At 32.6% G+C, this 57,671-nt stretch carries 38 protein-coding genes and 1 tRNA gene (2 of these 39 only partly in view); 21 read left to right on the forward strand and 18 right to left on the reverse strand.

Features of this window, described 5'->3' with window-relative positions:
- The 5 genes in view from NMK29_RS23490 to NMK29_RS23510 are tightly spaced (at most 27 nt apart) and all read left to right on the forward strand, a layout consistent with a single transcriptional unit that may run on beyond the window.
- Positions 1 to 2,781: the 3' portion of a VCBS repeat-containing protein gene (locus tag NMK29_RS23490; protein ID WP_108805023.1), read on the forward strand. The gene continues 531 nt to the left of window position 1, outside the view; the window shows 2,781 of its 3,312 coding nt (coding positions 532-3,312); its start codon lies off the left edge, out of view; it ends in the stop codon at positions 2,779 to 2,781.
- Position 2,782: 1 nt separating this feature from the next.
- Complete coding sequence (locus NMK29_RS23495) at positions 2,783 to 6,109, forward strand: VCBS repeat-containing protein (protein ID WP_108805024.1); 3,327 nt, start codon at positions 2,783 to 2,785, stop codon at positions 6,107 to 6,109.
- Positions 6,110 to 6,136: 27 nt separating this feature from the next.
- Complete coding sequence (locus NMK29_RS23500) at positions 6,137 to 9,403, forward strand: VCBS repeat-containing protein (RefSeq protein WP_108805025.1); 3,267 nt, start codon at positions 6,137 to 6,139, stop codon at positions 9,401 to 9,403.
- Positions 9,404 to 9,422: 19 nt separating this feature from the next.
- Positions 9,423 to 10,784, forward strand: a complete 1,362-nt coding sequence (locus NMK29_RS23505; RefSeq protein ID WP_108805478.1) for a vanadium-dependent haloperoxidase — start codon at positions 9,423 to 9,425, stop codon at positions 10,782 to 10,784.
- A 1-nt stretch (position 10,785) separates the two neighbouring features.
- The gene (locus NMK29_RS23510; RefSeq protein ID WP_108805026.1) at positions 10,786 to 11,697 is read left to right on the forward strand and encodes a hypothetical protein; all 912 of its coding nucleotides are present in this window, start codon (positions 10,786 to 10,788) and stop codon (positions 11,695 to 11,697) included.
- 15 nt (positions 11,698 to 11,712) lie between these two features.
- Here NMK29_RS23510 and NMK29_RS23515 read toward each other — a convergent pair whose 3' ends face one another.
- Both NMK29_RS23515 and NMK29_RS23520 read right to left on the reverse strand, forming a co-directional pair.
- A complete protein-coding gene (locus NMK29_RS23515) occupies positions 11,713 to 12,636 on the reverse strand; it encodes a phosphatase PAP2 family protein (RefSeq protein WP_108805027.1) in 924 nt (307 codons plus the stop codon).
- A gap of 130 nt (positions 12,637 to 12,766) precedes the next feature.
- Positions 12,767 to 12,839, reverse strand: a tRNA-Phe gene (locus NMK29_RS23520).
- A 197-nt stretch (positions 12,840 to 13,036) separates the two neighbouring features.
- On the opposite strand from NMK29_RS23520, the gene NMK29_RS23525 reads away from it, so the two are divergent.
- The 7 genes from NMK29_RS23525 to NMK29_RS23555 all read left to right on the forward strand — a co-directional run bounded on the left by NMK29_RS23525 (position 13,037) and on the right by NMK29_RS23555 (position 20,799).
- A complete protein-coding gene (locus NMK29_RS23525; RefSeq protein WP_108805028.1) occupies positions 13,037 to 13,768 on the forward strand; it encodes a type III pantothenate kinase in 732 nt (243 codons plus the stop codon).
- The gene (locus tag NMK29_RS23530) at positions 13,765 to 15,012 is read left to right on the forward strand and encodes a hypothetical protein (protein ID WP_108805029.1); all 1,248 of its coding nucleotides are present in this window, start codon (positions 13,765 to 13,767) and stop codon (positions 15,010 to 15,012) included. The genes NMK29_RS23525 and NMK29_RS23530 overlap by 4 nt, the downstream gene beginning before the upstream one ends.
- A gap of 16 nt (positions 15,013 to 15,028) precedes the next feature.
- Complete coding sequence (locus NMK29_RS23535; RefSeq protein WP_108805030.1) at positions 15,029 to 16,402, forward strand: lipopolysaccharide assembly protein LapB; 1,374 nt, start codon at positions 15,029 to 15,031, stop codon at positions 16,400 to 16,402.
- Positions 16,402 to 16,959, forward strand: coding sequence for an LPS export ABC transporter periplasmic protein LptC (gene lptC, locus NMK29_RS23540; protein ID WP_108805031.1), 558 nt, complete (start codon positions 16,402 to 16,404; stop codon positions 16,957 to 16,959). The genes NMK29_RS23535 and lptC overlap by 1 nt, the downstream gene beginning before the upstream one ends.
- 9 nt (positions 16,960 to 16,968) lie before the next feature.
- Positions 16,969 to 17,166 carry a hypothetical protein gene (locus NMK29_RS23545; protein ID WP_234424322.1) on the forward strand — a complete coding sequence of 66 codons (198 nt, stop codon included), beginning with the start codon at positions 16,969 to 16,971 and terminating at the stop codon, positions 17,164 to 17,166.
- Positions 17,166 to 18,434 carry a hemolysin family protein gene (locus NMK29_RS23550; protein WP_108805033.1) on the forward strand — a complete coding sequence of 423 codons (1,269 nt, stop codon included), beginning with the start codon at positions 17,166 to 17,168 and terminating at the stop codon, positions 18,432 to 18,434. Before NMK29_RS23545 ends, NMK29_RS23550 begins: the two co-directional genes overlap by 1 nt.
- Before the next feature lie 289 nt (positions 18,435 to 18,723).
- On the forward strand, positions 18,724 to 20,799 hold the full coding sequence (locus NMK29_RS23555; RefSeq protein WP_108805034.1) for a peptidylprolyl isomerase: 2,076 nt from the start codon (positions 18,724 to 18,726) through the stop codon (positions 20,797 to 20,799).
- An 89-nt stretch (positions 20,800 to 20,888) separates the two neighbouring features.
- Here the strand turns inward: NMK29_RS23555 and galE are convergent, their stop codons facing one another.
- From galE to NMK29_RS23600, 9 genes are all read right to left on the reverse strand, one after another.
- Positions 20,889 to 21,905, reverse strand: coding sequence for a UDP-glucose 4-epimerase GalE (gene galE / locus NMK29_RS23560; RefSeq protein WP_027394979.1), 1,017 nt, complete (start codon positions 21,903 to 21,905; stop codon positions 20,889 to 20,891).
- Between the two features lie 93 nt (positions 21,906 to 21,998).
- On the reverse strand, positions 21,999 to 23,645 hold the full coding sequence (locus tag NMK29_RS23565; RefSeq protein WP_108805035.1) for a solute:sodium symporter family transporter: 1,647 nt from the start codon (positions 23,643 to 23,645) through the stop codon (positions 21,999 to 22,001).
- A 48-nt stretch (positions 23,646 to 23,693) separates the two neighbouring features.
- Positions 23,694 to 26,873, reverse strand: coding sequence for a glycerol kinase GlpK (gene glpK / locus NMK29_RS23570; protein ID WP_108805036.1), 3,180 nt, complete (start codon positions 26,871 to 26,873; stop codon positions 23,694 to 23,696).
- A 222-nt stretch (positions 26,874 to 27,095) separates the two neighbouring features.
- Entirely contained in the window at positions 27,096 to 28,862 is a 1,767-nt protein-coding gene (locus tag NMK29_RS23575) for a glycoside hydrolase family 36 protein (protein WP_108805037.1), read from the reverse strand.
- A gap of 29 nt (positions 28,863 to 28,891) precedes the next feature.
- Complete coding sequence (locus NMK29_RS23580; protein ID WP_108805038.1) at positions 28,892 to 32,254, reverse strand: VCBS repeat-containing protein; 3,363 nt, start codon at positions 32,252 to 32,254, stop codon at positions 28,892 to 28,894.
- A gap of 91 nt (positions 32,255 to 32,345) precedes the next feature.
- Positions 32,346 to 33,935, reverse strand: a complete 1,590-nt coding sequence (locus NMK29_RS23585) for a RagB/SusD family nutrient uptake outer membrane protein (RefSeq protein ID WP_108805039.1) — start codon at positions 33,933 to 33,935, stop codon at positions 32,346 to 32,348.
- A gap of 21 nt (positions 33,936 to 33,956) precedes the next feature.
- Positions 33,957 to 37,028, reverse strand: coding sequence for a TonB-dependent receptor (locus NMK29_RS23590; RefSeq protein WP_108805040.1), 3,072 nt, complete (start codon positions 37,026 to 37,028; stop codon positions 33,957 to 33,959).
- A gap of 284 nt (positions 37,029 to 37,312) precedes the next feature.
- On the reverse strand, positions 37,313 to 38,329 hold the full coding sequence (locus tag NMK29_RS23595) for a GntR family transcriptional regulator (RefSeq protein WP_108805041.1): 1,017 nt from the start codon (positions 38,327 to 38,329) through the stop codon (positions 37,313 to 37,315).
- Between the two features lie 168 nt (positions 38,330 to 38,497).
- A complete protein-coding gene (locus tag NMK29_RS23600) occupies positions 38,498 to 38,953 on the reverse strand; it encodes a GAF domain-containing protein (RefSeq protein ID WP_108805042.1) in 456 nt (151 codons plus the stop codon).
- Between the two features lie 169 nt (positions 38,954 to 39,122).
- Between NMK29_RS23600 and NMK29_RS23605 the strand changes: the two genes are divergently transcribed.
- The 8 genes from NMK29_RS23605 (at position 39,123) to NMK29_RS23640 (ending at position 49,360) form a co-directional block, all read left to right on the forward strand.
- On the forward strand, positions 39,123 to 39,509 hold the full coding sequence (locus tag NMK29_RS23605; protein WP_051336277.1) for a hypothetical protein: 387 nt from the start codon (positions 39,123 to 39,125) through the stop codon (positions 39,507 to 39,509).
- Positions 39,510 to 39,631: 122 nt separating this feature from the next.
- Positions 39,632 to 43,315 carry an efflux RND transporter permease subunit gene (locus tag NMK29_RS23610; protein ID WP_108805043.1) on the forward strand — a complete coding sequence of 1,228 codons (3,684 nt, stop codon included), beginning with the start codon at positions 39,632 to 39,634 and terminating at the stop codon, positions 43,313 to 43,315.
- Between the two features lie 5 nt (positions 43,316 to 43,320).
- The gene (locus NMK29_RS23615; RefSeq protein WP_159092325.1) at positions 43,321 to 44,601 is read left to right on the forward strand and encodes a TolC family protein; all 1,281 of its coding nucleotides are present in this window, start codon (positions 43,321 to 43,323) and stop codon (positions 44,599 to 44,601) included.
- Positions 44,602 to 44,640: 39 nt separating this feature from the next.
- Complete coding sequence (locus NMK29_RS23620; protein WP_108805045.1) at positions 44,641 to 45,207, forward strand: DUF3347 domain-containing protein; 567 nt, start codon at positions 44,641 to 44,643, stop codon at positions 45,205 to 45,207.
- Complete coding sequence (locus tag NMK29_RS23625) at positions 45,204 to 45,932, forward strand: heavy-metal-associated domain-containing protein (protein WP_108805046.1); 729 nt, start codon at positions 45,204 to 45,206, stop codon at positions 45,930 to 45,932. Before NMK29_RS23620 ends, NMK29_RS23625 begins: the two co-directional genes overlap by 4 nt.
- Before the next feature lie 16 nt (positions 45,933 to 45,948).
- Positions 45,949 to 46,647 (forward strand): PepSY domain-containing protein, encoded by a 699-nt coding sequence (locus NMK29_RS23630; protein WP_108805047.1) that lies wholly within the window; start codon positions 45,949 to 45,951, stop codon positions 46,645 to 46,647.
- Positions 46,648 to 46,652: 5 nt separating this feature from the next.
- The gene (locus NMK29_RS23635; protein ID WP_108805479.1) at positions 46,653 to 48,371 is read left to right on the forward strand and encodes an efflux RND transporter periplasmic adaptor subunit; all 1,719 of its coding nucleotides are present in this window, start codon (positions 46,653 to 46,655) and stop codon (positions 48,369 to 48,371) included.
- Positions 48,372 to 48,601: 230 nt separating this feature from the next.
- Positions 48,602 to 49,360 carry a M15 family metallopeptidase gene (locus NMK29_RS23640; RefSeq protein ID WP_234424323.1) on the forward strand — a complete coding sequence of 253 codons (759 nt, stop codon included), beginning with the start codon at positions 48,602 to 48,604 and terminating at the stop codon, positions 49,358 to 49,360.
- Between the two features lie 49 nt (positions 49,361 to 49,409).
- On the opposite strand, the gene NMK29_RS23645 is transcribed toward NMK29_RS23640, so the two are convergent.
- Both NMK29_RS23645 and aceB read right to left on the reverse strand, forming a co-directional pair.
- The gene (locus NMK29_RS23645) at positions 49,410 to 50,708 is read right to left on the reverse strand and encodes a hypothetical protein (protein ID WP_108805049.1); all 1,299 of its coding nucleotides are present in this window, start codon (positions 50,706 to 50,708) and stop codon (positions 49,410 to 49,412) included.
- 181 nt (positions 50,709 to 50,889) lie between these two features.
- Entirely contained in the window at positions 50,890 to 52,488 is a 1,599-nt protein-coding gene (gene aceB / locus NMK29_RS23650; protein ID WP_108805050.1) for a malate synthase A, read from the reverse strand.
- 125 nt (positions 52,489 to 52,613) lie between these two features.
- Between aceB and NMK29_RS23655 the strand changes: the two genes are divergently transcribed.
- Positions 52,614 to 54,089, forward strand: coding sequence for a helix-turn-helix domain-containing protein (locus tag NMK29_RS23655; RefSeq protein WP_108805480.1), 1,476 nt, complete (start codon positions 52,614 to 52,616; stop codon positions 54,087 to 54,089).
- A gap of 18 nt (positions 54,090 to 54,107) precedes the next feature.
- Here the strand turns inward: NMK29_RS23655 and NMK29_RS23660 are convergent, their stop codons facing one another.
- The 5 genes from NMK29_RS23660 to NMK29_RS23680 form a co-directional block, all read right to left on the reverse strand.
- The gene (locus NMK29_RS23660; protein ID WP_108805051.1) at positions 54,108 to 54,878 is read right to left on the reverse strand and encodes a hypothetical protein; all 771 of its coding nucleotides are present in this window, start codon (positions 54,876 to 54,878) and stop codon (positions 54,108 to 54,110) included.
- Between the two features lie 183 nt (positions 54,879 to 55,061).
- Entirely contained in the window at positions 55,062 to 56,699 is a 1,638-nt protein-coding gene (gene groL / locus NMK29_RS23665; RefSeq protein ID WP_108805052.1) for a chaperonin GroEL, read from the reverse strand.
- An 80-nt stretch (positions 56,700 to 56,779) separates the two neighbouring features.
- Positions 56,780 to 57,055, reverse strand: coding sequence for a co-chaperone GroES (groES, locus tag NMK29_RS23670; RefSeq protein WP_027395001.1), 276 nt, complete (start codon positions 57,053 to 57,055; stop codon positions 56,780 to 56,782).
- 149 nt (positions 57,056 to 57,204) lie between these two features.
- Positions 57,205 to 57,537, reverse strand: a complete 333-nt coding sequence (gene secG, locus NMK29_RS23675) for a preprotein translocase subunit SecG (protein WP_108805053.1) — start codon at positions 57,535 to 57,537, stop codon at positions 57,205 to 57,207.
- 9 nt (positions 57,538 to 57,546) lie between these two features.
- Positions 57,547 to 57,671: the final stretch of a hypothetical protein gene (locus NMK29_RS23680; RefSeq protein ID WP_108805054.1), read on the reverse strand. It continues 817 nt past the right edge of the window; 125 of the gene's 942 nt are visible here — the last part of the coding sequence; the start codon falls outside the window, past its right edge; the stop codon is at positions 57,547 to 57,549.

The raw sequence follows: 57,671 nt of genomic DNA on the forward strand, positions 1-57,671 counted from the left end.
CAGGCTAGTTTTTTTGATTATGATTTAGATGGAGATTTAGATATGTATTTGTTAAATCATTCCGTGTACCCTAATCGTAGTTATGGAAGAGGTTCTAAACGTAAACAAGTTGACTTTCTTTCTGGTGATAGGTTATACAGAAATGATGATGGAAAGTATTTTGATGTTTCCGCGGAGTCAGGAATTTTTCAAGGTGGTATAGGCTATGGATTAGGAATTGCTACAGATGATATCAATAATGATGGATATCCGGATATATATGTAGGTAACGATTTTTTTGAAAATGACTATTTATATATCAATCAAAGAAATGGAATTTTTAAAGAAGTAATTACTTCTAATTTTTCTAAGATTCAGCATACATCTCATTATTCTATGGGTGTCGATATTGCAGACATAAATAATGATGGATGGACCGATATCCTATCTCTAGATATGTTGCCAGAGGATCTTAGTACGTATAAATCATCTGGAACTGAATATGGTTTTACTATTTATAACCAATATCTTAAAAATGGTTATAAACCTCAGTATATGCAGAATGGATTACAACTAAACCGAGGAGGAGAAGGTTTTAGTGAAATTGCATTTTTTGCAGGGATAGCTGCTACAGAATGGAGTTGGGCGCCCTTAATTGCAGATTATGATAATGATGGGTTCAAAGATGTCTTTATCTCTAACGGAATTAAAGGAGCTACGAATGATATGGATTTTATAAGTTTTATCGCTAATGATAATATTCAGAAACGTATAGATAACGGCATGACCAAAGAAGATTTGGCTTTAATTGATGAACTGCCAAATAAAAAAACTACCAATTATTTTTACCGTAATAATGGTGATTTAACTTTCGAAAATGTATCCAATCAATGGTCCAAAAATATCCCATCATATAGTAATGGAGCTGTGTATGCAGATTTAGACAATGATGGAGACTTAGATATTATTACTAATAACATTGATGGTAAAGCCTTTGTTTATAAAAATCGAGCAGATACCATTATGAATCATAATTACCTAAGATTAAAGTTAAAAGGTGTTGGGCAAAATTTAAATGCAATAGGAGCAAAAGCAACAGTATTTTCTAAAAATGGATTGCAAACTTCTAGTGTTAACCCTTTTAAAGGCTACTTGTCTTCTGTTTCTCAAATTTTACATTTTGGTTTAGGGGATAACAAAGTCTTAGATTCTATTAAGATAGCATGGCCTAATGGCGATAGTTCTGTATATACAAACGTAGAAATAAATAGTACAATATCTTTAACTCAAAATAGTACAAATACCTCGCAGGTAATTGTTGAAGAAAAATCAGATATTCTTGGAGCAGAACCTAAACCGATTAAGTATAAACACCAAGATTATGAAACTAAAGATTTTAGTGTAGAACCTTTGGCTCCATATGCGGTATCTAATGAAGGTCCTCATATATCTGTTATGGATATAAATAAAGATGGATTAGATGACTTTTATACTCCTGGAGGGAGATTTAGATCTGGAACGATTTTTTTACAGGAAAAGTTAGGAACGTTTAAAAAAACAGAACAACCTGATTTAGATGTTTATAAAAAATATGAAGATGTTGATCAACATTTTTTTGATGCAGATTCCGACGGTGATTTGGATCTAATCACAGTTTATGGGGGTAATGAAAATTATGCGGGATATGAGTCGAGTCCAGTTTTGTTTGTAAATAACAAAGGTGAATTTGAAGAGAATTCAAATGCTTTTCCGGACATTAAGATGAATGCCTCGGTTGTAATTACTTCTGATATAGACAGTGATGGTGATGAAGATATTTTTATAGGTAGTAATAGTTTAACTGGATTCTACGGAAAATCATCTAAAAATTATCTTTTTCTAAATGATGGAAAAGGTAATTTTATAGAAGTTACTTTAGATATGGCACCAGATTTATATACTATTGGATTAGTATATGATGCAAAATTTATTGATGCTAACAATGATGGTTATCAGGACTTAATAGTAGCTGGTCATTATATGCCTATTACCATATTTATCAATGATGGAAAAGGAAATCTTCTTAAAAAGGATATCCATTCATTGAGTAAAACACATGGTTTTTGGAATTGTATATCAATTAGTGACATAGATAAAGATGGAGATATAGATATTATTGCAGGAAATTGGGGGCAAAATAGCAGGCTAAAGGCTTCTGTAGAACAACCAATTCAGTTATATTTAAACGATTTTGATAATAATGGTAAAGTAGATCCAATAGTAACTTATTTCTATCAAGGAAGAGAAACTCCTATAGCTACTAAGGATGAATTGACTAAGCAAATACCAGAGCTTAACAAAAAGTTTTTGTCCTATAAAGCTTTTTCTGAAGCTGATTTTAAGGATTATTTTTCAAAAGATAAAATGGATCAAGCAGAAAAAAAACAAGTGTATATGCTTACTACGACATATTTTGAGAATAAAGGAGGTTTAGATTTTGTAGCACATGATTTGTCTTGGGAAACGCAAATTTCTTCAGTTCATGATATACTAATTCATGATATGAATGAGGATGAATATCCTGACATAATTCTCGGGGGAAACACTTATGAAATTAGTACCCAATTGGGTAGGTTAGATGGATCATACGGAACTATATTATTAAATAATAAAAAAGGAGGATTTGTTAGTTCAGAAGCTTTAGAATTGAATGTTAAGGGAGCGGTTAGATCTATTAAACCCATAAGAATAAAAGAAGAAGAATATTTATTGTTCGGAATAAATAATGATAGTATCCAGTTAGTCAAAAAGATAAAAGAGTAATATGAATAAATTTTTATATAGGAGTTTTATAATTCTTATCCTTTCATCTTGTGCGAAGGAAAAAATTGAGAAATTAGAGATAGAACAAGAGGATACTTTATTTACTAAACTTACTCCCGAAGAGACAAAAATTGATTTTGTAAATCAAGTCGATAACGAAAAAGACTTCAATATTTTTACATATAGAAATTTTTATAACGGAGGAGGAGTAGCGATTGGCGATATAAATAATGATGGTCTACCAGATGTATATCTAACTGCTAATAGAAAAGAGAATAAACTATATCTTAACAAAGGAAATTTGACATTCGAGGATGTTTCTGAATCTGCTGGTATAACCGGAAAAAATTCTTGGTCTACCGGTGTAGTTATGGTGGATATTAATGCAGATGGGTTGTTAGATATTTATGTATGTAATGCTGGAAATGTAGAAGGTGATGATCAAAAGAATGAACTTTTTATAAATAATGGTCCATCCCCAGATACGGGAATTATAACATTTACTGAAAAAGCTGAAGAATATAATTTAGCTGATAGTGGTTTTACCACTCATGCGGCTTTTTTTGATTATGATATGGATGGCGACCTTGATGTATATATACTTAACAATAGTTTTATACCAGTAAGTAGTTTGGGATACGTAAACAAGCGTAATCTTCGTGCAAAAGATTGGGATATTCCTGAGATTCTGAAAGGTGGAGGAGATAAGTTAATGAGAAATGATGATGGCGTGTTTACTGATGTAAGCGAGACAGCCGGAATATTTGGAAGTCTAATAGGTTTTGGATTGGGAGTAACAATAGGGGACGTTAATAAAGATTTACTTCCAGATATTTATGTGTCCAATGATTTTTATGAGCGAGATTATTTGTATATAAATCAGGGTGATGGAACATTTAACGAGGAAATTAAGGATTGGGTAAAACACCTTAGTATTTCTTCTATGGGAGCAGATATGGCGGATATTAATAACGATGGGTATCCAGAAATTTTTGTAACAGATATGCTTCCAGAAGACGATCAACGATTAAAAGAGACTAGTTCTTTCGAAAGTTATGATGTGTATAAATTGAAGAAGAGTAGAGATTTCTACAATCAATATATGCAAAATTCGCTTCAGCTCAATAATGGAGATAATACATTTTCTGAAATTGCTTTTTATAGCGGGGTAGCTAAAACAGATTGGAGTTGGGGAGCGTTACTTTTTGATATGGATAATGATGGGTATCGTGATATTTATGTTAGTAATGGGATATATCATGATCTAACAGATCAAGATTTCATGAACTTTTTTGCCAATGATATCATACAGAAGATGACGTTAACCGGTAAGAAAGAAGAAGTCGATTCGATTATTAATAAAATGCCATCTACTCCCATACCAAACTATGCTTTTAGAAATAAAGGAAATCTTAGTTTTTTGGATAAAACCAAAGACTGGGGTTTTGAGGAGCCAACGTTCTCTAACGGATCTGCTTATGGAGATCTAGATAATGATGGTGATTTAGATCTAGTAGTAAACAACTTTAATATGCCTGTTTCTATTTATAAAAATAATAGCGAGAAGAAGCATAATAATTACCTGAAAGTTCAGGTTAAAGGAACGGATAAAAACACCTATGCGATAGGTAGTATTGTTGAGCTGTATGTTAAAGATGAGATAATTAGACAAGAGTTGATTCCTACTCGAGGTTTTCAATCATCTATTGAATATGTAATGACTATTGGGTTAGGGCAAAATGAAAAAATAGATTCCCTACGTGTTATTTATCCTGATGGAAAATCACAATTATTAAACGATGTTCAATTAAATAAACAGATTACATTAAACCATAAAAACGCAAATCAAAACTATCAATATATTTCCCAGAAAAGTATATCTTATTTTAAAGAAGTTTCACACGATCTACCAGCTCATAAAGAAGATTCATATGTAGATTTTGATTATGAAGGGTTAGTCTATAAAATGCAATCTAGAGAAGGACCAGCAATAGCTATTTCTGATGTAAATAATGATGGAAATGATGATGTGTATATAGGAGGAGCATATGGTCAAAAAGGAAAGTTGTATATGCAGAATGCTTCTGGTGAATTAAAAGCTACTTCGTTTGAAACTGAAGAGTTTTTCGAAGATGTAACCGCGGTTTTCGAGGATATTGATGGAGATAAGGATTTAGATTTGGTAATAGGTTCTGGTGGGAATTTTAAAGGAGCCAGAGCAGGTGTACGAAGTTATATTAATGATGGAAAAGGGAATTTTTCTAGAGGAAATATTATTAAACCAACAAATACTAATATTTCTGTAATAACTGCTTATGATTATGATCAGGATGGAGATGTTGATATTTTTGCAGGAAGTCATAGTGTTATTGGTACCTATGGTGTTTCTCCTCAGAGTTATTTTCTGGAAAATGATGGTAATGGTAACTTTATAGATGTTACGGTAAGTAAAGCAATTGATATTAAAAACATTGGAATGATTACAGATGCTATCTGGAATGACATAAATTCTGATGGTAAAAAAGATCTTATTGTAGTAGGTGAGTGGATGTCTCCAAAGATGTTTATTAATGATGGAAAATCTTTAAATTTAATTAAAACAAATTTAGATTCAATTTCTGGATGGTATAATACTTTAGAAGCAAGTGATTTGGATAATGATGGCGATACAGATCTAGTTTTAGGAAATCGAGGATTGAATTCTATATATCAGTGTAGCACAGAATCTCCTTCTAAAATGTATATCAATGATTTTGATAATAATGGTACTGTAGAACAAATTATTACACAAACAATTGACGGTAAAGATGTTCCAATACATCTAAAGAAAGAAATAACAGCCCAAATAAATATCTTAAAGAAACAGAATCTCAAATTTTCGGAATATGCAACCAAGGCGATCAATGAGTTGTTTTCTAAAGAAGTTTTAGACAATACAACTATTAAAACGGTAAATAACTTTGCAAGTATAGTTGCCTACAATATAGGTGATAATAATTTTGAAATAAAAGAACTTCCTAAAGAAACTCAACTTTCTTGTATCTGCGATGTAGAGACAGAAGATGTAAATAAAGATGGAAATATAGATCTCATAATTGCAGGGAATAATTATAATTTTAAACCACAGTTCTCAAGATTAGATGCTAGTAGAGGAAATGTTTTGTTAGGAGATGGGAAAGGCAATTTTGAAAATCAAAAATATTCAGGCTTTTCGGTAGAGGATGAGGTTAGAGCAATGCACTGGTTAGAAAATAAATCTGGAGAAAAATATTTACTTGTAGGGATTAATAATCAAATGCCTAAAATATTTAAAATGAACACGAAATAATATCCAAAAAGAATAGAATTCACACAAATGATTAAAAATAGGATCATATTAACTTTTGGGCTGTTGTTTTTAGTAGGATGTCAGAAACAAGAAACCAATCAAGGAGAATTATTTGATAAAGTTACTTCAGAGGTTTCAAACGTGTCATTTCAGAATACGTTAGTTCCTACCGAGGAGTTAAATATTTTGGATTATCTATATTATTATAATGGAGCTGGTGTAGCTGTTGGGGATATCAATAAAGATGATTTAGTTGATGTGTTTTTTACTTCTAATCAGGGCGAGAATAAATTGTATCTTAATAAAGGAAATTTTCAATTTGAAGATATTACGGATAAAGCGGGAGTAATAGGGCATTCTGATTGGAATACAGGTACCACAATGGCGGATATTAATGGAGATGGATATCTCGATATTTATGTTTGTGCCGTGGTCGGGCTACAAGGACTAGAAGGAAAAAATGAATTATTCATTAATAATGGGGATAATACATTTACCGAAAAAGCCTCAGAGTATAAACTAGATTTTCAAAATTACAGTACATCGGCTGCTTTTTTTGATTATGACAATGATGGGGATTTGGATATGTATTTATTAAATCATGCAATCCATACTCAAAATTCTTTTGGTAGAGCATCTCTTAGAATTAATCGAAGTTCTGAAAGTGGTGATAAGCTGCTTCGTAATGATGGTAAAGTCTTTACAGACGTAAGTGTAGAAGCTGGGATTTTTGGAGGAGGAAATGGATATGGTCTTGGAATCGCAACTGCTGATTTTAATAATGATGGATATACAGATATTTATGTAAGTAATGATTTTCACGAAGATGATTACTATTATATTAATAACACGGACGGTACTTTTAGTGAATCACTAAAAGAAAAGTTTGGCCATACGAGTCGCTTTTCTATGGGTAATGATGTAACAGATATCAATCACGATGGATATCCAGATATTATAACATTGGATATGACTCCAGAGGATGAAAACGTTCTCAAAGCTTCTGCTGGAGATGAAACTGTAGATATGTTACAGATGCGAATCAATCGATTAGGATATCATAATCAATATGCTCGTAATATGCTTCAGGTTAATCAAGGGAGTTATTTTGAAGAAACTGCTTTGTTAAGTGGTGTAGCTGCAACTGATTGGAGTTGGTCAGCGTTATTTGCGGATTATGATCAAGACGGAGAGCAGGATGTATTTATATCGAATGGAATCCCAAAACGTCCTAATGATCTCGATTATATTAAGTATATCTCTAATGAGAAAATTCAAGAAAAGCTAAATAGCTCCAAGTTAGTAGATAACGAGGCTTTAAATATTATGCCTTCCGGAGAAGTACAGAATTATATTTTTAAAGGAGATAAAGAGATTCAATTTAATGATAAATCATTACGCTGGCTTCCGATAGAAAACACTGCTTCTACAGGAAGTGCTTATGCAGATTTTGATAATGATGGCGATCTAGATATTGTAACTAATAATATTAATGCGAGACCCTCTTTTTATAGAAATAAAACAAATGGTCAAAAACGATTTTTAAAACTAAAATTTGATTTTAAAGATAATAATAAACTAGGTATTGGGACTAAGGTGTTGTCCTATCATCGGGGAATTGCTCAGTACAAACAATTATTTACTTCTAAGGGATTTCAATCCTCTTCAGAGCCTATGATTCATTTTGGGTACGATACGATTGCAGCTATAGATTCTCTGAAAATTATATGGCCGGATAATACGATTCAAGTAGCAGAAAATATAACTACAAATCAAACATTAACAATTAAATTGTTACACAAAAGAAACATTGTGAATTATGAAGAATTGTTTCCTAAAAATAAAGGTTGGTTTAAGGAAATAGACTCTATCCCTGGATTACAATATGTACATAAAGAGAATAATTATACAGATTTTAATCGCCAAAAATTAATTCCATATAAAATTTCTGATCGAGGTCCTGCCACTGCGATAGGTGATCTTAATAATGATGGGAAAGAAGATGTTTTCTTTGGAAGTTCAAAACTTGAGTCTTCTAAAATATATATTCAGACAGCAACTGGTTTCGAAGAGCAACGGTTGGAAATTCTTGATATTGATAAAAAGAAAGAAGATGTAGTAGCTATCATCGAAGATCTTAATAATGATACGATAAAAGATTTATTGGTCTGTTCTTCTGGCGGCGAATTTTATGGTAACTCTAAGGAATTAATAGATAGATTGTATTTAAATTCAGATAAAGGATTAGTAAAAGGTAGTTTTCCGGAGCTATATGAACACGAATCGGTAATAAAAACTCATGACGTAGATAGCGATGGTGATTTAGATATTTTCGTTGGAGGGTATGCCGTTTCTAATGATTTTGGTAAGATGCCAAATTCATACCTTTTAATTAATGATAAAGGAAATTTTACGATCAAAGAAAATCCTGATTTAATACAAGTAGGTATGGTAACAGATGCTATTTGGGATGATTTTGATAGTGATGGAATAAAAGATTTGATCGTCATTGGAGAATGGATGTCTCCACACTTTTTTAAAAATGAAAATGGAAAATTAATAGATGTTACTGCTAAATTTTTGCCAAGAAATTTAAACGGTCTTTGGCAATCTATTATCGAATTCGATATAGATAATGATGGTGATAATGATTATTTGCTCGGTAATTTTGGACTAAATTCTAAGTTTACCGCTTCTTCAGACTTACCACTAAAAATGTATTATTCTGATTTTGATAAAAACAAAACAACAGAAACTATTGTTGCAATACCCAAGAATGGTAAATATTATACGGCTTTAGCATTAGATGAGTTATCAAGTCAGCTTAATTATCTCAAGAAAAAATTTACTACTTATACCGGTTTTGCAGGTAAAACTGTAGATCAAATTTTTGGTAAAGATGTATTAGAAAATGCAAAGTTGTTTGAAGTACACGAACTAGCTTCTGGATACTTAAAAAATGATCAAGGAACATTTTCATTTGTCCCTTTCGATGATTCACTCCAATTAGCTCCTATATTGTCGATGTTAAAATATGATTTTAATAAAGATGGAACAGAAGAAGTGTTATTAGCTGGTAATTATTTCGGAGTAATTCCATATCACGGAAGGTTTGATGGATTTGCAGGTGCTATAATAGGAAAGGATGCTTTAATAATTAAAGCACAAGAATTGGGGATTAACTTAAGTCAAAAATCCGTTAGAGGATTAAATATTATTAATTTTGTAAATAAGGATTATTTACTTATCACACTAAACAATGGAAAAGCAGAGATTTATGAAATGTTTCAATAAATGGAGCAAAATTAACGTAATGACTAAGAGTAAGAGTTTATTTTTAATTACTTCTTCGTTGCTTTTTTTAAACGCTTGTCAAAAAGAAGAAAAGCAGATTGTAATTACGGCTCAAGATTACCATAATGCAGTAGATAAAATCACAGAGGTAATGGTACATGATATTTTTTCTCCTCCTGTAGCAAGTCGCATATATAACTATGCTAATATAGCTGCTTATGAGGTGATAAGACAAGAAGGGGCAGGTTATAATACTTTATCAAATCAATTACATAACCTAAAAAATATTCCTGTCGCTGATACGACTAAACATATAAATCATAAACTTTCTGCATTAGTGGCGTATATGGAAGTAGGAAAGTCATTACTTTTTTCCGAAGATCGAGTAGAAGTTTACAGAGATAGTTTGTATGGTTTTTGGGAATTACAGAATGAAGAAATATTTAATGATTCTAAAACCTATGGTTTAGCGGTTGCGGAGCATATTAAGATTTGGTACGCTTCCGATAATTATGCGCAAACTAGAACGATGCCTAAGTTTTCGGTTAATACAGAAGATCCTTCTAGATGGCAACCTACTCCACCAGATTATATGGATGGCATAGAACCTCATTGGAAAGAAATAAGACCTTCTATTATTGATTCTTCTTCTCAGTTTAAGCCAGCTAGATATCCAGATTTTTCGTTAGAAAAAGATACACCTTTTTATAAAGAATTGATGGAAACTTATGAGGTAGGGAATACGATAAAAGAAGAAGGAGAAAAATCAGAAAAATTAGAAATAGCTCAATTCTGGGATTGCAACCCTTATGTTTCGACACATAAGGGACATCTAATGTTTGCTACGAAGAAAATTACACCAGGAGCTCATTGGATAGGTATTTGTAAAATAGCGTGTAAAAAAACAAATGCTGATTTTGCGAAGACTGTGTTTGCTTATACAAAAACTTCCATCGCAATTGCAGATGCTTTTATAAGTTGTTGGGACGAGAAATATAGAAGTAATTTGATACGCCCAGAAACTTTGATTAATCAACATATAGATGAAAATTGGACACCTGTATTGCAGACACCTCCATTTCCCGAATATACAAGTGGACATTCTGTAGTTTCTGGAGCAGCGTCTACTGTTCTTACGGATATTTTTGGAGATAATTTTTCTTTTGATGATGATACCGAATTACAATATGGATTGCCTGTTCGTTCCTTTATATCCTTTAATCAAGCGGCTGATGAAGCTGCTGTAAGCAGGTTGTATGGTGGGATTCATTATAGAGCAGCTATTGATTTAGGTTTAGATCAAGGACGTGCATTAGGAAGTTTTGTAGTACGTAAGTTAAAAATGAATATTTCGAATTCTAAAGTCGCAAGTTCTAACTAGTATGAAGAGAATTGCAGTTGTAGCTTTGGTAATACTAATAGGTGTTTCTATTTGGTATTTATTTATAAAAAAATATGATTATCAAGTTTCTTTTAGTGTCAAAGGTTCTCCAGGTAGTGTGTATTATCAGGTAATTAGTTGGGAGTCTTGGGGCAAAGATCCAAAGGCTAAAAATATTACCACTTTGGATACTACGTTGTTTAAGCAAGTGTCCCAAAAAGTAACAGTAAAAGATACTGTTATTAATCTAGATTGGACTTTAGAAAGTTTAAACGATTCTATAACTAAAATTAAAGTAGGTGCAATTTCTAAAGAGTATTCCATACAGAATAGAGTACGAATACTTATGGGTGAAACAATCTTTACTAGAGGATTAAAAAAAGAGCTAAAAGTTTTTGGTAAGCAAGCCAATGATTTTGCAGATACTTTTAAAATAGAGATAGAAGGAGAATCCGAAATACCTAGTTTAACGTATTTATTTGTTTCATCATCTTCTAATCGTTTTGGTAAGGCAGGTATGATGATGAGAACTAATTCTGATCTTTATCCAAAGATATTAGAAAATAATGTAACGGTTGATGGAGCACCATTTGTAAAAATTAAAGAATGGGATGTTTTAGATGATACAATCAAGTTTGATTTTGGTTTTCCAATAAAGGAAACAGATTCTCTGCCATTAAATTCAATAGTTAAATTTGATAAATCACCTCCAAAAAAAGCCTTAAAAGCTGTTTTCTACGGTAATTACAGAAATAGTGATCAAGCCTGGTTTGCACTTATAGCGTATGCCGAAAGAAGAAATATTTCAATTGTAAAAAAACCTCTAGAAATATTCTATAATAATCCAATGCAAGACGGTGATGCTTCTCAATGGAAAGCCGAAATTTTCGTGCCGATTTCGAATAAAAATTAATAGTTTTAATGATTATCAGAATCTGCCAATTACTCCTAACTGACCTGCCCCAAGTCTAAGGTCCCATTTAATCTTAAACTTCTTACTATCGTAAACATATCTTTCTTTTTTGTTCAGGTAGTTGTCAATTCCATCGACAATAACGACACTAAGAACAATACCAAGAGTCACATCAGTTAACCAATGGGCACCTTCCCATAATCGTGATACTGGTGAGATTAAACCCAAAGCGTAAATACCTCCTTTTATATAAGGGTTTTTGAATTGTTTACTAATTGCATATGCAGTTGTAAATGATAATATGGCATGACCAGAAGGGAAAGAGTGGTAGTCAGCTTCGCTACTATAGAATTTAAAAGCATCTTTACCTTTTCCTGTATAAGGTCTGGCACGACCAGCTAGTGTTTTGCTGACAGTTTGGATAATTCCACCTGCAGTTGCCGAAGCAATTAGTAATACTCCTGTTTTGCGAACTTTTTCATTTTTTGTAATTAGTCCAAAAGCATATATTCCTGTTGTCAATCCATAGTTTACAAGGGGTTTTCCAAAACGAAATCCCGTTTCTCTAATAAAATCAGGAACATCATCTCTTTGATCTGTAAAAAAATCATTCGCAGGTTCATCTATTAGGTAAAGAAGCGTAGTTCCTGCTACAATTCCTCCAAATGTGGCCCAATCCTTTCCTTTCCATCTAAACGGTTGTGTATATGCGTGTTTTAAACCTCCAAATGCAGAAACTCCATCATACTTTAGCATTTGCCATCGAGTCATGTTGCTTTGTAAATCATTAGATTCATCTTCAGCATTCTCTTTAGATAGTTCTTCAATGGATTCTTGAACCGGTTCTTTCTGATTCTCATTAGATTTTTCTTGAGCATTGGAGTTTTCTGAAATAAGAAAAAGCAAAAAGAAAGCAGGTAACACGCGGAAATATTTCATAGGAATAATTTGGTAAACAAAAATAATAACTTATTTGTAAACAAATGGCAAATGCAAAAAATTGAATCGTTTTGTAAGCTTTTAGGTGTAAAAAGCAAAAAGCCCAAACAATTTGTTTGGGCTTTAAAGGTGGTGCCTCCAGGAATCGAACCAGGGACACAAGGATTTTCAGTCCTTTGCTCTACCAACTGAGCTAAGGCACCTTGCTGTAAGCGGATGCAAATATAGAACGCTTTTTTTAATACTCAAAAGAAAAAATTAAAAAAATCGTTTTGTACTTTTACAAACTTTAAATAAAAGCACGTAATATCCTGTAATCTAGAAGTTGTGGATAATAGAAAAAAGATTATAATTTTTAAAGAAAAGTAGAATCGATTACTCAGGAAATAAAAACAAACGAATGAATCTCATTATTGATGTAGGTAATACTTCTATAAAAATAGGTGTTTTCGAAAAAGATTCAATTGTTTACAAAGAAACACTGAAGTCAGAGAACTTCTCCAAGGTAATACAAAAAGTTTACCAAGACTATCCCTTAATCAATAATGCAATAATTTCTTCTGTTGCTATCATTAAGAAACAAGATATAGCGATAATTAAAAATTTGTTTAATACGATTATTTTGGATCATACAGTAAGAATGCCATTTAAAAATATGTATGCTACACCTACTACCTTAGGTGTTGATCGTTTAGGTTTAGTTGCTGGCGCAGTAGGTCAGTTTCCAAAAAAAGATGCACTAGTTATTGATGCGGGAACATGTATTACGTATGATTTTAAAAATAAAGATGAGGAATATTTGGGAGGAGCAATTGCGCCAGGTTTAAGTTTAAGATATGCAAGTTTGCATAATTACACTTCAAAATTACCGTTATTAGAGCTAGAGTCGCCGAAAAATTATATTGGTGATACAACAAATCAAGCAATACATTCTGGAATTGTGAATGGTGTTTTGTATGAAATTGAGGGTGCAATTGCAGAATATTGCAACACTTACCCCGATTTAACAGTTATTTTAACCGGAGGAGATGCACATTTTTTGTCTAAAAGATTAAAAAATAGCATATTTGCCACCTCTAATTTTTTATTGGAGGGACTAAATCACATTTTAGCTTTTAATAACAGTCAATGATAAAGAAGATTTTAGTAGTCATTCTGGTAATAGTTACCAGCGTATCTTATGCTCAAGAAGGAACTTCTTCTCCTTATTCTTTTTATGGAATAGGGTTACAGAAGTTTAAGGGAACAGTAGAAAATAGATCGATGGGGGGATTGGGTATACTTACAGACAGTATTCACTTAAATCTTCAGAATCCCGCATCGTATGGAGAATTGAAATTAACAACATATACATTAGGTGCCAATTATAATGGTTTAAATCTAGATAATGCTGCAGGTGAAGATTCATATAAAGATAATGCATCTTTGGATTACCTAGCCATAGGTATTCCTGCCGGCAAATTTGGCTTTGGTTTTGGTGTGCTTCCTGTAAGTTCTGTTGGATATCAAACAAATTCATTTAATGATGATGGTTCAGAAAATCAGTTCCTTGGAACAGGTGGTCTTAACAAAGTGTTTGTTGCAGCGGGATTTAAAGTTAACGAGAATTTAAGCGTTGGTTTAGATATTAATTATAACTTTGGGAACATTGAGAATAAAGCAATTCTTAAACGTTCAGAGCTAGAATTTGATACAAGAGAAATCAATAATTCTGATTTGTCGGGAGTTAGCTTATCTTTTGGGGTTGCCTATAAAAAGATGCTAACAGAAAAATTAGAGTTAACTACTTCACTTGTGTCCACTCCTTCATTTAAATTAAAATCAGAGAATAGTCTAGAATTAGCAACTGTTCAGGTTTTAACTAATGGAGCCGAATTAGTTGTGGAGCGACAAGATATTGCAGTAGAGGATAGAGATTTAGATCTTCCTGCAGAGGTAAAAGTTGGTGCAGGAATAGGAGAATCTAAAAAATGGTTCGTGGGAGCTGAGTATACGTATCTTGATGCTAGTAAATTTGATAACAGGTCATTTACATCAGATAATGTTGTATACGAAAATGCTTCAAAGGTAAAATTAGGAGGGTATTATATACCTAAATATAATTCGCTAACAAGTTACCTTAATAGGATTGTTTATAGAGCAGGATTGAGATATGAGGAGACCGGTTTAAATATCAATGGACAAGCTATTAATGAGTTTGGCATATCTTTTGGAGTAGGGTTACCAGTTGGCAACTTATTCTCCAATGCTAATGTAGGTTTTGAGTTCGGAACAAGAGGAACTACCAACGCAGGATTAGTAAAGGAAGAATTTTTTAATCTATCATTAAGTTTATCCCTAAATGATAGATGGTTTAGAAAAGTGAAATTTAATTAACTACAATTATACAGCTATGAATACTAAAGTGTTATATACGATAGCAGCAGGATTAGTTTTAAGCGCTACAGGAGTTAGTGCTCAGGCTACTGACTGTGCGACTACGGCTTCTATTGCCTATGAGCACGCTAAAGTAAAAAATTATGAGGCCGCAGAAGCGCCTTTATGGAAAGTAAGAAAAGAATGCCCTTCATATAGTGTTGCAACTTACCAGTTTGGTCAGAAATTAATAGAGTCTAAATTAAAAAAGGCGGCTACCGATGGAGAAAAAACTCAGTATGCGAACGAACTTATTGCGTTGTTAAAAGAAAGATATCAGTATTTCCCTGCTAAAACGCAAATAGGAGATATGCATTCTGATATAGGTCAGCTTATGTATGCTAACAAAATAGGAACAACGGATTCTCAATTTGCAGAATTCCATAAAGCATATACTGAGGATAAAGCTAACTTTAATGGAGCAAAAAAATTATATACTTATTTTTACTTATTAGTAGAGTTACAAGATGCTGGTAAGAAAGATCTTCAAGATGTATTTGATTTGTATGATGATATTACAGAGAAGATTGAAGAAGAAGAGAGTAAAAAAGCAAAGACAATTAGTACGCTTACAGAAAAAGAAGAATCTGGAGCAACACTGAATTCTAAAGAGAAAAGAAGTCTTAAAAACGCTGGAATTAATTTAAGAGCTTATAGTAAAGTAAAAGCTGGAATTAATCAAAAGATTGGGGCAAGAGCAGATTGTGAAAACCTGATACCTCTTTATTCTGGTCAATTCGAAAGTAAAAAGACTGATGTTAATTGGTTAAAAGGAGCTGCAGGTAGAATGTCTGCTAAAGAATGTACTGATGATCCATTGTTTTTCAAGATGGTAGAAGCTCTTCATAAAGCAGATCCATCAGCGAAGTCGGCTAAGTATTTAGGTATATTAGCACTTAAGGATAAGAAAACATCTAAAGCGCTGGAATATTTTAATCAGTCTGCACAATTAGAGACTAAAGCTAGTGATAAGGCTAATGTATACTATCGAATTGCAGAGGTGCATAGAAAAAGAGGAAGTTATGCTCAAGCTAGATCTAATTATAAGAAAGCATTAGCAAATAAGCCTTCATTTGGTCAAGCTTACCTTAAAATTGCAGCAATGGTTGCTAAAAGTGCTAATAGTTGTGGTACTGATGTGTTTAGTAAGAGAGCCGTATATTGGTTGGCTGAAAGATATGCTAGAAAAGCTGGTAGTGTAGATCCTAGTTTAAAGAAAATTGCAACTGCAACTGCAGCTAACTACAAAGCAAAAGCACCTTCTAAAACAGATATTTTTAATAATCCTGAAATTAAATCAGTAAAAATAGGATGTTGGATTGGTGAAACGGTTAAAGTGCCGAAGCTATAATGCAAAAAAAGAATTCATATATATTATTAAACTTTGTCACAGCATTTGCTGTGACATTGTTTTTTTCGTGTCAATCAAACACGTCCAAAACTAATAACTATAACATTACTGAGGACGCTCCTATTGCAGAAGCATTGGAGGTGAATTTAAAGTATACCGATTCGGGTAGACTTACCGCAATTCTTAGAACACCTAAAATAAAAGATTATACAAATAGAAATTTTGGATTTCAGGAGTTTCCAGAAGGTATTGTTTTAGATATGATCGATAAAGATGGAAAAGTAAGTGTTGTAAAATCGGATTATGCAATATTCTATAAAGAAACGGGGCTTATTGATATGAGAGGAAATGTAGATATTAAGACTGCAGATAGTACTCATCTTATGGCACGTCAGTTGTATTGGGATCAAAGTATTAACTGGGTGTTTACTGATCAACCTTATAAAAGCATTCTTCCGGATGGTACTGTTAACGAAGCAGACGGTTTTGATGCTAATCAAGATTTTACTATCTTGAATTCTCGCATCAATGAAGGAATAATGTTCATCGAAGAATAAACTTATATGATGAAAATTTTTAGATTTTTTGAAATTGCTTACTTAGCTATTATGTGTTTTTTTCTGTATCAAGCTTATGAAGAATGGGGAAAAGAAGATAGTCGCAGTATTTTGTATCTATGTTTTGCTGGAGTAGCAATTTTTATGTTTTTCTTCAAAAGAAACTTTAGAAAAAGATTTGATGCCAATAACAAGGACAACAATTAATGGAGTTACAAATTATAGTAATTGTACTTTCTGTTATTCTCTCCGCTTTTTTTTCTGGGATGGAGATCGCCTATGTTTCTTCTAATAAAATTCACATTGAAATAGAAAAAAAGCAAGATGGTTTTCTTGCTAATATTTTATCTCGGTTAACGAAAAGACCCTCTAAGTTTATTGCTACTATGTTAGTAGGTAATAATATAGCATTAGTAGTATACGGGTTTTACATGGGAGAATTAGTCATGGGTTTTATTCAAGGATATTATCCAGATATGGCACCAAGTTTTAATTTATTGCTACAGACTATAATTTCTACATTAGTTATTTTGCTAACTGCAGAGTTTTTACCTAAAGTTTTTTTTCAGATTTATGCTAATACGTTACTGAAAGTGTTTGCGTTACCAGCGTATTTTTTTTATGTATTATTCTGGTTTATATCATCTTTTGTTATTTGGATATCAGATTTTGTACTTAAGAAATTTCTTAAAACAGATGGAGATGAGGTGCAATTAGCATTTACAAAAACTGAATTAGGAGATTACATTAATGAGCAAATGGAAACTGTCGAAGCACATGATGAAATTGATAGCGAAATTCAGATTTTTCAAAATGCACTGGACTTTTCGGACGTAAAATCTAGAGAAGTTATGATTCCGAGAACTGAAATCATTGCTATAGAAAAATCTCAATCCTTAGAAGAGGTTAGTCAACTTTTTATAGATACTGGTTTGTCCAAAGTTTTGGTGTTTAATGCAACTATTGATGATATTATTGGTTATGTACATTCTTTTGAATTGTTTAAAAAGCCAAAATCTATAAGATCTATTTTGTTGCCAGTGGTTTTTGTTCCAGAAACCATGTATGTCAAAGATGTGTTAAATCTGTTGACTAAAAAACATAAAAGTATTGCTGTTGTGATTGACGAATATGGCGGGACAAGTGGTATTATTACAGTTGAAGATATTGTAGAGGAACTTTTTGGAGAAATAGAAGATGAGCATGATTCTGTAGATCTAATAGAGGAGAAACTAGATGAAAATCATTATCGTTTTTCTGCCAGAATGGAAGTGGACTATATTAACGAAACCTACAAACTAAACCTTCCGGAAAGTGAGTATTATGAAACACTCGGCGGGATGATAGTTAATCATACTGAGGAAATTCCTAAACAAGGAGATATTGTAAACATAGATTCAGTAACCATCAATATTATTGAAACTTCGAATACTAAAATCGAAATTGTAGAATTAAAAACCCTGTTAGAGGATTAATGATTCATAAACCGATGTATATTTGATATATGCCTTCTTATTATTCTTAATTGATTAGATTTTTTTTGAAAAACACTTGTTGTTATGTTGACAACAGGAAAGACCTTTAGTGTTCTTTTAATCAATGAGATAGCTTTTGTTTTAGATAGAAATTATTCACTAAAATTAATCGAAAGATCTATTCAAAAATAAAAACCAAAAAAACTTGTAAAGACTTTCTGTCTTTAATTGGTAATATTCTAATAAAATGGTATTTTCGCCCACTATATTTCAATAAATTAAACTTAAAATGGCAGTTTTAAATAAAATCAGACAACGTTCCGTTTTCTTAATTGTGATTATCGCTTTAGCGCTTTTCTCATTCGTATTAGCGGATTTGATTAGGAATGGAGGAGCTATTTCTCAAAAAGCAGCAAATATTATTGCTACAATAAATGGGAAAGAAATTGATAGAACTGATTTTGCAAGAAAAGTCGAGACAGCATCTAGAAATTTTGGAGCCAATGGATCAAATTTACAGACTGTAAATTATGTTTGGAATCAAGAAGTTAGACAGATCGTTTTTGATGGACAATTTGAAGAATTAGGAATTAGAGCTGGAGCAGATCAGGTAAATCAATTGTTAGAAGAAGGATTGGCAAATAATCCAACTTTTCAAAACGAAGCTGGAGTATTTGATAAAGCAAAGATGCAAGAATATGTTGCTAGTATTAAAGGAAACCCTGTAGCTTACCAGCAATGGACAGACTATAAAATATCTTTGGGTAAAGGAGCTTTAGAAGAAACGTATCTAAATATGATCAAAGCTGGAGTTGGCGTAACTCTTAAAGAGGGAGAGCTAGCTTATAAAATGGAAAACGATGTTGTAGATATAAAATATGTTCAACTTCCATTTTCAGGAATACCAGATACGGATGTGAATATATCTGATGCTGAGATTAAGGCTTACGTAGACAAACATCCTGACTTATATCAGGCGGAAGCTTCTAGAAATATGAGATATGTGTTCTTTAAAGAAGAGCCAAGTCAGCAAGATGAAGATCAATTGATAGCAGAGGTATCTAAGGATATAGATGGTCTTAAAACGACAGAAAATATCGAAGAATTTATAAATCTAGATAAGGGATCTGCATTAAAGTATGAAGATCGTTTTGTTTTTAAGAAAGATCTACCAACTACTGTTAGTGATACTTTATATAATGTTCCAGTTGGAGAGGTTTATGGACCTTATAAGGATGGAAAATACATTAAAATTTCTAAAGTTGTTGCACAAAAACAACTACATGATTCGTTAAAGGCTAGCCATATTTTAGTTTCTTGGAAAGGTTTAGGTACAGCTGGTGATACTGAAAGAACTAAGGAAGAAGCAAAAACACTTGCAGATAGTTTGCTAAGTGTAGTAAAGACTGATAAAGCTAAGTTTGTAACATTAGCAAAAGATTTTTCTGCAGATACTTCTAATAAGGATAAAGGTGGAGATTTAGGTTATTTTCCTCCAGGTAGAATGGTACCGGCATTTAATGATTACATTGTAGATAATAATGTTGGAGATATGGGAGTAGTAGAAACTGCTTTTGGATATCATATTATTACTATTGAGGATAAAAAGAACGAACAAAAAGCTGTTAAGGTTGGAACCATCGCTAGAGAGATAGAGGCTAGTGAAAAAACTATCAACGATATTTTTACGGAAACAACTAAATTTCAAATCGCTACAAAAGATGCTGATTTTGCTGAGAAAGCAAAGGAAGGTGAATATAATGTTCTTCCAGTAAATAAAATTAGTGAGTTAGCAGAAAATATTCCAGGAATTGGTGCGCAACGATCAATTGTTCAATGGGCATTTAAGGAAGAAACTAAGGTAGGAGATGTAAAACGTTTTGATGTTACTGGTGGATATGCTGTTGTACAACTTACAGCAAAAGCATCTAAAGGAACCCAAAAAGTAGAAGACGCAAGTACTTCAGTAAAACCTATTCTTATTAAGGAGAAAAAAGCTGAAATGCTTAAAAAGAAAATTTCAGGAAGCACCTTAGAAGATATTGCTAAAAATCAATCTCAAACAGTTAAGACTGCATCTGCATTAAATATGAAAACACCTACGATAAGTGGAGCTGGAACAGAACCTAAAGTTGTTGGTGCTGCATTCGCTTTAGAGAGTGGTCAAATTTCTGAACCAATTGTAGGGAATAATGGAGTTTATGTTGTTTCTGTAACAAAGAAAACTCCTGCTAGTGGATTAGATACGTATATGAGCTATGCTGCACAAGAATCTAAGACGCAAGCCAACGCAGTTAATTCTAGAGTGTTTAATGCATTAAAAGAAGCTGCTGAGATAGAAGACAAAAGAGCTAATTTCTATTAAAAAATAGATTAGTAAAATATTTTAAATAAAAAAATCCTGAAGAAATAATCTTCAGGATTTTTTGTTTAGTATGATTAAATTTTAAGGTATTATTTTCGCACTTTTTGTTCCCATTTCCAGGCAGAAGATAATGCTTCATCTAGACTGCTCTTAGCGTTCCAGCCCAATTCGTTATTTGCTTTGTCTGTATTTGCATAAGCAGCAGTAATGTCACCTTCTCTTCGGTCTACAATTTTGTAGTTTAATTTCTTATCAGATACTTTCTCAAATGACTGTATAACCTCTAGCACAGAACTACCAGTTCCTGTTCCTACATTAAATACCTCATAATTAGAAGTGTTATTATTTTTTATTAGACGTTCTAAAGCTACTACATGTGCTTTTGCAAGATCTACTACATGTATATAATCTCTTATGCAAGTTCCGTCTTCCGTAGGATAATCATCACCAAAAACCGAAAGTTGTTCTCTAAGTCCAATTCCTGTTTGAGTAATAAACGGAACTAAGTTTTGCGGAACCCCAATTGGTAATTCTCCAATCTCTGCAGAAGGATGGGCTCCAATAGGATTAAAATAACGCAATGCGATCGCGTTTAAGTTTGGTTTTACTTTACAAGTATCTTTTATAATTTCCTCACCTATTTGTTTTGTATTTCCATATGGAGATTCTGCGGTTTTAACAGGAGCATTTTCGGTAATAGGTAGCTCATCTGCTTGTCCATACACAGTGCAAGAAGAACTGAATATAAAACTAGTTCGGTCTTTTTTTTGTAATTCTTTAAGAATATAAACTAGAACACTTATGTTGTTTTCATAGTATAATAAGGGGTTTTCTACACTTTCTCCTACAGCTTTCGAAGCAGCAAAATGAATAATTCCTTCAATATCAGCGTGGCGATTAAAAAAATCTTCAACTTTATCCTTTTCTCTAAGATCGAAATTTTCAAAAATAACTTCTTTCCCTGTAATAGTTTTAATGCCCTTTAAAACTTCTGCAGTAGAGTTTGAGCAATTATCGATAATGACTACATTATATCCTTCATTTTGTAATTCTACAACGGTATGCGATCCGATAAACCCCAATCCACCAGTAACTAGTATTTTCATTTTTTTGTTTTCAAGAGTTTTTACTAAAGTATATTGTAAAGTTACTACAATATGATATATAACTAAAAATAGATTAGGAATAAGTTTTAGTAATTAGAAAATCAAATATGTACTCACTACTAAAGCTGTAATAATCCCTCCAGTGATCAAGGCATATTTCCAAGGAGTAGTGTCTATAACATCCGTGGTAATAGGTGTGTAAATTTCTGTTTTTGGTTTTAGTACTCCAATGATCAGCATGATAATTACATTGATTACAAATAAGATACCCATAATATGTAAAAAATGAGGATATGCTTCAGCTTTTATAATGGCTAATTGATCTACATCTGTAATGCCATTAATAGAAGCTTCTACTAAGGCTTCATTTGTAAAATAAGGGCCAAGAATGAGTAAACTTATTAAGTACATAAGTACTCCTGCAATTAGGACTATTTTAGCACCGATAGCAGGAACTTTTTTTGTTAAAATACCAATGATAACAACCGCCAAAATAGGAACACTTAAACTTCCTAATGCCTGTTGAATATAGGAAAATAATCCTTCAGGAGCATTTGCTATAAATGGTGCAATCGTCATGGAAATTATGGCTATAATAAGTCCAAATAGTTTTCCAGCTTTTACTGTTTGAAGTTCATTAGCATTAGGCTTAAAGAATTTTTTGTAAAGGTCAAATCCAAATAGTGTGGCGCTGCTATTTAATAAACTATTAAAAGAACTTAGAACAGCTCCAAAAAGAACAGCGGCAAAAAAACCAAGTAACGCAGGAGGAAGAACTTTTCGCACTAATTCTGGATAGGCTTGATCCGCAGAATCAAGTTCTCCATTAAAAACATTCCAAGCAATAATTCCAGGAAGCACAACAATTATTGGTATCAAAAATTTTACAAAGGCAGCAAGCATCATACCTTTTTGCCCTTCTTTTAAGCTTTTAGCGCCAAAAACACGTTGTAATATAGATTGATTTGTTCCCCAATAATACATTTGAGCAATCATCATTCCTGTAAAAATAGTTCCTACTGGGATTGATGAAGTAACTCCTCCAGTTACATTAAATTTATCTCGATTTTCTGTCCACAAAGTTTGTACACCATTCATCATGTTTCCATCACCAATTAACTTCAATCCGAAATATGGAATCAATAATCCGCCTATTAATAAACCTATTGCATTTATAAGATCCGACACGGCAACAGCTTTTAATCCTCCAAAAATTGCATATATAACCCCAATCAATCCAATGCTCCATACACAAAGCGAAATAGTAGCAGATTGGGATAGATTTAATAAAGATGGTAAATCAAACATAGTGCTAAATGCTAGTGATCCAGAATAAAGGATTGTAGGTAGCAACACAATACTAAACGCAATTAAAAATAAAACAGATAGTATTGCTTTTGTGTTTTCGTCAAAACGTTTTTCTATAAATTCTGGAATGGTGGTAATACCAACTTTCATGTATTTTGGTAATAACCATATAGCTGTAAGTATCATAGCAATAGCAGCTAGTGTCTCCCAAGCCATTACCAGAATACCTTCTGTAAATGCTTGACCATTTAAACCAACAATTTGTTCTGCCGATAAATTGGTAAGTAATAATGAACCTGCAATAGTGATAGCACCAAGACTTCTGCCTCCTAAGTAATACCCATCAGCAGATTTTTCGTCTGTACTCCGAGTTTTCCACCAAGCATATATTGCTACAAGTAATGTAAATCCGATAAATGATAATATGCCCATACAAGTTTTGTGTTAAATTGATAAATCAGATGATTATATGTTTTTAATTTAAGCAATTTCGTGCTCATAATAAGTGGATGCATCTTGTAATAACAAATCTAGGTATTCATTTTCCTTTGCCAGACGTTGTTCATCCCAATGTAAATATTTTATAAGATCTTCTTGTACTAATGATCGATATCGACGAACACTATTAATATCAAAATAGAGTCTACCGGTTCGTCGCACAAAAAAATCTGCCAAACCGTTTATCATCTCATGATGTACGCCATACCAGACTTCTGATCGTATTAATTTTTCTTCAATAGAATCGTTTAGAAAGTAACCAACTTTATCAATAATAGTATTAGCTTGTTTACCATATGTAGTGGCTAAATACCATCCGTAGTATTCATCCTGTATATTTAGATCTTTTAGCTGTTGATTAATTTGTAGAAGATATTTTTCCACTTCTTCAGTATCTTTTAATGGATCATTAGTAAGTGGTATATTTTGTGTATGTGATTTTGAGAATTGTTCTCTTTTTTTGGAGCTCATTGTTTTAAGAACTGCATCAATAACACGTTGCGCCATTTTACGATACCCTGTTAATTTTCCTCCAGCTATTGAAATCAATCCTGTTTTAGAAATAAATATCTCATCTTTTCTGGATAATTCTGAAGGGTCTTTGCCGTCTTCGTGTATCAGTGGTCGCAGTCCAGCCCAGTTAGACTCTATGTGATCTATTGTGAGTTGCACAGAAGGGAACATATTATTAACCGCGTCTAATAAGTATTGAGCATCTTCTTGTGTAGCTACTACCCGGTTTAAATTAGCCTTGTAGTTGGTATCCGTAGTTCCTACATATGTTGCGCGACCTCTGGGGATAGCAAAAATCATTCTTCCATCGGATACATCAAAATAGATAGATTGTGTAAGAGGAAATTGATCTCTTGAAAAAACAATGTGCACTCCTTTAGTTAGGTGCAGATACTTGTTGTTCATTGAGTGATCTTTTTCTCTTAATAAATCCACCCAAGGACCTGCTGCAGAAACATAGTTTCTGGATTTTATAGTTATTTTTTTATTCGAATTATATTCTAAACACTCTAAACTTTTTATTTTTCCTTCAGTATCATAGTTAAAGGTTGTCATTTCGCAATAATTGATGATGTTTGCTCCATATGAAGCTGCTTTTTTAAGAAGCTCTACGGTAAGTCTCGCATCATCTGTACGATATTCTGCATAATAACCACCTCCAGTAAGTCCATTTTTATTTAATAAAGGTTCCTTGGCAATTGTTTCTTCAATACTTAGCATTTTTCGTTTGTCATCTCCTTCTACATTTGCTAAAAAATCATATACTTTTAATCCAATCGCAGTCATCATCTTTCCATACGTACCACCTTCTATTAATGGCAATAACATTTTTTCTGGAACGACTAAATGGGGGGCAAGTTTATGAACCATAGCACGCTCACTTCCTGATTCTTTTACCAAACCTATTTCCATTTGTTTTAGATATCGTAGTCCACCGTGAATCAGTTTTGTAGACTTATTACTGGTTCCGGATGCAAAATCGTTTTTTTCTACCAGGCATACTTTTAAGCCTCTCGAAGCTGCGTCTAAAGCAATTCCGGCTCCGGTCACACCACCACCAATAATAAAGAGATCATATTTGGTAGTTTGTGCTTTTTGTAATTGTATGTGTCGGTCTAGAATAGAAAAACGTATAGGACCTTGTTCTTTTACAGATAGCATTTTTGCATTGGTAGATTTTGTGCGTTCTACTGCGTCCTTCCATCCACTATATTTTCTACTTCTTTCGTGTTCATTAATCTGGGGTTTAAACTTAGTATCGACAATTCTAATTCTGGAAATGTCTTTTTTAGTCCAAACCCCAGCTTTTATTCCTGCCAGGAATGCAGCACCAAGTGCTGTAACTTCTAACATTGCTGGTCGATCAACCTCTACATTGAGGATGTCAGCCTGAAATTGCATCAAATAGTTGTTAGCAGATGCGCCTCCATCTACTTTAAGTTCTTTCATTAGCTTACCACTATCTTCGACCATAGCATCTAATACATCACGAGTTTGGTAGGCTAAGGCATCTACAGTAGCTTTTATAATTTCATTTTTACCGGAATCCAATGTTAGTCCATATATTGCTCCTTTAGCATTCATGTCCCAATAAGGAGCTCCAAGACCGGCAAAAGCAGGAACAACGTACAAACCTTTAGAAGAGGGAGTAGATATACAGATCTCTTCTGTTTCAGAAGCTTTAGAAATGACTTGCAATTTATCACGAAGCCATTGTACAGAAGCACCCCCTACGAAAACACTACCTTCGAGCGCATATTTGATATTATCTTCAGGAAGACTACAACATAAAGTTGTTAATAAGCCATTCTTAGAATGGTAGGCTTTTTTTCCTGTATTTAATAATAAAAAACAGCCTGTGCCATAGGTGTTTTTAGCAATTCCTGATTTATAACCACCTTGGCCAAATAAAGATGCTTGTTGATCTCCGGCAACTCCATATATCGGAATCTCTTTTCCTTGATAAGAAATATTTCCAAAGTCTGATGATGAATATTGAACTTTGGGTAACATTTCCTTAGGAATGTCTAATGCATTTAACATAGTTTCATCCCATTCTAATCGTATGATATTATATAACATTGTTCGAGATGCGTTGGAATGATCCGTCACATGTCTTGATCCATTTGTAAATTTCCAAATTAGCCAGGTATCAATTGTACCAAATAGCAGATCTCCTTTGTTAGCTTTTTCTCTTGCCCCTTCTACATTGTCTAGAATCCATTTTAATTTTGTGCCAGAAAAATAAGAGTCAATTACCAAACCGGTGTTCTTAGAAACATAATCTTCTAAACCAATAGACTTAAGATTTTTACAAATGTTAGAAGTTCTTTTGTCTAACCAAACAATAGCGTTATGTACTGGTTTCCCTGTAGTTTTATCCCAAACAACTGTTGTCTCTCTTTGATTGGTGATTCCAACACCAGCGATTTGATCAATACTTATTTTAGATGTAGCTAATACTTCTTCAAAAACGTTTTTTTGATGTTGAAAAATTTCTTCAGGATCATGTTCTACCCATCCAGATTGAGGATAATGTTGTGTTAGTTCTTTTTGAGAGATGCCACAAATACTGCCATTATTATCAAAAATAATAGCTCTAGTACTAGTTGTTCCTTGATCAAATGCAATGATATATTTTTTATCCATCAGTGATAGTTGACTTTATTTTTATATACTTTCTTGGTTGATGATTTCTTTGTGATCTTCTAAAAAAACAATGTTATTTTTAGAAGATTGGTCAATTGATTATAAATATCTGAATTATTAAAGCAATTGAAAAGATAATTACGAACTAAAAAAAATGCAATCGTTTGTATTATTTTTTATAAGGTATATTGATGATTTTATTGATTTTTTTAATGAAATCATTTAAGATCCGGTGTTTTTTTCTAATCTAATCAATCCACAAACTGGAGCTTTTATCTGAACTACTCCAATGAGAATCATTAAGTTACATTCGTGTGTTATTTTTCCTGTACAATCGTAAGTCGTACAATGATATGCTCCATAATTTTTATCACTGTTTAGCACAATTTTAGTAACTAATTGACCATTGATGATGTCAATTTTATTTGTAATTTCATTAAAATCAACTATATAGTTATCAAACACTCCTATAATTGTATGATCATTTAGAGAAGATTTGAGTATTGGGTAATTAGCCAAAGGTTTTTGTGGTATAAAGTTTCCTTTAAGAAAAATCTGTGAATGGTTTCTCCAATAGTGAGTATAAAAATGTATCATAGATAATTCTTCTGATGTTGCTTCTTGTAGTAATACAGAAAGTTGTGGAACTCCAAATAAAATATTTACCAGTTGTAATGCTTTTATTTCTAGAGGTTCCTGTTTATGATAGGTAAACATATCACTGTGTACAGCAGTATCTCCACAAATCATCTTGATATCGGTGATACGTACGCGATTCATTAAAGAATCACCTGGGCAATCAAAAGCCCTAAACATATTTCCATATTTTCGCATGGCTGGACCGGTATATTTTTGACGAAATTCGATTACAACTTCTTGATTGATTGCGTGTAGGGAACTTATGATGTCAGTCATTAATCGATCAACAGCTAGATTTACGGAGGAATAGTCTCTTCCGTTTTCTTTGGTTAGTTTGGTGCTAGGGTATACTTTGAATTCATCAATAAAATCTAGTTTGAATCCATCAATTCCCCACATGTTTAAGGCATTTACATATAAATTTATTAGGTATTCTCTTACTTCTGGATATCTTGGGTCAAATACGGGAGCCCAACGATGTTCTTCTGTAAGGAATTTACCTTTAAATTTTTTATAAGCTTCTGATTTTTTACCACAAAAAGGAACAGAATACCATAAAGCTAATTTCATTCCTGTAGCGTGAATTTTGCTCACAAAATGTTTCATTTTAGGAATTCTTTCTGGATACCAATCTCCAGTATAATCATATCCTCTATTTTCATCCTTGGTTTGCCATCCATCATCAATGATTATTAGTTCATACCCTAAATCAGATGCAATTTTACACTCCTCAATAAGGGTTTCTATATTTAGTTTTTGATGGAACTGGTACCAAGTAGAATAAACAGGGACTTTTGCTAAATCAGGGACCGTAACTGGGGTAAGATTTTCGAAACTTTCCCACCATTTCCCTACGTTTTTTAGAGATTCTGAAAAAGATTGATCACTTTGATCTATTCTTAGCTGTGCATTGTAATTAGAAATTGAATGATGTCTTTCTGTAAAAAACGATATGTGACAATGGATACAGTTATCTTCTTCTCGATATAAGGCATTAAGTTTTTTGGTGTTTATTGCATCAGAACAAGCAAAGGTGATAACGTTGTTGTCGTCATGGCCAAATAATGAAATTACTGGAGAATCAACAGAAATTCTTGATTCCATATGATCCAATTCCCAATCATCCATGATTCTTTTTGCAAAATCAGTAGTAGGTTTCCAAACACCTTTGATATTAACCGCGGGAATCTTCCATTTAAAGGTTACCTTTTGAGGTGTAAATGTAGTTTTGGATGTAAAATTTATATTATATATAGTGACTCCATTTTGTTCTTCAAGTAGCGTGATGTCAACTCGAAAATCTTTGGATTCTTGTATTACCTCGATATTATGAGTAATTACTTCTTTCATTCGTTTTTATTCTTTATTGTGCGGTAAAATCAGTTTTTTGCCAAAGCATTTCTTTTTTTACTCTTTATGCGATATACCATTGCACTATCATTATTTTGTGTAGCAACAATTAACTTTTCATTATTCTTGTTTTGCATAGAAATAATATGATTGGATTGTTTGGGGACAAGAAAACCTGTCTTATTGTTCTTTGTAGGGATAAAACCTTTTTCTGAACCTTTTAAATAGACTCCGATCATGGCATCGTGTCTGCCGTAACTTGCTTCTGCGGAATAATCATTCCCAACAATCAATACATCTTTAAAACCATCTTGATCAATATCTTCTACAAGAAAATTATTTATAGGAGATTGTTGACAAGGTTCGGGTAAAAATGTGACTTTGAAAGTATTGTTACCTATGTTTTCTGCATAAATAGATTGAAATATATGAGCGCTAAAAGTTTCTTCTTCTAAATTATTAATATTCAACAATTCCTTAAAATTAGTTTTAGCAAATTCGTTATATGTTGGGTATTGTTTTTTCAAACTCACTAATTGTTTCATGACATCATCCCTAGTGTGAATTGGTTGTAATGATAATCCATTCGGTGTCTTGAAGTACTGGGCTAGCAAGGGATCAATACTTCCGTTATTGTCAAAATCTTTTTTATATACATATACGGCTTGACCAAACATTGGCTTGATATATCCGTTGATACCTTGATTACCAGCAAGTATATCTTGATCACCATCATTATCAATATCTGCAAGTGTAATACTGTTCCACCAACCAGACATATTCAATGTGTTTCCTTGTTTATCTATCCATTTTATAGGAATTTCCTCTGCTTTGTTTGTGTCGATTTGATATATAGAAATTGGCATCCACTGTCCAACTACAATAAGTTCCTTAGTTGTATTATTGTTAATATCCGCCCAAGTTGCATCTGTTACTATTCCTGATCCAGAAAATGAAATATTATTGTTTATGGAAAGATTGCCTTTTTGATTAGTGATTAAATAGCTAGGAGTAGAAAGTGGATATTTTCCTGTGAATACACCGCCTCCAACAAAAATCTTTTGTGTACTCGTATTATCAGTGTTGTTTGCTGTAATACAAGTTGTATTTGTTATGATTTTGGAAAGAGTTTTATTTTCACTTATTAAAAAAGAACCAGTTCCGTCATTAATGTATATTCTGTCTTTTAATAGTTCTTCATTATTTCCAGCATCAGTTCCACCACTACCAATGTATAGATCTTTGTCTCCATCAAAATCAATATCAATAAATAAAGCAGCTGTATCTTCGTATTTAGTGTCAAATTCCTGCTTAGGTTTATAAACACCATTTTGGTTTTCGATAAAGAGAGTGCCAGAAAAACCTTTACTACCGCCAATAAAGATTTCTTCACCTTGTTTATTGTCTACGTTTTCATTTACTATGCATGGACCCGAAGAATTAAATTGATGACTTAATAAGGATTGTTTTAGGTAGTCATTTAAGTAGTTTTCGGTATGCTTAAATGAAAAAGTAGTGGTGTCTTTTTGAAATAAAAGATCAGTTTCTTTTTTTGAAGGATTGTCAAAAGAATTTTGATGATCAATAGTAATAAGTTGATTTGATAGAATATCTTTTTTATAACTAGTAGCACCATTAGGCCAAGTTATCTTTAATGAGTCAACTTTTTCTGAAGGTACGCCAAAGTGAATAATTGGTTCTACAGAAGATAAATATCCTTTGATGGTTGATTGATATTGTGTTTGTTTGGTGCCATTGTCCCATAAGACAATTTTTGCCCCAATTCCATTTTTATTTTCAGGAGTTCCTTTTAGTTGCAAGCGTAAAAACTTCTTATTTTTTTCCGATACATGATTTTCTAGTATAAATGCGGGACTATTTATATTGTTTATGATTAAATCTAAATCTCCATCTTGATCTAAATCTGCGTAGGCGGAGCCATTAGAGTAGGAATTTTTCTCGTGTATCCATTGAGAAGAAACATCAGTAAATTGGGCATTACCGTTATTTTGATACATCACATTAGGTAGATGAATTCCGGGAAGTTGCTCAATTAGATTTTTTGATTTTTCTTTTCTAGCATTTGGTGTTCCAAAGATGTTATTATGCCCAGAATAATTAATAAAATCAAGATCTGTAATGTCCTTAACGTAACCATTAGTAATGTAAATATCTTTATTTCCATCGTTATTATAGTCTGCAATTAGTGGTGCCCAACTCCAATCAGTACTGGCAATGCCAGAAGCAAATCCAATTTCTGACGCTGGTAATATTTGATCTTTGATATGACCATTATGAATTTGAAGTGTATTATGAACATATTGTGGAGTATATCCATTTCTTTTGGATAATAAATATTTATCATAATTGTTAGAAGCTAGCATTTTCTTCTGTCTCTGATAATCATTAGGTAACATGTCTACTACCATAATATCCGGTAATAAATCATTATTAACATCTGCCACATCAACTCCCATTGCATTATAGGTTTGTTTTGATAAAACTTGTTGGTTCATTTCGCTAAATCCAAGATGAATTCCGTTACTGTTTTTACCCTTATTGATGTACAAAAGGTCATTGGTAATAAAATCATTACTAACGTAGATATCGGGTAAATTATCGTTATTAAAATCATTAATAGCTACTCCTAATCCAAATCCTTTATGAGTAATCCCCAAACTATCTGATACGTTAGAGAAAAATATTTGATTTGTATTTTCTAAAGTTTTGTTTTCTAATAAGTAATCGGATAAATATTTAGGCTGATATTTTTTGGGTATAGGAGTATTTCGATCTCTTTTGGTATTACCATTATGAACAATATATGCATCTAAATCGCCATCTAAATCATAATCAAAAAAAACGGTTTGTTGGCTATAACTGCCATCATCTAGTCCATAGATTGAAGCTTGTTCTTCAAAATAAGGAATTCCTTGCTTACTTAAGCCTTTGTTTATAAACAATAGATTATTACAATCATTATTACAATTACTTCCACCAACATTAAGATAGACGTCATCCAACCCATCCGCATTTATGTCTATAACACTTACACCAGTTATCCAGGAATTTGTTTTAAAATTAGATTCGATAGAAATATCCTTAAATTTTAGATCACCTAGATTTAGATATAACTTGCTAGAGACTTGATTTCCAGTAAAAATAATATCTGACAATCCATCTTCATTAAAATCACCAATACCTACACCACCACCATTATAGCAGTATTGAAAATCTATTACATTGATATTGTCGTTTTCGGTAATTGTATTTTGGAAGAGAATGGTGCTGTGCGAAGATGGCACAAGAGTGAATAGAGTATCGTTTGACAGTCGTTTTTTACAACCGAAAAGTAACAGAATTAATATGATATGAATTACATTTTTTTTCAAAAAGATAGTATTAGATTTTCAAGACCAAGCAAACCCAAGTAAGGGTTTGCTTGGTTGACTAAAACAATAAACAACAATTAATCAGATAGGTTTAGTAACCATCATTTTGTTTCAAGTTAGGGTTGGCTTGTAATTCTGGTAATGGAATCCATAAACGTTCATCTTGTCCAGTAGTAAATACAGCTGCTGGTCCTGCAAGAGATTTAGGATGACGACCTGCCGCTATAGTAGAACCAGGACCTAATATATCATCTGCTAGTTCCCAGCGCACCAAGTCTAAAAAACGATGACCTTCTCCAGTTAATTCCATAACACGTTCATCTATAATGGCTTGTTCTATCTCTTCTTTAGATAAAGTATTAGGTAATAAAGAAATCTGTGCACGTTCTCTTACTTGATTAATAAACGGTATAGCATCTGATGTACTTCCATTTTCATTGAGAGCTTCTGCTAACATTAATAATACATCAGCATACCGTATGATTCTCCAATTAGTTCCTAGTGTGTGCCCAAAACCAGGGATTTCTGCACTAGACATACCTTCATCCAAACCTGCATATTTCCTAGAGAATAATGCTGGAACTCCTAGATTCTCTGCAATTTCTATACTTGGAGCAAAATCTTCTGCAAATGGTGCCCCTCCATATCCTGTGGCTCCGGGATAATCAAAAGCAATTGTTTTGTTTCTTCTTACGGTGTCTCCATTATCGTCAAAAACTTGAAGAATATGTGGATTTATGACATGGCCTTGATCTAAACTTACATGAGGGGGAGAATAATCAATATACCAATTGGATTGCGAGCCAGTAAGTGGCGAATCTGCTCCCCAAACAAAGTTGTCTTGTCCAACATACTGAAGTTCGTAGACAGATTCTGAATTATTTTCTAATGAAGAATTAGATGAAAAGTTATCGCCGTAATTATCTGAAGGTAGTAAAGAATACCCTAGACTAGTTACTTCTGTAAAATCTGTAACAGCATTTGCCCAATTTTCCATATATAAATATGTTTTTCCTCTTAAGGCGAGTGCTGCTCCTCTTGTGGGACGTCCTAAATCATCCGCTCCCCAGGATTGTGGAAGCCTGTTTACCGCTTCGGTAAGGTCTGCGATAATAGCTTCATTAAACATTGAAGGTGTAGCGTTAGCTGGGAAAAATTCTTCCGGATTTTGTGTGTCCGGTGTTTGCATAACAAGTGGAGCGGTTCCAAAGAGATTTAATAAATACCAATTACAGAATGCACGCTGAAAATGTGCTTGTCCCAAAATTTCATTTTGAACGTCTCCAGATAACACATTGTTTTCTGCATCTTCTTCAATAATTCTATTGGCCCTAGCAATAGATTGATACAATTGAGGATACAAGTCTACCGCCCATCTAGAAATACCTGGTTGCCCTTCTAATGTAGACATCGTTGTATTTTGTTGGAATGGGATTACATTATAGGCATCCGATCGTAGCATAGCACCTGTATGAATAACTCGTCCCCAAAATAATACAGCAGTTATTGGGTGGTACATGCCGTTTACGGCAAGTCTGAAGTCATTTTCAGTTTGAAAAAACTCAGGTTCTGCTACATTATTCGGATTAGAAATATTAAGATCTTCTTCGTTACAACTATAGTATATTACTACAAAAAGTAATAACATTATGAAAGGGAATAGTTTTTTAATGGTTTTCATATCGTATTCTTTTTTTTGTTTTTAAAATGACATTTGTACCCCAATAGTAAAAGTACGAGGTCTTGGTTGTGCTCTTACATCTAATCCTCTATCGAAAACAGAATCAGCACTTGTAAGTGGTGTAAAACCAAAGAAACCACGATTAGTTCCTAAACCACTGTTGTTAGATCCAATTTCTGGATCATATCCAGAATAATTTGTAATCGTGAAAACATTCTGAACATTTGCAAATAATCGAGCATTAGAAATCCATTCTTTTCCAATAAAATTGCTAAAATTGTATCCTATTTCTAATGTTTTAAGACGGAAAAAAGAACCATCTTCTACGAAGAAATCTGATGGAAGCTGGTTTCCCGCAGTGTCTTGTGTAGTTACTCGAGGAAGATTTGTATTTGGATTGGCTGGAGTATAAGCATCTCTTACAATTCCCAGTTTATTGTCATCTAAGAAAAAATATCCAAAGAACTTAGTAACATTATAAATTTCGTTTCCTTGAACTCCATTGAAAAAAGTTCCAATATCCCAGTTTTTATAATTTACAGATAAGTTAATTCCATATGTAAAATCTGGAGTTGGATCACCTAAATATGTTTGATCCTCATCATTGATGATGCCATCATTATTAATATCTACTCGTCTAAAATCCCCAGGTCGTAACAATGCCCTACGATCAGGATCATTAGCTAAAAAAGGATCGTTATCAATTTCTGCTTGGTCATTATAGATTCCATCTGTTTCAAAACCAAAGAAGAACCCCAAAGGTTGTCCAACTTCAAAACGATTTGCTCTTAACCCTTCTTCGTTGTATGAAGGACCTACAATTGGATTTGGAGAATCCGTAAGTTCGTTTTGGATTGCGGATAAATTAACCCCTATGTTAAACGTTAGGTCTCCACCCTTATCATAAGTGTATGCTGCTTCGAACTCAAAACCTTTGTTGTTAATGGATGAAGCATTTTGAAATACGGGATTTACTGATCCATTAGAATCTGGTATAGCAACCGCCTGAATAACATCCTCATTATCTCGATTGAAGTAATCTAAACTTAGTTTTAAACTATTGTTTAACAGGGAAGTATCTAAACCAAAATTAATGGTTTTAGATGTTTCGAAACTTAACGTAGGATCTACTAAACTGGTAATTGCGAATCCGGGAATTTGTCCAGAAGAACCACCAACAGTAATTGGAGAATTGGGTTCTACTACGGATTGATTCGAAAAAGGATCTACATTTTGAGAACCTAATTCGCCATATCCAGCTCTAAATTTGAGGGAATTAAAAAGACCATCTTGATTAAAGAAATTTTCATCACTAATAACCCATCCAACTGAGAAAGAAGGGAATGTGCCGGTATTAAATCCATCAGCAAAAAGAGAAGTTTTATCTCTACGAACAATAGCAGTGAACAAATATTTTTGATTATAATTATAATTTACACGCCCAAAATAGGAGAAAAGTTTATTATCAAAACGTCCTCCACCAGAGTTTATAATATTGTCAGTAAACTGTGCTATATTAGTAATGTTGTTGCTAGGCAAGCCTTCTGCGTAAATAGCAAGTGTGTTTCTGGTGATATCCTGACGAGCGCTTCCGACAAGAATATCTAGGTTATGTTCTCCAATGCTTTTTTTATAGTTAAGCGTGGGTTCTACGTTTGTAGCGTAGCGTTCTCCTCTTACTTCAGTTAAATCATTTAGGGGGTTTGCATTAGTTTCACTATCTATATTACTTTGAAAAAATGTAGGTTGAAATGTGTTTCTATAAAAACTAGTATATTCGGTTCCTACATTAAGCTTAGCAGTAAGTCCTTCTATAATTTCATATGAAAAATTCATATTTCCTAGAAAATTACGCTCTGTGTTTTGATCATTTACTAGTTGTGCATTTGCAAATTTATTGGTTCCTCCAATTCCAAAAATAGGATCATTAATAGCTTCAAATCCACCTTCGTTTTCTGGAGCAAAAGGACGAATTATTGGAACTGTTCCTCCTTGATTCCCAAAAGCATTATTACGAGTAAATCTATTTTCAGAAAACCCGAAAGATTCTTGAATTTTAAGTTTACCTATTTTAAATTCACTATTAAGGCGTATATTTTTACGATTAAATTCTTCACTGATTAATAATCCTTCTTCATCATAATAGTTAGCACTAAAAAAGTATTTCGAATTTTCTCCACCACCTGATATATTAAATCCAAAATCTTGAATGGTACCAGAGTTTATATTTAAATCTTGAAAATCTGAATTGATTCCTGGATCGGGAATATTACCGTCAAGACCATCGTTAATTCTACGTTGGTTAAGAAAAGCGATGTACTCAGGGCCGTTAAGTAAATCAAGTTTTCTTGATTGAGTGTTAACTCCACTTCGTACATCAATATTTACTACAGGAGAAGAATTTTGTTTACCCCTATTAGTGGTAACTATAATTACACCATTTGCGGCACGTGAACCATATATTGCTGCAGATGTTGCGTCTTTTAGTACTTGAAGATTTACAATGTCTTTTGCGTTTAAAAAATTTATATTGTCTGAGATCGCACCATCAACAACGTATAGAGGAAAAGAGTTAGTTAAAGAACTTACTCCACGTACAAAAACATTTGCAGGGCTACCAGGCGCACCACCTGCTGTTTCTACCTGTACTCCTGCAAGCTTACCTTGTAAAGCAGAGGTTGGGTTTGCTGTAACGACTTGGGCGATATCTTCTGATTTAATTTGAGATATTGCTCCTGTAACATCTCTCTTGGATTGAGATCCATATCCTACAATAACTATTTCATCAAGAGCAGCGGAATCCTCTTCGAGCGTAATGTCAATAACGGTTTCTCCATTTACGGGTATTTCGGTAGTTAAAAAACCAACATAACTAAATATGAGAGTAGCATCGTTGGCAACGTTGCTTAGGGTATACTTACCATCAAAATCTGTGGTAGTACCATTATCAGTCCCTTTTACTAAGATGTTTACTCCAGGTAAAGGGCCATTGGGTTCATTGACTGTTCCGGAAACAGTTTGCTGGGCGCTAACAATGGTGGTTGTTAGGCCGATGAGTAGTATCATAATACGATTAAATACTTTTCGCTCCATATGATTTGTGTTTGTTAATAGAATTTTTCTGAATTGAGTGATAGATGAGTATGTCTTATTATGCTATGATACACTATGCTACTTTGCAAATGTAAAATATTTATTTCTATATCAAAACATAAAATCATAATTTTTTAAATTATTGTTATTTAAATAGCTTAAAAAATACGAATATGTTATATTGATTCTTTGGGTAGTATTAAAGAATCCGTTATGGGATAGAAGCCAGAATGTATCTGTTACAACGAATCAGGTTCATTGTAAGTTTCAGAAGAGTATGGATTTTATAGAGAGTTGCGTTGTCTCAGATATGTAGGAACAATTTCTTGAATGGGTTTTCCTTCTTTTACGAAGATTGCTGCTTTTTTGGCAATTTCTGTAAAATCAGTAGATATTGTTGTAATTCCTCCAAAAGCAATTTCTTTTACAATATTATCATCGTGGGCAAGAATACCTATATCAGCTCCGATTCGGTATTCCATTTTTCGGGCATCTTTTAGTACCTTCCATAATTGGGTGTCGCTTATAGAAAAATATGCAGTACTCTTTTTAAGTGTATTAGGTTCATAACCAGTTAAAACTTCCCCATTTATCTTAAAATCTTTTACATAACGATTAAAAGCAAATAGGATTTCTGGAGGGAAATCCGAATTTTTCTTAAAGAATAATACGAATCTATCGTACTTTTTAATTTGAGGAGTAAGTTCTACTAGTTTTTGATAGGTTACCTCTTCAAATTCCTGAGAAACATAAGAATAATCTTTAGGCATTTTTAAATATCGATCCACAATTAATAGGCGATCAGAAGGTATTTTTTTCATCATCGATGGAACTTCTTTTTCTTGTATTGGAGCAATAACATACATACCATATTTACGCGAAATATTATCTAATATCGTCTTTAGTAGTGTTAGATTATTGTGATGAAAGAAAATATCAATGTGATATTTTTTACCAAGCTCTTTTCTAAAGGTGTTATAAAAATCTTCTTGGAAACTATGAAACGCAAATAAAATTAGAGCTACTTTTAATTTTACATTCGTTTCTTCACTAATAATATAGTATCCTTTAAGGTTTTTAGATTCTACTAATCCTCGTTCTTTTAGTTCGGTATATGCTTTTACAAAAGTTTTTCTTGCATATCCAATTTCGGCTACCATTTCATTAATAGAGGGCAGTTTATCTCCTACTTTTAGTATTCCAGAATCAATGGCATCAGTAATTCCATTAACGATTTGTTCATGCTTGGATAAGGTATTTATATCCTGAAGGTCGTGTATTTTTTGAAGTAACGATGACATATTAATTGAAAATTATAGCATCCCTAAATTTAAACTTAAATACTAGATTTCAAAATTATATCTTGATCGTTATGATCTCTTATCAAATATTTCGTAAAATTTTGACAAGAGAATGTAATCAAAGAAACTTGATTCTGTTGCGTAAAATTATTTTTTACAATACTCTTACTAAAGTATTTTAGCTACTTCTTGGTTTACAAATTCTAGAAATCTTTCATCCTCTTCTGTAAAAGGATCTGGAGTTTCCGAATCAATATCTATTTGTCCAATATTTTCTCCGTCTTTAAATAAAGGGATAACAATTTCGGATTTTACACTGAAACTACAAGCAATATAATTATCTTGAGCTTGCACATCGGGAACAATAAAGTTTTCATTAGATACTGCTACCTGACCACAAATACCTTTTCCGAAAGGGATGATTTCGTGATCGGTTTCCTCACCAACATAAGTTCGAAGTTTTAATTCTTTTTTATCACCATTTTTAAAATAAAAACCAACCCAATCATAATATTCAATAGTATCACTTAATAATTGACATATTTCGTGTAATCTATCCGTAACCGAGTTGTCATTATTATTAAGTATGTCAACAACCTTTGGTTTTAATTCTTTAAATAGCATTCCTTACAATTTTTCGGCAAAAGTATTTAAAATATTTAAAATTGTCTGATTTTTAGTGTGGTATTGTTTTGTTAAAAGTTTCTAAGGAAAATGCAAAAAAACGACTATTCTTTAAATATTATGTATTTTTGATGTTAGAATGAAAAAGAGTTTTCAGAAAATAGTATCAATGTCTTTAGCATGTTTAGTGTTATTGTCTACTTTATCATTTACTGTAGAAAAGCACTATTGCGGTCGATTTTTAGTGGATGTTGCTGTGTTTTCGAAAGCTAAAGATTGCGGGATGGAAATGATGAATCATTCCTTAGATCACAATATAGAAATAAAGAAAAAGTCTTGTTGTAAAAATGAAGTAATCGTTGTAGAAGGTCAAGACGAGCTTAAGATTTCCTTTGATCAGATTGATTTTCCTCAAAAAATGATTTTCATCTCATTTTTCAATTCTTATCAACACCTCTTTGTTCCAAAAAAAGAGAACAACCTGATTTTTAAAGAATATTCTCCACCCGAAAGGATTACAGATTTTTTTATTCTTTACGAGACATATCTCATTTGATTTAGAGTATTGTTATTGTTTGCTAGTCGTAATCATATAGAATTATTGTTAGCAAAAAAGTTGTTGAGTTCACTGTAGTGAAATCAATTGACGTTATTAATAATTACTAAATCTCATTAAGTATGCTGAATAAAAGCATCAAGTTTTTAATAGAAAACAAATTAATAGCAGTTTTATTACTATTGATTTTAATAGGTTGGGGTCTTATTCATTCGCCATTCCAATCGGATTTAGGTTTTTTACCTAATGATCCTGTAGCTGTGGATGCAATACCTGATATTGGAGAGAATCAACAGATTGTTTTTACTAAATGGGATGGAAAATCCCCTCAGGATATAGAAGATCAAATTACTTATCCATTAACGACTTCTTTACTAGGTCTGCCTGGGGTTAAAACAATTCGTAGCTCTTCTATGTTTGGTTTTTCTAGTATCTATATCATTTTTGAAGAAGATGTAGAGTTTTATTGGAGTCGCAGTCGAATTCTAGAAAAGCTAAATTCTTTGCCGAATGATTTATTGCCTAACGAAGTGAATCCGTTATTAGGACCTGATGCTACCGGCCTTGGACAAATTTTTTGGTATACCCTAGAAGGGCGAGATGAAAAAGGAAAGGTAACAGGAGGTTGGGATCTTCAAGAATTAAGAAGTATCCAAGATTACTATGTAAAGTATGCGTTATCATCGGCTGGTGGAGTTTCTGAAGTAGCATCGGTAGGAGGATATGTTCAGGAATATCAGGTGGATGTAGATCCAGAATTGATGAAGCAATATAATATCGGATTACATCAGGTGGTTAAAGCTGTAAAAGAAAGTAATCGAGATATTGGAGCACAAACATTAGAGATTAATCAAGCCGAATATCTGGTAAGAGGTTTGGGGTATGTTAAGTCTATCGCTGATATAGAAAATGCAGTGGTCGCTTCAGAAAGTTATACAGCGATCCGGATAAAAGATATAGCTAAAGTTTCTCTCGGACCATCTACCCGACGAGGAATTTTGGATAAAGAAGGAGCAGAAGTAGTGGGAGGAGTTGTAGTTGCAAGGTATGGCTCAAACCCTATGGAAATTATTACTAATGTAAAAAATAAAATAAAAGAATTAAGTTCAGGATTGCCATCTAAAGTACTTAGTGATGGTCGTACGTCTAAATTAACTATTGTTCCTTTTTATGATAGAACCGAGTTGATTAAGGAAACTCTAGGTACACTAAATGAAGCACTAACACTAGAAATACTAATCACAGTTTTGGTAATCATTCTTATGGTTTTTAATCTTAGAGCTTCTGTTTTAATTTCAGGATTATTACCTGTGGCAGTTTTGATGGTTTTCATTACCATGAAAATCTTTGATGTAGAGGCTAATATTGTAGCTTTATCCGGTATAGCAATTGCTATTGGTACTATGGTTGATGTTGGGGTGATTCTTTCAGAAAATATCATAAGACATCTTGATGATAATAAAAAGAACCTACCAATTAATACTGTAGTTTATAATGCAACTAGTGAAGTTTCTGGTGCTATACTAACAGCCGTTTTAACGACTATTATAAGTTTTATTCCTGTTTTTACGATGATAGGAGCAGAAGGAAAACTTTTTCGGCCATTAGCTTTTACCAAGACAATGGCACTTGTATCATCAATCATTATAGCATTATTTTTGATACCGCCTTTTGCTGCATTTTTATTTAAACAACGATCTACTAAAAAAGTTATAGGGTATGTTTTTAATACGATATTAATTATCTCAGGTATTGTAGCACTTTATTATGGAATTTTATTAGGTCTTGTTCTTATAGCATTTGGTGTAACTAAATTGTTACAGTTTGTATTACAACTTGCTGTAGATAGAATAAATACAATTCAGATTATTATTTCTGGAATCACTATTGTTTTTCTTTTAGCGGTGTATTGGAGACCATTGGGAGTAGAAAAAAGTGTTTTTTGGAATGTAATCTTTGTTGGTTTTATCTGTTTTGGATTACTAGGTTTATTTGGTATGTTCAGAAAGTACTATGTAAAAATTTTAAATTGGGCATTGTGTAATAAGCTAGTATTTATGTTGTTGCCAATGACTTTAGTAGTAGTGGGTATTTTTATAATGAAAAATACCGGTAAAGAGTTTATGCCTTCTTTAAATGAAGGTTCATTTCTTTTAATGCCTACATCATTACCACACGCTGGAGTAGAAGAAAATAAAAGAGTATTACAACAGCTAGATATGGCGGTAGCCACAATTCCAGAGATAAAAACTGTTGTTGGTAAGGCAGGAAGAACAGAATCAGCATTAGATCCTGCTCCTTTATCCATGTATGAAAATATAATTCTGTATACATCAGAATATGTATTAAATGATAATGGAGAACGACAGCGATTTAAAGTCAATGAAGATGGTTTATTCGAGCTTAGAGATGGTCGATTTGTAGGGAACGCCAAAGCTAAAAAACATCAATTAATTCCCGATGAGAACGGAGAATATTATAGAAACTGGAGACCACACATTAAATCTCCAAATGATATATGGAAAGAAGTTGTTAGTGTTACGAATCTTCCTGGAGTAACTTCAGCTCCAAAATTACAGCCTATAGAAACCAGATTGATAATGCTACAAACTGGAATGAGAGCCCCAATGGGAATTAAAGTGAAAGGGCAAAATCTCAAAGACATTGAAAATTTTGGTATTCAGTTAGAAGAAATTTTAAAACAAGTAGAAGGTGTTAAAAATGAAGCAGTTTTTGCTGATAGAATTATAGGAAAACCTTATTTGTTAATCGATATAGATCGTGATCGAATTGCTCGATATGGGGTTTCTATTGAAGGGGTTCAAAGAGTATTGCAAGTCGCTTTAGGTGGAATGATGCTTACCCAAACAGTGGATGGAAGAGAACGTTATGGGATTAGAGTCCGATATCCAAGAGATTTGCGATCCAATCCAGAAGATCTTAAAAAGATATATATACCAGTTTCAAAAGGTAATCCGATTCCATTAAGTGAGTTGGTAACTATTAGATATGAACAAGGACCACAAGTAATAAAAAGCGAGGATACGTTTCTTATTGGATACGTGTTATTTGATAGGTTGAAAGCGTATGCGGAAGTAGATGTAATACAAAATGCACAAGAATTAATTCAGAAAAAAATTAATAAGGGAGAACTTGTGGTTCCAAAAGGAATCAATTATCAATTTACTGGTACCTACGAAAATCAAATACGAGCTGAGAGAACATTATCTTTTGTTATTCCATTGGCGTTGGTAATTATTTTCTTGATTCTATATTTTCAGTTTAAATCTGTGACTACATCTCTTATGGTGTTTACAGGAATAGCAGTTGCTTTTGCTGGCGGTTTTTTAATGATTTGGTTATATGGGCAAGATTGGTTTTTTAATATTAATTTCTTTGGAGATAATTTAAGAGATTTGTTCCAGATGCAAACAATTCATTTAAGTGTAGCAGTTTGGATTGGGTTTATCGCTTTATTTGGTATTGCTACAGATGATGGAGTTGTTATGGCAACTTATTTGACACAAACTTTTAAAAGAAATAAACCAAAGACATTACATGATATTAGATCCTCTGTAATAGAAGCAGGTGAGAAAAGGATACGGCCTTGCTTGATGACAACGGCCACTACCATCTTAGCATTATTGCCAATATTAACATCAACAGGAAGAGGAAGCGATATTATGATTCCGATGGCGATACCTAGTTTTGGAGGCATGTTGATAGCGTTAATCACATTATTTGTAGTGCCAGTTTTATTTAGTTGGAGAGCAGAGTTTTTATTAAAAAAAGAAAAAATAGAATAAAGGAAATGAATACAATAAATATTTTAAATAAAAGAAATAGTCATTTTTACTTTTTCACCTCGCTCTTTGATGTGAAAAAGGGAGCAATATTGAGTTTTTTTATTTTCTTTTTTAATATTACCAGTGCTCAGACATTGCAAGAATATATAAGAGAAGCAAAAGAAAATAATCCTGAACTTAAGGCAGCTCAGAATGTATTAGATGTAAGTTTAGAAAAGGTACATGAAGTTGGAGGGTTGCCGAATACAACAATTGGAACAGGATATTTCGTAAGTGAACCAGAAACACGAACTGGAGCTCAAAAAGCTAGATTCAATGTGCAGCAGAATATCCCTTGGTTTGGAACAATAAAAGCAAGAAAAGAAACTGCTTCTACTGAAAGTGAGGTAAATAAAAATGAATTAGAAATTGCAAAAAGGAAAATTACCTTGCTGGTAGAGCAAACTTATTATAGACTATATGAATTAAAGGCAAGACAAAAAATATTAGTAGAACAAAATAAGCTATTAGATACTTATATTGAGATTGCACTTAAAGAAGTTGAGAATAATAGAGCATCTACCGTAGATGTCTTAAAATTTAATATCACAAAAAATAATCTTCAGAATGAAGAAGAGATTTTAAAAGGAAAAATTCTTACGGCTGAAACAGCAATGAATCAATTGTTACATAGAGATGGTTTTGATCCATTAGTAGTTCCAGATAATTTATTTATTCCCGAAGAAGAACCTACAATGATATTAGATGATATCACGTACCATCCCGAATTGATAACTTATGATCATTTAGGTGATTTATTAGATAAAAAAGAGAGTGTTAATGCCAAAGAATCTTTGCCTTCAATAGGCATAGGTTTAGATTACGTAATTGTTGAAGAACGACCAAATATTAGTTTTTCTGATAATGGAAAAGACATTGTTATGCCAAAGATTTCACTTTCTGTTCCTCTTTTTTCTAAAAAACACAAGTCGCGTTCTAAACAGTATGAGTTACAAAAGGAGGAAGTATATCAAAAAAGAGAAGCTTCTCAGAATAACCTAGAAAATATGATGGAAGAAGCAATAAATAATAGGATTACCGCTCGAATTAATTACGACACACAACAAAAAAATATAATGCAGGCTAAACAAGCAGAAGAGATAATATTATCAGCATACCAAACAACTCAGCTTAATTTTGAAGATGTGTTAGATGTACAACAGATGTTGTTAGATTTCGAAAACAAGAAAATTGAAGCTATAGCAATGTATTTTATGCAAACGGCAGTGCTGAATTATTTAAGGTAGTATAATAGAAAAAAGTAGTAATAACAAAAAGATAAAATAATGAATAAAATATTTTTAAAAACCATTCTTGCAGGTATAATAGTTGTATCAATTTATTCCTGTGGGAAGGATCAGAAAGAATCAAAAAAAGAGATTCGAGTAAAAGAAGAAGTAGCTGTAGAAAGCAATGTGGATCTTAATCTTACAGATTCTAGAAGTGAAATTGTTTTTGATGATGATAATGTTACCAAAATTTATGATCAATATTTATTGATAAAAAGAGGGCTGGTAAATTCTAATTTTAAGGTTGTACAGCAAGAAGCGAAAAAGATGGATAATTTTATAAAGGATACAGATCAAACAAAACAATTAAAATCTACAACAAAATTAATCGCTCTTACTAAAGATATTAAAAAGCAAAGAGATTTTTTTGTGACACTTACGGTAGAAACCGAAAAATTAATTAATACTTCTGCTATTACTTCTGGAGAGGTATATAAGCAATTTTGTCCAATGGCTTTTGATGGAAATGGAGGATATTGGTTATCCGACTCTAAAGAAGTACGTAATCCTTACTATGGCAATAAAATGCTAAAATGTGGGAGCGTTAATGAAACAATAAAATGAAAATAAAATATCATATAGATGGGATGACCTGCGAAGGTTGCAGATCAGGATTAGAACAAGTTTTGACTAGTATTCCAGAAGTATCTGACGCTAACGTAAGTCTAGAGCGTAAAGAAGCTATTATTGTTTTTAATCAGAAGTTGACTATTGATGGCTTAATGAAAACAATTCCAACTAAGTATACAATTACAGAAAAAGGAACTCAAAATTATAATGCAGTAGAAGATATTCTCGTATCAGATAAGAGTGAATTAAAACAATTATTTCCACTTTTTTTGATTTTTGGATATATCACTAGTGCATCTGTAATGATCAATTATCAATCGTGGAATACGGATGATTTTATGATGGATTTTATGGGGTTGTTTTATATCGTTTTTAGTTTTTTTAAAATACTAGATTTAAAAGGTTTTTTCGGGTCGTTTGCAATGTATGACCCCTTGGCTAAAAAAATACCCTTTTATAGTTGGGTATATCCTTTTATAGAAGTTGGATTAGGATTGATGTTTTTAATGCGATTTAAAATTAATATAGCATTAATAATTACCATATTAATTTTGGGTATCACAACCATTGGTGTTACTAAAGTATTAATAGACAAAAGAAGTATCCAGTGTGCTTGTTTAGGAACAGCTCTAAAATTGCCGATGACTAAAGCTACTTTTATTGAGAATTCGATTATGCTAGGAATGGCTTTTTGGATGCTCATAAAAATATATTCATAGAAGAAATATTGATAGAATGGTTAAAAGAAAAACAGCAATATTTATAAGAAAAGCACATCGTTATCTGGGGGTGTTCTTAGGAATACAATTCTTAATGTGGACAGTTAGCGGATTATATTTCAGTTGGACGGATATTGATGAGATTCATGGTGATCAATTTAAGAATGAAATAATCCCTGTAGTACATTCTAATTTGTTAAAATTAGATTCGACTTTTTCATTACCTGCAGTTTCTTCTTTAGAATTAAGAACAATAGCTGGTCATCCATTTTATTGGGTAAATGATAGTGTTTTAATTAATGCTAGATCTGGGAAATTAAAATCAAAAATATCAAAAGAAGAAGCATTAAAGATAGCTTCGGTACATATGCGATCTGATTTAGAAGTTACTTCTGTTGATTTTATTGACAAAGTTGGAAAACATCACGAATATAGAGGAAGATCATTACCTGCATTTGTAATTAATTATAATCATCCAGATAATGTAAAAGTATATATCTCTGCTTTAGATGGTTCTTTTCAGAGAGTAAGACATCAATCTTGGAGATGGTTCGATTTTTTGTGGATGACACATACGATGGATTATGAAGGAAGAGATGATTTTAATACTACAGTGTTAAGAGTTTTTTCTCTATTAGGATTGATAACAGTACTTAGTGGTTTTTTACTTTGGTACATTTCCTCTCCAACACTTAGGAAATTTTTTAAAAGATAATTATGATGAAGAAAAATGTTGTTTATATAATCATTTCAATATTGATAGGGTTGCTTTTTGGGTATCTTATTTTTAGTGATAATTCGACCAGCGAATCTATTGAAGAACACGATCATTCGGCAGAAGTTTTAGATCAAATTTGGACATGTTCGATGCATCCGAAAATTATGAAATCCGAACCTGGAGATTGTCCAATATGTGGGATGGATTTGGTGCGTTCTGAAATCAAAGAAAATGGACTTTCGATGGATCAGTTTAGTATGACTGAAAACGCAATGGCTTTAGCTAATATTCAGACCTCTGTGGTAGGTATGACGACTTCAGAATCGCAAGAGGTGAAATTATCAGGTAAGATTAAAGAAAATGAAGAAACTAATACAGTTCAGGTAACCCATTTTTCGGGTAGAGTAGAAAAACTGTTGGTTAATTCGGTAGGAGATAAAGTTTATAAAGGACAAACAATCGCAATTTTATATTCTCCTGAACTAGTGGCTGCCCAGCAAGAGTTGTTAACCGCTGTTAAATTAAAAAAAGAACAACCAGCATTATATAAGGCGGTAAGGAATAAGTTGAAGCTAAGAAAAATTTCAGAAGACCAAATTGATTTAATAGAATCTTCAGGAAAAATCAAAGAAACATTTCCTATCCATGCACATATGTCTGGTATAGTTTCTGAAAAAATAGTGGAAGAAGGAAATCATGTAGATAGAGGACAAATACTATATAAAATATCAAATTTAAATTCGTTATGGGCATCCTTTGATGCTTATGAGAATCAAATTTCTTTATTAAAAATTGGACAACATATTGAGATTAAAACGAATGCATATCCCGAGATGGATTTTGATGCTAAAATTTCATTTATAGATCCGGTTTTAGATACAAATACAAGAACGATAACTGTGAGAGCTGTACTTGTAAATAAAGATAATGTTTTTAAACCAGGAATGTTTATAGAAGGAGTTATTGCTGTAGCAAACCAGGAATCTAATAAAACAATTGCAATACCTAGAAGTGCGGTCTTATGGACCGGAAAACGTTCAATTGTATATGTAAAGGTTAAATCTGATCAACCTGTTTTTGAGATGAGAGAAGTAACACTTGGAACTTCTAATGGGCACGAATATCAAACTTTAGAAGGCATAAAAGAAGGAGAGATAATTGTGACTAATGGGACTTTTACGGTAGATGCTGCGGCTCAATTACAAGGCAAACGATCTATGATGAATCAGGCAGAAACAACTAGTTCATCAGATAAAGAAGAAAGTGAGAAAATAAATATAACAGATGATTTTAGAAAAAGGTTTCTTCAGACATTGTCAATGTATTTTAAGTTAAAAGATGCTTTGGTAAAGAGTGATGCTAAAGAAGCCTCCGTGTTTTCTGAAAAAATGATAGAAGGGTTAGAAGATATAGATACTAAGGAGTTACAAAATGATATTGGCAAATATGTGAAGGAAGTTTTACATGTTTTAGCGTTAATCAAAGAAAAAGAAAATCTAGAAGAACAAAGAGATTACTTTATTAGTCTAAATGAAAATTTAGAGAGTATGATTAAAAGAATAGATGGTTTTTCTGAGCACATATATATTCAAAAGTGTCCAATGGCAGGCAACAATAAAGGTGCTATTTGGTTAAGTAGGGAAAAAGAAATAAGGAACCCCTATTTTGGAGAAACAATGCTTACTTGTGGCAGAGTAATTGACACCTTAGGAAGAGAATAGTTTACTTAGAATAAATATATTTAAACCTTTAAATGTTAAAATATTAACACTTTTCTTTCATTGTAGGTGAAAACGACGTATCTTTAATTTAGGGAAATATTGGATTACGTTTTTTATTAGATTACAATCGTTAGTATTGTAGGGTATTTTTTTGAATATACTTACAATGCCTTTTGCTATTGTTATAAAATTAGATACTAGTAAATATTGTGATCAAAAACGAAAGGGATATGATAAAAAAACTACTATTTATTACATTTTTAGCCTTGCTTTTTTCTTGTAAGGAAACCTCTGTCACTACGATGACCAGTGCTAGTACGTTAGCATTGTTAGAAAAATCAAAAGCCATTCAGTTAAGAGCAGAAAGGGTAGAGAAGAATATGCAGAAATGGCAAGATTCTTTAGATAGGTTTGAGAATAAAGAAGAGATGCAAAGCCCAGTTAAAGATGATGAGTTTGTAAATATTGAAGACTTGTCTAATTATTTTGTGTTAGACATGAAATATGCTACTAAAGATAACTTTTTAAAAAAAGCAGTGTATTCATGTGCTAAGTGTTACGTAAGAGGAGTTGTTGCTAAAGCATTAATTGCAGCTAATAAAGATTTTATGGCAAAAGGGTATCGAATTAAGTTATTTGATTGCTATCGACCCCATAGTGTACAGAAAAAGATGTGGAAAATATTTCCTAATCCTGGGTATGTTGCTGATCCAAAAGGAGGATCAATTCACAATAAGGGAGCTGCAGTGGATATAACCCTCACGGATTTGAAAGGGAATCAACTGGATATGGGTACTAAATTTGATCATTTTGGTAAAGAAGCCCATCATTCATATAAGTCGTTATCTGATGAGGTACTTGCTAATCGTAAAATTCTTAAAGAAATCATGGAAAAACACGGTTTCTCCATTATTAGAACAGAATGGTGGCACTACAACTTTAAAAATAAAAAGTTTAAGATTTCTGATTTTAGATGGAAATGTGGTTAAAAACAGGAATACTTTCTTATTTCTAAAACGATTGAAACCAAGTTAAAAGTTATCGATTAAATGGATTTTCATTGATCCAATGAAATCCTCTATTAATCAATAAGAATTCTTCTCGTTCTTTCTTTTTAGCAATAATTTTAAGATTATCACATTTGTAAGTTCCTTCAAAAGTATAGATACTATCCTTTATTTTATAAGAAAAACTTCTTATATCCGTGCTATCACTATATGAGATTAGATTTAACGTTTGTGATGTTGAATCTGTTTTTTCTTTAAGTCGAATAAACATTTCATCCATGGTCTGGATATTACTATATCGTTTATCTACTATTAAGCGTTTCCAGCGGATAGTGTCTGTTGTTAACGGAGGTAAAGTATCGTCGTTTTTAATGAATTCTTTTACTTCGTAAATACCAAATAAAGCAGATTTTGGCGCTTTTTTACCCCATTGTTTTTCTCCTGCAATAGAACCTTCAATATTGGTGTAAAATAGATATCCTATAACTATGATTTTTATTGAAATAACAGCAATTTTTAGTTTCTTATTACTAAAATATTGTGGAATATTTTTTGGATTTACGGTTTTATTTAGAACAAAGAAATTTAGAATGTTTTTAATATCTGGCGCTAATAAAAATAATCCCATTAATGTTAATAAAGCGCTATACAGCTTTACAGGAATATCATAACTCATATTCATCATGAAAACATTGAACATTACACCTACTATCATAAATGAACCAAGAATGGTAGTTTTTCTAAAAATCAATAATACCCCAGCAATGATTTCCGCATAACCTGAAAATTTCGTGTAAGTATCACTATACTCCATGAAATTCCACATCAAACCCATAGGCGATTGATTACCAAAAGGTTTGATCAGATCTATATTGCGTAATTCTGAAAATTGAAGAGTAAAAGCTTTAGAAAACCCATAAGAAAACATAGTAGCGATTAGGTAATATCTAACAAGGGTTCTTGTGTAAAGTAATAACTTATTGTAGTTAGATCTTTTTAAATCAATAATGCTCCATATAACGGTAGCGATAACTGCAATGTATAAGTATACGAATTGAAATACATAATCAGCCGTAGTATCCCCACTTCCCGAAGGTTGCATAGATATTTCATATGTGATATTTAGGAGGTTTTTTCCACTCCAAAGACATAACTGCTCAAATCCGTCATAGTAGAAGGAGAAAATATTTCCCAGCCCTGGAATTAAACCAATATAATAGAATGGAAAAGGAAAGATGTTTAGAAAGAGATAAACAAAAAAGAATCTAAAAATAATTTTTGTTGATAACTTCCAGCTATCTTGAGTGTTGATATCTTGTGTGACTGGCATTTGATTGATGGTTTGTTATATTACTTTTATAAGACTACAAGTATAGTTAGATGTTACAAAAAAACAGCATTCGTTTTAAACGAATGCTGTAAGAGCACAATTATAAAATCGGAAAAAATTAGAATTGTTTAACAGGGGGTGTGGTAGCTTTTAAAGCTGTTTAACCATTTAATTTTATTTATCATAAATATCTATAAGCTTGTGTTGTCAAAAATTCTTCAAATCTATCCGAGGTAACTAAGTTGTGAAATATTTGGATTGCATTTTGGTAGTTTTTACTATCAAAAAGAGTTTTTCCTGCTTGATCTTCTATAGTTTTTAATTCATCTTCAAAAAGAATATGAAACATATTAGAATTAAGTCTTAATCCATTATCTAATTTTACTTCGTTTTTAAGCCATTGCCAGATTTGAGTTCTGCTAATTTCTGCAGTAGCAGCATCTTCCATAAGATCATATAGCGCTACAGCACCATTACCTCCTAGCCAAGTTGCTATATAGTGTATACCGACATTAATGTTTTCTCGGATTCCCTTTTCTGTTATAGTTCCTTGTGGAATTTCTAAAAGGTCTTCTTCTGTTACAACTACATCTTCTCTTTTTATATCTAATTGATTGGCTTCTTGCATATGCATATCAAATACACCCATAGCTAATGGTACCAGACCTGGATGTGCTACCCAAGTTCCATCATGACCATTCTTTACTTCACGTTCTTTATCAGCTTTTACTTTGGCAAATGCTTGCTTGTTTCTTTCTTCATCATTTTTGATAGGAATTTGTGCTGCCATACCACCTATGGCTAATATATTCCTTTTATGACATCTTTGTATTACTCGTTTACTATATGCATCCATAAAAGGACTGGTCATAGTTACCTGAGCACGATCGGGAACTACAAAACCTTTATGATTTCTTAGTTTTTTGATGTAACTAAATATATAATCCCATCTTCCGCAGTTTAATCCAACAATGTGCTCTTTTAATGCATAGATGATTTCATCTAATTGAAAACTAGCTGTAATAGTTTCTACAAGCACAGTTACTTTTATAGTGGCGTGTTCTAAACCAAGATATTCCTCAGAAAAATCGATCACATCGTTCCACCATATTGCCTCTGTAAAATGTTCTAGTTTAGGAATATAATAATAAGGAGCAGTTCCATTTTCTTTTAGTTGCTCGTTGTTATGAAATACGTACAATGCAAAATCAAAGAGAGAAGCACTAATTTCTTTGTTTTCTATTAAAAGATGTTTCTCATTAAGATGTAATCCTCTGGGGCGTACAATTAAAGTAGCGACCTCTTCATTTAGCTGATACGTTTTATCTTTCTTAGGATTGTAGAACGAAATAGTTTTATTGACGGCATCCATGAGGTTTTTTTGTCCTTGTAAACAGTTTTCCCATAACGGAGCATTGCTGTCTTCAAAATCTGCCATAAATGTTTTCGCACCCGAATTTAATGCATTGATGACCATTTTTCTGTCAACAGGACCGGTGATCTCCACTCTTCTGTCCTGCAAATCTGCAGGAATAGGAGCTGCGGACCATTCGCTATTACGAATTTCCTTAGTGTTTTCCGGAAATGCGGGAAAAGTTTCTAGATCAAACAGTTGTTGCTGTTGTTCTCTGTTGTTTAAAAGTGCTAATCGTCTTCCGTCAAAACGATTATGCAAAGCTTCAAGAAAAGCTAAAGCACCATCCGTAAGAATCTCTGGATGATAATTTTTCACCTCTTTTGTAAAGCTAATTTTCTGACTTAGGTTTGTTTGAGTTTCCATAACTATATCGTTTGAGTGAACAATATTAAAAAAAAGTTTTTTATAAAACAAGCGAACGTTCGCTAAATGTGAATATTTTGTTTTTGAAAATATTCGCGAAAATCCCTACTTTTGGCTTTATGGCAATAGCAGAAGAATATATTAGATTAATTTTTGGTCTGAAAATCAAGCAAATACGAACAGATAAAGATTTGTCGCTTTTTGGTTTATCAAAGTTAAGTGGGTTGTCTAAGTCGTATCTTAATGAGATAGAAAAAGGAAAAAAATATCCAAAAACAGATAAGATAATTAAGCTTGCAGAGACCTTAGAGGTGCCTTATGATAGTTTAGTTTCCTTAAAATTAGATAAAAACCTTGCTCCAATCGGAGAAATTTTACAGTCGGGAATTCTTGATGAAATTCCACTAGAGTTATTTGGAATTCAGCAAAGTGATCTTATTGATATTATTGCGAATGCTCCTTCCAAGGTGAATGCATTTATAAGTACTATTATAGAAATTGCTCAGCATTATAATATGAGTAGAGAAGGTTTTTATTTAGCTTCTTTACGATCTTATCAAGAAGCACATAACAATTTTTTCAAGGATTTAGAAGATACGGCCGTACGATTTGCCAATTCTTATCAATTAGACTTATCAGGTAATATTACCGCGTCAGAATTAGAAGAAATTTTGATCGAGGAATATGGTTATACTATTAATACGGCAGGTATACCACATCACGAGGAGTTAGATAATCTGAGATCCGTGTTTGTTCCATCAACAAAAACGCTGCTTTTGTCAGATAGAGTGGATGAACCACAGAAAACATTTATTTATGCAAAGGAGTTAGGGTATCAATATATGGAGGTTAAACAGAGACCTTATACTTTTTCTTGGATACGTTATGATAATTTTGAAGAGGTGTTGCATAATTTTTATGCTTCTTATTTTGCAGGGGCATTAATTATACCTAGGAATCATTTAAAAGGTCATCTAAAAGATCTATTCACTGGAAAACGTTTTTCTGAGAAAGCTTTTCATAAAATAATGAAGCTATATAATGCTTCTCCAGAATCCTTTTACCAGCGTCTAACCAATATTTTGCCTAAGGATTTTGGAATGCAAAATGTTTTCTTTTTAAGGTTCACGCATAAAAAAGGAATGGAGCGATTTAATTTAGTGAAGGAACTGCATATTACTCATCAACAACAACCTCATGCAAATGAGATCAATGAGCATTACTGCAGAAGATGGATGGCTATTAAAACATTGCAGCGTACTGCAAGTGATGATTTACCTTATTCTTTTGATATTCAAATTTCTGATTACGCGGATACGGATCAACAATATCTTGTGTTTACCTCTGCTACCAAAGATCCATTTAGAAAAGATTATTATCGTAGTATTGGTATTGGATTTTTAATATCATCTTCTTTGGAGAAAAAAATAGGGTTTGTTAATGATTCTAAAATCCCAAAGGTGAAAGTTGGAGTTACTTGCGAATCTTGTTCTATTATGGATTGCGAGGTTAGAAAAGCGCCGCCAAAGCGATTATTAGCAAAAGAAAAATATAAAAGAACCTCTAGATTGGTAGCGGATATTGTTAAGGAGTATTCGTAATTACAATTAATGTAACTATTAACGAAAAGCGTTATTTAATTTATTTAAATATTGTGATGTTGTCTCTTTTAAATACATTCCCATAGCGATAGCTGTTTTATCTAATAAATTCATTTTGAAAAATGAATAATCAAAATGATATGATTTTCCACTGGTTAAATCTATACGCTTTTGTGATAAAATTTCGCATTCTGAACGGGAGATGTTATTTATTCCTCCAGCATTGATATAATTGCGTAATCGATCTTCTGTATTTGCTAAAGCTTCTTCCAGAATTGATAAGCTTGCCGCAGCATCTGCAAGAATTTTTCTTTGCATATTGATATGATCAATTGCTATTTCCTTATCTGATTGTACTTGTTTATCGGTCTTCTGGATGGAATAATAATCTTTATCAATATCACGATTAAATTGTTTAATTGTTTCTAGGTGTATACTTCCTAGATCTCGCATTGAGGTAATGACAGCTTTAAATTTGTTTTGAAGTAAATTATAGTAATCACGTTCTTTTGCTAATGTACCTTGATCATATTTATCTTTTGAAACTAAGAAAAAATCAATGATTCCTTTTTCAACTTCATGATCGATTGCTCTAGTATTAGTAAGTAGTTTAGAAAATGGCTCTGCCTTTATATTAAATTGCTTTGCTAGTATTAATATCTCATCGAGTGATTCTTTTCCTGTTTCTTGAAAACGATCATTATCAAGGTCTATAGGCTGGGATTTAGGTGCGTTGGTTTTGTTTTTCTTCCCATCTTCTTCAAATAAGTCATCATATAGACTAGGCATACTACTAGCGAAGGTTAAAGTTGGTTTGTTTTTTATGAACCCAAAGATACTATTTTTAGAAAAAGGTTTTAATCATTGGGAATTCAATATTGATATTAAAAACAAACCCCGTTTCAAAACTTTGAAACGGGGTTAAATATCTTAGCATAAACTAGCTAATTTTATTTCTATAGAATTTTGCCATTACATCATTCCTGGCATTCCTCCGCCCATTGGTGGCATTCCACCTCCAGCAGGAGCATCTTCTTTGATGTCAATTAATGCACACTCTGTAGTAAGGATCATTCCTGATACAGAAGCTGCGTTTTCTAAAGCAATACGAGTTACTTTCTTAGGATCAATGATCCCAGCTTTTAGCATATCTACATATTCTTCAGATTTTGCATCATATCCGAAATCGTCTTTACCTTCTAATACTTTAGAGATTACAACAGATCCTTCTCCACCTGCATTTTCTACAATCGTTCTTAATGGAGCTTCTATAGCACGGTTTACGATTTGTATTCCTGTAGCTTCATCAGCGTTTTCAGTTTTTACTTTTTCTAGAACTGATTTCGCTCTAACTAAAGCAACACCTCCACCAGCAACAATACCTTCTTCTACTGCTGCACGAGTAGCATGAAGTGCATCATCCACACGATCTTTTTTCTCTTTCATTTCTACTTCAGAAGCAGCACCGACATATAAAACAGCAACACCACCAGCTAATTTAGCTAAACGCTCTTGTAGTTTTTCTCTATCGTAATCAGAAGTAGTTGTTTCGATCTGAGATTTGATTTGATTTACTCTGTTTTTGATTAAATCTTCAGCACCAGCTCCATTTACAACAGTTGTATTGTCTTTATCGATAGCTACTTTTTCTGCAGTACCTAAGTGCTCGATAGTTGTGTTTTCTAAAGTAAATCCTCTTTCTTCAGAAATTACAGTACCCCCTGTTAGGATAGCGATATCTTCTAACATAGCTTTACGTCTGTCACCAAAACCAGGAGCTTTTACTGCTGCGATTTTTAATGCACCACGAAGTTTATTTACAACCAGTGTTGCTAATGCTTCTCCGTCTACATCTTCTGCAATAATTAAAAGAGGTTTCCCTGTTTGAGCAACTGGCTCAAGAACAGGTAATAAATCTTTCATTGCTGATATTTTTTTGTCAAATAAAAGAATATAAGGATTCTCTAAATCTGCAGTCATTTTCTCACTATTAGTAACAAAATATGGAGAAAGGTATCCTCTGTCGAACTGCATTCCTTCTACAACATCTACGTGAGTATCTGTTCCCTTAGCTTCTTCTACTGTAATAACTCCTTCTTTTCCTACTTTTCCAAAAGCTTTAGCAATCAGATCTCCAATAGTTTCGTCATTGTTAGCAGAAATTGCTGCAACTTGTTTGATTTTGTCTGAAGAGCTTCCAACTTCTTTAGTCTGCTTTTCTAAATCTTCTGTAATTGCTAAAACGGCTTTGTCTATACCACGTTTTAGATCCATTGGATTAGCTCCAGCAGCTACATTTTTAAGACCTTCTTTTACGATAGCTTGTGCTAAAACAGTAGCAGTGGTTGTACCGTCTCCAGCAAGATCATTTGTTTTAGAAGCTACTTCTTTTACCATTTGCGCTCCCATATTTTCTAGAGCGTCTTCTAATTCTACTTCTTTAGCTACAGAAACACCATCTTTAGTTACCTGAGGAGCACCAAATGATTTGCTAATAATTACATTACGACCTTTAGGTCCTAAGGTTACTTTTACCGCATTTGCCAATGCATCTACACCACGTTTGATTCCGTCACGTGCTTCTATATCAAATTTTATGTCTTTAGCCATAATATTTTTTAATTTTTTAATCTTGAATTCCTGATTTGTTTCAGGGTATCAAAAATTTAGATTTGTGTTTTGATTGAATGTTAAACGATTGCTAGGATATCATCCTCGCGCATTATTAAATAATCGTTACCGTCTAATTTTAATTCAGTACCAGAATATTTTCCGTAAAGTACAGTATCACCAACTTTTACGGTCATTTCATGATCTTTTTTACCGCTACCTACAGCAGCTACTTTACCTTTTTGTTGCTTTTCTTGTGCTGAATCAGGGATGTATAATCCTGATGCCGTTTGCGTTTCCGCTGGAAGTGGCTCAATAACCACACGATCCGAAAGAGGTTTAATATTTACTCCCATTATTATTGGTTTTATATTTTTAAATTAAAATGAATTATTTGATGCTATGCATTTCAGAAATTATGCCAGTGGCTTGATACTGACAAATTGAAACAAAAAATGCCGACTGTATGACAAGTCGGCATTGTATCTTGGTTTCATAAACTGAATTATTCTTCAGGTGTGTCATCCGTTGCAGGAGCAGCAGGTGCATCCTGAATCAATTCTACATCATTCGTGTCTACTGTTGGATCTTGATTTGTAGCTCCATCCATTAAGTCTACATTAGATAAAAGAATAAGAACTAATAGCAGTGTGGCTAATGCCCAAGTACTTTTATCTAAAAAATCTGTGGTTTTTTTTACACCGCCTAATTGTTGTGTTCCACCTCCACCAAAAGAAGATGATAAACCTCCTCCTTTAGGGTTCTGAACCATAATTACTACTACTAGTAAAAATGACACAACTACGATTAATATTAAAAAGATTGAAAACGTTGTCATTATATATTGTTATTTATTTTCTTGTAATTTTTTTACCGCTCGAATTTGGTCTGCAAAGAAACCACTTTTTTCGGGATTTTTCAAAATTAATATTTTATATGCCTGAATTGCCTTTTTGTATTTTTTTTGAGCTA

The organism is Aquimarina sp. Aq107, assembly GCF_943733665.1.
GTDB lineage: Bacteria > Bacteroidota > Bacteroidia > Flavobacteriales > Flavobacteriaceae > Aquimarina.

Coding starts and splice junctions, on each gene's coding strand:
- NMK29_RS23495 (WP_108805024.1), top strand. CDS start 2,783: ATGAATAAATTTTTATATAGGAGTTTTATAATTCTTATCCTTTCATCT.
- NMK29_RS23500 (WP_108805025.1), top strand. CDS start 6,137: ATGATTAAAAATAGGATCATATTAACTTTTGGGCTGTTGTTTTTAGTA.
- NMK29_RS23505 (WP_108805478.1), top strand. CDS start 9,423: ATGACTAAGAGTAAGAGTTTATTTTTAATTACTTCTTCGTTGCTTTTT.
- NMK29_RS23510 (WP_108805026.1), top strand. CDS start 10,786: ATGAAGAGAATTGCAGTTGTAGCTTTGGTAATACTAATAGGTGTTTCT.
- NMK29_RS23515 (WP_108805027.1), bottom strand. CDS start 12,636: ATGAAATATTTCCGCGTGTTACCTGCTTTCTTTTTGCTTTTTCTTATT.
- NMK29_RS23525 (WP_108805028.1), top strand. CDS start 13,037: ATGAATCTCATTATTGATGTAGGTAATACTTCTATAAAAATAGGTGTT.
- NMK29_RS23530 (WP_108805029.1), top strand. CDS start 13,765: ATGATAAAGAAGATTTTAGTAGTCATTCTGGTAATAGTTACCAGCGTA.
- NMK29_RS23535 (WP_108805030.1), top strand. CDS start 15,029: ATGAATACTAAAGTGTTATATACGATAGCAGCAGGATTAGTTTTAAGC.
- lptC (WP_108805031.1), top strand. CDS start 16,402: ATGCAAAAAAAGAATTCATATATATTATTAAACTTTGTCACAGCATTT.
- NMK29_RS23545 (WP_234424322.1), top strand. CDS start 16,969: ATGAAAATTTTTAGATTTTTTGAAATTGCTTACTTAGCTATTATGTGT.
- NMK29_RS23550 (WP_108805033.1), top strand. CDS start 17,166: ATGGAGTTACAAATTATAGTAATTGTACTTTCTGTTATTCTCTCCGCT.
- NMK29_RS23555 (WP_108805034.1), top strand. CDS start 18,724: ATGGCAGTTTTAAATAAAATCAGACAACGTTCCGTTTTCTTAATTGTG.
- galE (WP_027394979.1), bottom strand. CDS start 21,905: ATGAAAATACTAGTTACTGGTGGATTGGGGTTTATCGGATCGCATACC.
- NMK29_RS23565 (WP_108805035.1), bottom strand. CDS start 23,645: ATGGGCATATTATCATTTATCGGATTTACATTACTTGTAGCAATATAT.
- glpK (WP_108805036.1), bottom strand. CDS start 26,873: ATGGATAAAAAATATATCATTGCATTTGATCAAGGAACAACTAGTACT.
- NMK29_RS23575 (WP_108805037.1), bottom strand. CDS start 28,862: ATGAAAGAAGTAATTACTCATAATATCGAGGTAATACAAGAATCCAAA.
- NMK29_RS23585 (WP_108805039.1), bottom strand. CDS start 33,935: ATGAAAACCATTAAAAAACTATTCCCTTTCATAATGTTATTACTTTTT.
- NMK29_RS23590 (WP_108805040.1), bottom strand. CDS start 37,028: ATGGAGCGAAAAGTATTTAATCGTATTATGATACTACTCATCGGCCTA.
- NMK29_RS23595 (WP_108805041.1), bottom strand. CDS start 38,329: ATGTCATCGTTACTTCAAAAAATACACGACCTTCAGGATATAAATACC.
- NMK29_RS23600 (WP_108805042.1), bottom strand. CDS start 38,953: ATGCTATTTAAAGAATTAAAACCAAAGGTTGTTGACATACTTAATAAT.
- NMK29_RS23605 (WP_051336277.1), top strand. CDS start 39,123: ATGTCTTTAGCATGTTTAGTGTTATTGTCTACTTTATCATTTACTGTA.
- NMK29_RS23610 (WP_108805043.1), top strand. CDS start 39,632: ATGCTGAATAAAAGCATCAAGTTTTTAATAGAAAACAAATTAATAGCA.
- NMK29_RS23615 (WP_159092325.1), top strand. CDS start 43,321: ATGAATACAATAAATATTTTAAATAAAAGAAATAGTCATTTTTACTTT.
- NMK29_RS23620 (WP_108805045.1), top strand. CDS start 44,641: ATGAATAAAATATTTTTAAAAACCATTCTTGCAGGTATAATAGTTGTA.
- NMK29_RS23625 (WP_108805046.1), top strand. CDS start 45,204: ATGAAAATAAAATATCATATAGATGGGATGACCTGCGAAGGTTGCAGA.
- NMK29_RS23630 (WP_108805047.1), top strand. CDS start 45,949: ATGGTTAAAAGAAAAACAGCAATATTTATAAGAAAAGCACATCGTTAT.
- NMK29_RS23635 (WP_108805479.1), top strand. CDS start 46,653: ATGAAGAAAAATGTTGTTTATATAATCATTTCAATATTGATAGGGTTG.
- NMK29_RS23640 (WP_234424323.1), top strand. CDS start 48,602: ATGATAAAAAAACTACTATTTATTACATTTTTAGCCTTGCTTTTTTCT.
- NMK29_RS23645 (WP_108805049.1), bottom strand. CDS start 50,708: ATGCCAGTCACACAAGATATCAACACTCAAGATAGCTGGAAGTTATCA.
- aceB (WP_108805050.1), bottom strand. CDS start 52,488: ATGGAAACTCAAACAAACCTAAGTCAGAAAATTAGCTTTACAAAAGAG.
- NMK29_RS23660 (WP_108805051.1), bottom strand. CDS start 54,878: ATGCCTAGTCTATATGATGACTTATTTGAAGAAGATGGGAAGAAAAAC.
- groL (WP_108805052.1), bottom strand. CDS start 56,699: ATGGCTAAAGACATAAAATTTGATATAGAAGCACGTGACGGAATCAAA.
- groES (WP_027395001.1), bottom strand. CDS start 57,055: ATGGGAGTAAATATTAAACCTCTTTCGGATCGTGTGGTTATTGAGCCA.
- secG (WP_108805053.1), bottom strand. CDS start 57,537: ATGACAACGTTTTCAATCTTTTTAATATTAATCGTAGTTGTGTCATTT.